At 59.8% G+C, this 56,843-nt stretch carries 54 protein-coding genes and 1 pseudogene (2 of these 55 running past the window's edge); 32 read left to right on the top strand and 23 right to left on the bottom strand.

Annotation, left to right across the window (positions count from 1 at the left end):
* On the top strand, positions 1–797 hold the 3' portion of the coding sequence (locus IMW75_RS01330) for a LysR substrate-binding domain-containing protein (RefSeq protein WP_045058280.1). 85 nt of this gene lie to the left of the window's left edge; the window shows 797 of its 882 coding nt (coding positions 86–882); its start codon lies beyond the left edge, outside the window; its stop codon occupies positions 795–797.
* 163 nt (positions 798–960) lie between these two features.
* Here the strand turns inward: IMW75_RS01330 and IMW75_RS01325 are convergent, their stop codons facing one another.
* Positions 961–1,839 carry an MBL fold metallo-hydrolase gene (locus tag IMW75_RS01325; protein WP_205891677.1) on the bottom strand — a complete coding sequence of 293 codons (879 nt, stop codon included), beginning with the start codon at positions 1,837–1,839 and terminating at the stop codon, positions 961–963.
* 113 nt (positions 1,840–1,952) lie between these two features.
* Here IMW75_RS01325 and IMW75_RS01320 point away from each other — a divergent pair, with 113 nt between their 5' ends.
* The gene (locus IMW75_RS01320; protein WP_205891676.1) at positions 1,953–2,867 is read left to right on the top strand and encodes a LysR family transcriptional regulator; all 915 of its coding nucleotides are present in this window, start codon (positions 1,953–1,955) and stop codon (positions 2,865–2,867) included.
* A gap of 172 nt (positions 2,868–3,039) precedes the next feature.
* Entirely contained in the window at positions 3,040–3,216 is a 177-nt protein-coding gene (locus IMW75_RS01315; protein WP_163019474.1) for a hypothetical protein, read from the top strand.
* Between the two features lie 9 nt (positions 3,217–3,225).
* Here the strand turns inward: IMW75_RS01315 and IMW75_RS01310 are convergent, their stop codons facing one another.
* Positions 3,226–4,122 (bottom strand): helix-turn-helix domain-containing protein, encoded by an 897-nt coding sequence (locus IMW75_RS01310; protein ID WP_045057965.1) that lies wholly within the window; start codon positions 4,120–4,122, stop codon positions 3,226–3,228.
* Between the two features lie 180 nt (positions 4,123–4,302).
* On the opposite strand from IMW75_RS01310, the gene pobA reads away from it, so the two are divergent.
* Together pobA and IMW75_RS01300 are read left to right on the top strand one after the other, a co-directional pair.
* Entirely contained in the window at positions 4,303–5,496 is a 1,194-nt protein-coding gene (gene pobA / locus IMW75_RS01305) for a 4-hydroxybenzoate 3-monooxygenase (protein ID WP_205891675.1), read from the top strand.
* 76 nt (positions 5,497–5,572) lie between these two features.
* Complete coding sequence (locus IMW75_RS01300) at positions 5,573–7,090, top strand: DHA2 family efflux MFS transporter permease subunit (protein ID WP_205891674.1); 1,518 nt, start codon at positions 5,573–5,575, stop codon at positions 7,088–7,090.
* A gap of 76 nt (positions 7,091–7,166) precedes the next feature.
* On the opposite strand, the gene IMW75_RS01295 is transcribed toward IMW75_RS01300, so the two are convergent.
* From IMW75_RS01295 to IMW75_RS01280, 4 genes are all read right to left on the bottom strand, one after another.
* On the bottom strand, positions 7,167–8,015 hold the full coding sequence (locus IMW75_RS01295) for a cache domain-containing protein (protein WP_205891673.1): 849 nt from the start codon (positions 8,013–8,015) through the stop codon (positions 7,167–7,169).
* A 72-nt stretch (positions 8,016–8,087) separates the two neighbouring features.
* Positions 8,088–8,957, bottom strand: coding sequence for an ATPase (locus tag IMW75_RS01290; protein ID WP_045057969.1), 870 nt, complete (start codon positions 8,955–8,957; stop codon positions 8,088–8,090).
* A gap of 106 nt (positions 8,958–9,063) precedes the next feature.
* The gene (locus IMW75_RS01285; RefSeq protein ID WP_045057970.1) at positions 9,064–10,056 is read right to left on the bottom strand and encodes an NAD-dependent epimerase/dehydratase family protein; all 993 of its coding nucleotides are present in this window, start codon (positions 10,054–10,056) and stop codon (positions 9,064–9,066) included.
* A 54-nt stretch (positions 10,057–10,110) separates the two neighbouring features.
* On the bottom strand, positions 10,111–11,004 hold the full coding sequence (locus IMW75_RS01280; protein ID WP_045057971.1) for a LysR family transcriptional regulator ArgP: 894 nt from the start codon (positions 11,002–11,004) through the stop codon (positions 10,111–10,113).
* 96 nt (positions 11,005–11,100) lie between these two features.
* On the opposite strand from IMW75_RS01280, the gene IMW75_RS01275 reads away from it, so the two are divergent.
* From IMW75_RS01275 to IMW75_RS01230, 10 genes are all read left to right on the top strand, one after another.
* On the top strand, positions 11,101–11,502 hold the full coding sequence (locus tag IMW75_RS01275) for an ACT domain-containing protein (RefSeq protein WP_045057972.1): 402 nt from the start codon (positions 11,101–11,103) through the stop codon (positions 11,500–11,502).
* A 6-nt stretch (positions 11,503–11,508) separates the two neighbouring features.
* A complete protein-coding gene (locus IMW75_RS01270; RefSeq protein ID WP_205891672.1) occupies positions 11,509–12,111 on the top strand; it encodes a LysE/ArgO family amino acid transporter in 603 nt (200 codons plus the stop codon).
* 177 nt (positions 12,112–12,288) lie between these two features.
* The gene (locus tag IMW75_RS01265; protein WP_008034365.1) at positions 12,289–12,885 is read left to right on the top strand and encodes a superoxide dismutase; all 597 of its coding nucleotides are present in this window, start codon (positions 12,289–12,291) and stop codon (positions 12,883–12,885) included.
* Positions 12,886–13,166: 281 nt separating this feature from the next.
* Positions 13,167–15,218, top strand: a complete 2,052-nt coding sequence (locus IMW75_RS01260; protein WP_045057974.1) for a putative bifunctional diguanylate cyclase/phosphodiesterase — start codon at positions 13,167–13,169, stop codon at positions 15,216–15,218.
* Positions 15,219–15,342: 124 nt separating this feature from the next.
* Positions 15,343–16,680, top strand: a complete 1,338-nt coding sequence (locus IMW75_RS01255) for an imelysin family protein (RefSeq protein WP_205891671.1) — start codon at positions 15,343–15,345, stop codon at positions 16,678–16,680.
* 248 nt (positions 16,681–16,928) lie between these two features.
* Positions 16,929–18,356, top strand: a complete 1,428-nt coding sequence (locus tag IMW75_RS01250) for a di-heme oxidoreductase family protein (protein ID WP_205891670.1) — start codon at positions 16,929–16,931, stop codon at positions 18,354–18,356.
* A 27-nt stretch (positions 18,357–18,383) separates the two neighbouring features.
* A complete protein-coding gene (locus IMW75_RS01245) occupies positions 18,384–19,448 on the top strand; it encodes an imelysin family protein (protein WP_045057977.1) in 1,065 nt (354 codons plus the stop codon).
* A 14-nt stretch (positions 19,449–19,462) separates the two neighbouring features.
* Entirely contained in the window at positions 19,463–20,563 is a 1,101-nt protein-coding gene (locus IMW75_RS01240) for a DUF1513 domain-containing protein (protein WP_205891669.1), read from the top strand.
* Positions 20,564–20,764: 201 nt separating this feature from the next.
* Positions 20,765–21,913: an efflux RND transporter periplasmic adaptor subunit gene (locus IMW75_RS01235; protein WP_205891668.1), complete on the top strand. Its 1,149-nt coding sequence runs from the start codon at positions 20,765–20,767 to the stop codon at positions 21,911–21,913.
* 13 nt (positions 21,914–21,926) lie between these two features.
* Complete coding sequence (locus IMW75_RS01230; protein ID WP_205891667.1) at positions 21,927–24,953, top strand: multidrug efflux RND transporter permease subunit; 3,027 nt, start codon at positions 21,927–21,929, stop codon at positions 24,951–24,953.
* Positions 24,954–25,111: 158 nt separating this feature from the next.
* On the opposite strand, the gene IMW75_RS01225 is transcribed toward IMW75_RS01230, so the two are convergent.
* The 5 genes from IMW75_RS01225 to colR form a co-directional block, all read right to left on the bottom strand.
* Positions 25,112–25,339, bottom strand: coding sequence for a hypothetical protein (locus tag IMW75_RS01225; RefSeq protein WP_045057981.1), 228 nt, complete (start codon positions 25,337–25,339; stop codon positions 25,112–25,114).
* Between the two features lie 2 nt (positions 25,340–25,341).
* Positions 25,342–26,055 carry a lipopolysaccharide kinase InaA family protein gene (locus IMW75_RS01220; protein ID WP_205891666.1) on the bottom strand — a complete coding sequence of 238 codons (714 nt, stop codon included), beginning with the start codon at positions 26,053–26,055 and terminating at the stop codon, positions 25,342–25,344.
* 4 nt (positions 26,056–26,059) lie between these two features.
* The gene (locus IMW75_RS01215; RefSeq protein WP_205891665.1) at positions 26,060–26,728 is read right to left on the bottom strand and encodes a class I SAM-dependent methyltransferase; all 669 of its coding nucleotides are present in this window, start codon (positions 26,726–26,728) and stop codon (positions 26,060–26,062) included.
* A gap of 161 nt (positions 26,729–26,889) precedes the next feature.
* Positions 26,890–28,173: a sensor histidine kinase gene (locus IMW75_RS01210; RefSeq protein ID WP_205891664.1), complete on the bottom strand. Its 1,284-nt coding sequence runs from the start codon at positions 28,171–28,173 to the stop codon at positions 26,890–26,892.
* On the bottom strand, positions 28,163–28,846 hold the full coding sequence (gene colR, locus IMW75_RS01205) for a response regulator transcription factor (RefSeq protein ID WP_205891663.1): 684 nt from the start codon (positions 28,844–28,846) through the stop codon (positions 28,163–28,165). Before colR ends, IMW75_RS01210 begins: the two co-directional genes overlap by 11 nt.
* Positions 28,847–29,042: 196 nt before the next feature.
* On the opposite strand from colR, the gene IMW75_RS01200 reads away from it, so the two are divergent.
* Both IMW75_RS01200 and IMW75_RS01195 read left to right on the top strand, forming a co-directional pair.
* Positions 29,043–30,992 carry an LTA synthase family protein gene (locus tag IMW75_RS01200; RefSeq protein ID WP_205891662.1) on the top strand — a complete coding sequence of 650 codons (1,950 nt, stop codon included), beginning with the start codon at positions 29,043–29,045 and terminating at the stop codon, positions 30,990–30,992.
* A gap of 53 nt (positions 30,993–31,045) precedes the next feature.
* Positions 31,046–31,789: a phosphatase PAP2 family protein gene (locus IMW75_RS01195; RefSeq protein WP_045057987.1), complete on the top strand. Its 744-nt coding sequence runs from the start codon at positions 31,046–31,048 to the stop codon at positions 31,787–31,789.
* Positions 31,790–32,008: 219 nt separating this feature from the next.
* On the opposite strand, the gene groL is transcribed toward IMW75_RS01195, so the two are convergent.
* From groL to IMW75_RS01175, 4 genes are all read right to left on the bottom strand, one after another.
* Positions 32,009–33,652 carry a chaperonin GroEL gene (groL, locus tag IMW75_RS01190; RefSeq protein WP_045057988.1) on the bottom strand — a complete coding sequence of 548 codons (1,644 nt, stop codon included), beginning with the start codon at positions 33,650–33,652 and terminating at the stop codon, positions 32,009–32,011.
* 49 nt (positions 33,653–33,701) lie between these two features.
* Complete coding sequence (locus IMW75_RS01185; protein ID WP_019827816.1) at positions 33,702–33,995, bottom strand: co-chaperone GroES; 294 nt, start codon at positions 33,993–33,995, stop codon at positions 33,702–33,704.
* Between the two features lie 248 nt (positions 33,996–34,243).
* The gene (locus tag IMW75_RS01180) at positions 34,244–34,720 is read right to left on the bottom strand and encodes an FxsA family protein (protein WP_045057989.1); all 477 of its coding nucleotides are present in this window, start codon (positions 34,718–34,720) and stop codon (positions 34,244–34,246) included.
* Between the two features lie 66 nt (positions 34,721–34,786).
* Positions 34,787–35,518, bottom strand: coding sequence for a HugZ family pyridoxamine 5'-phosphate oxidase (locus IMW75_RS01175; RefSeq protein WP_205891661.1), 732 nt, complete (start codon positions 35,516–35,518; stop codon positions 34,787–34,789).
* Positions 35,519–35,682: 164 nt separating this feature from the next.
* Here IMW75_RS01175 and IMW75_RS01170 point away from each other — a divergent pair, with 164 nt between their 5' ends.
* Positions 35,683–36,441, top strand: coding sequence for an SDR family oxidoreductase (locus IMW75_RS01170; protein WP_045057991.1), 759 nt, complete (start codon positions 35,683–35,685; stop codon positions 36,439–36,441).
* Between the two features lie 136 nt (positions 36,442–36,577).
* Here the strand turns inward: IMW75_RS01170 and apbC are convergent, their stop codons facing one another.
* Positions 36,578–37,672 (bottom strand): iron-sulfur cluster carrier protein ApbC, encoded by a 1,095-nt coding sequence (gene apbC / locus IMW75_RS01165; protein WP_045057992.1) that lies wholly within the window; start codon positions 37,670–37,672, stop codon positions 36,578–36,580.
* Between the two features lie 259 nt (positions 37,673–37,931).
* Between apbC and metG the strand changes: the two genes are divergently transcribed.
* From metG to IMW75_RS01125, 8 genes and pseudogenes are all read left to right on the top strand, one after another.
* On the top strand, positions 37,932–39,983 hold the full coding sequence (metG, locus tag IMW75_RS01160; protein WP_205891660.1) for a methionine--tRNA ligase: 2,052 nt from the start codon (positions 37,932–37,934) through the stop codon (positions 39,981–39,983).
* Between the two features lie 104 nt (positions 39,984–40,087).
* Positions 40,088–40,657, top strand: a complete 570-nt coding sequence (locus tag IMW75_RS01155; protein ID WP_045057994.1) for an electron transport complex protein RnfA — start codon at positions 40,088–40,090, stop codon at positions 40,655–40,657.
* 17 nt (positions 40,658–40,674) lie between these two features.
* Positions 40,675–41,049 (top strand): annotated as a pseudogene (gene rsxB / locus IMW75_RS27290) (electron transport complex subunit RsxB); the annotation flags it as partial.
* Positions 41,050–41,473: 424 nt separating this feature from the next.
* Positions 41,474–42,466, top strand: coding sequence for an RnfABCDGE type electron transport complex subunit D (locus IMW75_RS01145; protein WP_205891659.1), 993 nt, complete (start codon positions 41,474–41,476; stop codon positions 42,464–42,466).
* Positions 42,463–43,071: an RnfABCDGE type electron transport complex subunit G gene (locus IMW75_RS01140; RefSeq protein ID WP_045057996.1), complete on the top strand. Its 609-nt coding sequence runs from the start codon at positions 42,463–42,465 to the stop codon at positions 43,069–43,071. The genes IMW75_RS01145 and IMW75_RS01140 overlap by 4 nt, the downstream gene beginning before the upstream one ends.
* A gap of 26 nt (positions 43,072–43,097) precedes the next feature.
* Entirely contained in the window at positions 43,098–43,574 is a 477-nt protein-coding gene (locus tag IMW75_RS01135; protein ID WP_236695831.1) for an Rnf-Nqr domain containing protein, read from the top strand.
* Between the two features lie 24 nt (positions 43,575–43,598).
* Positions 43,599–44,237 carry an endonuclease III gene (gene nth, locus IMW75_RS01130; RefSeq protein ID WP_045057998.1) on the top strand — a complete coding sequence of 213 codons (639 nt, stop codon included), beginning with the start codon at positions 43,599–43,601 and terminating at the stop codon, positions 44,235–44,237.
* A gap of 106 nt (positions 44,238–44,343) precedes the next feature.
* The gene (locus tag IMW75_RS01125) at positions 44,344–44,523 is read left to right on the top strand and encodes a PA3496 family putative envelope integrity protein (protein ID WP_030128194.1); all 180 of its coding nucleotides are present in this window, start codon (positions 44,344–44,346) and stop codon (positions 44,521–44,523) included.
* A gap of 65 nt (positions 44,524–44,588) precedes the next feature.
* Here the strand turns inward: IMW75_RS01125 and IMW75_RS01120 are convergent, their stop codons facing one another.
* From IMW75_RS01120 to IMW75_RS01110, 3 genes are all read right to left on the bottom strand, one after another.
* Positions 44,589–45,215, bottom strand: coding sequence for a response regulator transcription factor (locus tag IMW75_RS01120; protein WP_205891658.1), 627 nt, complete (start codon positions 45,213–45,215; stop codon positions 44,589–44,591).
* Between the two features lie 667 nt (positions 45,216–45,882).
* Positions 45,883–47,100: an argininosuccinate synthase gene (locus tag IMW75_RS01115; protein ID WP_008032151.1), complete on the bottom strand. Its 1,218-nt coding sequence runs from the start codon at positions 47,098–47,100 to the stop codon at positions 45,883–45,885.
* Between the two features lie 129 nt (positions 47,101–47,229).
* A complete protein-coding gene (locus IMW75_RS01110) occupies positions 47,230–48,147 on the bottom strand; it encodes a flagellar protein MotY (protein ID WP_045058000.1) in 918 nt (305 codons plus the stop codon).
* A 159-nt stretch (positions 48,148–48,306) separates the two neighbouring features.
* Here IMW75_RS01110 and pyrC point away from each other — a divergent pair, with 159 nt between their 5' ends.
* Together pyrC and rnt are read left to right on the top strand one after the other, a co-directional pair.
* Positions 48,307–49,353, top strand: a complete 1,047-nt coding sequence (pyrC, locus tag IMW75_RS01105) for a dihydroorotase (RefSeq protein WP_205891657.1) — start codon at positions 48,307–48,309, stop codon at positions 49,351–49,353.
* Positions 49,350–50,024, top strand: coding sequence for a ribonuclease T (gene rnt / locus IMW75_RS01100; protein WP_045058002.1), 675 nt, complete (start codon positions 49,350–49,352; stop codon positions 50,022–50,024). The genes pyrC and rnt overlap by 4 nt, the downstream gene beginning before the upstream one ends.
* Before the next feature lie 69 nt (positions 50,025–50,093).
* Here rnt and IMW75_RS01095 read toward each other — a convergent pair whose 3' ends face one another.
* Positions 50,094–50,696, bottom strand: a complete 603-nt coding sequence (locus IMW75_RS01095; protein WP_017340570.1) for a peroxiredoxin — start codon at positions 50,694–50,696, stop codon at positions 50,094–50,096.
* 302 nt (positions 50,697–50,998) lie between these two features.
* Between IMW75_RS01095 and IMW75_RS01090 the strand changes: the two genes are divergently transcribed.
* Both IMW75_RS01090 and bfr read left to right on the top strand, forming a co-directional pair.
* The gene (locus tag IMW75_RS01090) at positions 50,999–51,217 is read left to right on the top strand and encodes a bacterioferritin-associated ferredoxin (RefSeq protein WP_008057530.1); all 219 of its coding nucleotides are present in this window, start codon (positions 50,999–51,001) and stop codon (positions 51,215–51,217) included.
* Between the two features lie 199 nt (positions 51,218–51,416).
* Complete coding sequence (gene bfr, locus IMW75_RS01085) at positions 51,417–51,890, top strand: bacterioferritin (RefSeq protein WP_045058003.1); 474 nt, start codon at positions 51,417–51,419, stop codon at positions 51,888–51,890.
* Between the two features lie 207 nt (positions 51,891–52,097).
* Here the strand turns inward: bfr and grxD are convergent, their stop codons facing one another.
* The 3 genes from grxD to IMW75_RS01070 form a co-directional block, all read right to left on the bottom strand.
* A complete protein-coding gene (gene grxD, locus IMW75_RS01080) occupies positions 52,098–52,439 on the bottom strand; it encodes a Grx4 family monothiol glutaredoxin (RefSeq protein ID WP_045058004.1) in 342 nt (113 codons plus the stop codon).
* Between the two features lie 97 nt (positions 52,440–52,536).
* A complete protein-coding gene (locus IMW75_RS01075; RefSeq protein WP_205891656.1) occupies positions 52,537–54,645 on the bottom strand; it encodes a molybdopterin oxidoreductase family protein in 2,109 nt (702 codons plus the stop codon).
* Between the two features lie 134 nt (positions 54,646–54,779).
* The gene (locus IMW75_RS01070; RefSeq protein ID WP_045058006.1) at positions 54,780–55,070 is read right to left on the bottom strand and encodes a hypothetical protein; all 291 of its coding nucleotides are present in this window, start codon (positions 55,068–55,070) and stop codon (positions 54,780–54,782) included.
* 396 nt (positions 55,071–55,466) lie between these two features.
* Between IMW75_RS01070 and argF the strand changes: the two genes are divergently transcribed.
* Positions 55,467–56,387, top strand: a complete 921-nt coding sequence (gene argF / locus IMW75_RS01065) for an ornithine carbamoyltransferase (protein WP_045058007.1) — start codon at positions 55,467–55,469, stop codon at positions 56,385–56,387.
* On the top strand, positions 56,384–56,843 hold the 5' end (the start) of the coding sequence (locus IMW75_RS01060; protein WP_045058008.1) for an ABC transporter ATP-binding protein. 650 nt of this gene lie beyond the right edge of the window; 460 of the gene's 1,110 nt are visible here — the first part of the coding sequence; it begins with the start codon at positions 56,384–56,386; its stop codon lies off the right edge, out of view. Before argF ends, IMW75_RS01060 begins: the two co-directional genes overlap by 4 nt.

The raw sequence follows: 56,843 nt of genomic DNA, 5'->3' as shown, positions 1-56,843 counted from the left end.
TGCACATCACCCAGGGCGCGGTGAGCCGGCAAGTCGCCGGGCTGGAGGATCATCTGGGTTATGAGCTGTTCATTCGCCAGGCCCGGGGCCTGGAGTTGACGGCGCAGGGGCGCGAATGGCTGCCGCGGGTGCAGAAGATTTTCCGCTTGATCGACGAAGCCGTGGACCAGATCGGTGAGACGCGCGAGACCCTGCAGTTGAAGGCGCCGACCTGCGTCATGCGCTGGTTGCTGCCACGGCTGTTGCAGTGGCAAAGGGAGCGTCCGGACGTGCCGGTAGAGTTGACCACCACGGTGAAGCACGGAGTGGATTTTCATCGCGAACAGTTCGACGCCGCAGTGATGTACGGAGCGCTACCGGACAATGCGCTGGCCTCCCTGCACCTGTTCGACGAACAACTGACCCCGGTCTGCTCCAGGCCGCTGCTCGAAGGCCCGGTACCGTTGCAGTCCCCGGATGACCTGCAACAGCATTTGCTGTTGCACCCCACCCGGGACGAACGCGACTGGAAAGCCTGGCTGGCCAGCGCCGGGATACGCTTGAACAACGTGGGCAAGGGCCAGCATTTCGAAACCCTGGACCTGGCCATGTCGATGGCGTCCCAAGGGACGGGCGTGGCGATTGGAGACTGGTCGCTGATCGGGGATGACTTGAGCGCGGGCAGGCTGGTGATGCCCTTCGCGCTGAAGGTTAAAACCGGTCTGGCCTACTACCTGGTGTTCCCGCAGAAACCCGAGCCGTCGCCCAAGCTGCGCGAGCTGATGGGGTGGTTGGTGGAGCAGGCTCAGTCGCGGTAACGCAAAAGCCGGCAGGAGCTGCGTAGGAGCTGCGTAGGAGCTGTCGAGTGAAACGAGGCTGCGATCTTTTGGCGTCTAAAATCAAGATCAAGATCAAGATCAAGATCAAAAGATCGCAGCCTCGTTTCACTCGTCAGCTCCTACAGGTGCAAGGGTTAGCGTATTACCACTGCATCTCACCCTTGGCGACCTTGGCACTGAGCTCAAGCGAACTCTCTTCGCCCAGGGTCGGGTAACGTTTTTTCATGGCGGCGATCAGCGCAGCCGAGTCCTTGGCCTTGGCGGTTTCTTCGTCGAAGGCCCGGATATAGTCAGCGGTAAACTGCACAGCCGCCAGCGACCGGGTGCGCTCGCCCAGGTAATGGCCGGGCACCAAAGTCTGCGGCTTAAGCGTCTCGATGGACTGCAGCGTCGCCAGCCAATCGGCATGGGACTGTGGGGTTTGGGTGTCGGCCATCCACACATGGATGTTCTGCGCCACCACCACGCCGCCTACCACCGCCTTGATCGACGGGATCCACACGAAGCTGCGATCCGGTTGCCTGCCGTCGAGGCCGATCACCTGCAGTTTGTGCCCCTCAAGCATCAGGCTGTCGCCCTTGAGCACCTGCGGGACGATGGTTTTGGCCGGCACATCCGCACCCATTTTCGGCCCCCAGAAGGCCAGTTTTGCGTCGACCGTCTGCGTGATGTGATCCACAGTCGCCTGCGACGCCAGCACCCGGGCTTTCGGAAACGCGGCGGTCAGGGTGTCGAGGCCAAAGTAGTAATCGGGATCACCGTGGCTGATGTAGATCGTGGTCAGTTGCTTGCCGCTGGTGCGAATTTTCTGCACCACTTGTTCGGCCTGGGATTTGCCGAATTGCGCGTCCACCAGCACCGCGTCTTTCTCGCCGCTGACGAGCACCGAACTGACCGGGAAAATAGCCTCGGTACCCGGGTTGTAGACGTCCAGCGTAAGGGGCGCCGCGAGGGCGTGGGCTGCCAGGCCGAACGTGACGCTGGCCAGCAGAATACGTTTGAGGGAAGTGAAACCGATCATGTAGGGCTCCGATGCCGATTGCCGTATGTGGCGATGCGACAGAGCTTAGTTGCCTGCACTGGTACAAAAAATGCGATGCTGCGACATAGTTTGTTTCTAAAATCGGGCAAATCATGGATCGACTTCAAGCAATGCGGGTGTTCGTCTCGGTGGTCGACCTCGGCAGCCAGTCGGCTGCAGCCGATCAACTGGACCTTTCGCGGCCGGTGGTCTCACGTTATCTGGCGGAGCTGGAGGATTGGGTCGGCGCGCGGCTGATGCACCGTACCACGCGCAAACTGAGCCTGACGGCGGCGGGCAGCGAGATACTGCCGCGCTGTCGGCAAATGCTCGAGCTGTCCAGCGACATGCAGGCGGCGGTCACCGAGCCGGACGAGGCGCCCCGTGGTTTGCTGCGCATCAGCGTCAGCACCTCGTTCGGCCAGGCGCAATTGGCGGACGCCATGGCGGCGTTCGTCAAGCGCTACCCTGGCGTCAGCATCGACCTGCAGATGCTCGATCGCACGGTCAACCTGGTGGACGAACGCATCGACCTGGCCATCCGCACCAGCAACGACCTGGACCCGAACCTGATCGCGCGGCGGCTGACAGTTTGCCGTTCGGTCATCTGCGCCTCCCCGGCGTATCTGCACGAGCACCCGGCGCCGCAGCGGGTCGAGGAGTTGAGCGAACACAATTGCCTGACCCACTCCTACTTCGGCAAAAGCCTCTGGCACTTCGAGCAGGACGGCGAGTCGCAGTCGGTGACGGTGCAGGGCAACATCAGCGCCAACGAGGCAAGCACCCTGCTGCGCGCCACCCTGGCCGGCGCCGGGGTGGCGATGTTGCCGAGCTACCAGGCGGGCGTGCACATTGTCAGTGGCGAGTTGATCCGCTTGTTACCCCAAGCCGAACCGCGGCAGATGAACATCTACGCGGTGTACGCGTCCCGCAAGCACATGCCGACGACGTTGCGCTGCATGCTGGATTTCCTGGTGCTGCGGTTTCCGCAAGAGCCGGTGTGGGATGTCGAGTTGGATCGACTGTAGGGGCTGGCGGGGGCTTGGGGGGGCTTTTGATCGGAGGATCTGTTGATTTTCAGCTGTGGGTGGCGCTCTTTGGAAGATCAAAAGCAAATACAAGATCAAAAGATCGCAGCCTTCGGCAGCTCCTACTATGCTCAACGTAGTACCCCCGGGTAGTCGTTCAGAGGTGAGCGCCATGAACATCAAAACAAGAAGATACCTCGCCATTTTCGTCACCTGCGCAGCAACGTTGGCGCTTTATGGCACCGCTGCGTGGCGGGTCGAACAGCTGCGGCAACTGCCCCGCGATTTTGCGAGCTGCAACTTCGAGCGCTGTATTCCCCACAACGCCACCCTCAACGCCCTTCGCTGACGAAAGGCGTCAGGTTTCGTTGTCCTGATCGGCCTTTAAACGGTCGCGAAACGCCTTGGGCGAAATGCCTACCCGACGTCGAAAAAGCCGGGTGAAATTGGTTGGATCGGAAAACCCCAACACGTCGGACATCTCGTAGATCGTCATGCTGGTATAGGTCAGCAGGCGCTTGGCTTCGAGCAGTTGGCGCTCGTGCATGATCTGCAGCGCCGGTTGCCCGGCCAACTCGCGGCAAGTGCCGTTGAGGTGGGAAACAGAGATGCCCAGCCGATGCGCCAGGTCTTCAACCTTGACATGCTGGCGATAGGTTTCTTCCACCAGCTGAATAAAGCCGTTCAGGTACTCGCGCGCCCGCTGCGGACGCTGACTGGCAGACCGTCGCTGCAGGGCCTGGCGGCTGGCCCAGACCATGATCACGCTGACCAGCGAATGCATAAGCATTTCCCGCGCCGGTTGATGACCGGTGTACTCGTCCTGCAGCGCAGTAAACAGGCTGTTTAGATATTCACTGTCCTTGCCCGCCGGATAACTCTCGGCCTGGCCCAGGGCATTCATCGAACTGCCCAGCTGCGCCTGCAGGTGCGCGACCAGCGGCGCAGCCAGCGTGACGATAAACCCTTCGACGTCCTCGGAAAAACGAAAGCCGTGCACGGATAAAGGCGGCAGGATCTGGATCGCCGACTCTGTGAGCAGTGTGCGTTGCCCTTCGATCTCAAGCTCTGCCTGACCTTGGAAGACGAAGAGCAACTGGCACAAATCAGCGTGGCGATGGGGCTTGATTTCCCACTGATGCTCACGGCTGCGTTTGGATATGGTTTCACAATGCAACAGGTCCGGGGTGGGCCAGTCCAGGCTTTCTCCGTAAAGCTTGAACACCGGAATGGAAGGCAGGGCAGGCTTGTTCATAACTTCAATCAGGCCTCGGAGATAGTAGCGGGCGATAATCGCACCGATTGGCAGAATGTACAGGTATCGGCTCAGTTTTCACCTTCAATTGACAGACTCGCAAGTGAAAAATGCAAGCACTCGATCCATAACAATTACTCACCGGCCCTGGCCGAGTGCAGCTTGCGAGCCATAAAAACAATGAAAACGCTGAAAACCCAAGTCGCCATCATTGGTGCAGGTCCATCCGGATTGCTCCTCGGCCAGCTGCTGCACAACGCCGGAATCGACACCCTCATCCTGGAACGCCAGACCCCGGACTACGTCCTCGGGCGCATCCGTGCCGGGGTGCTTGAACAGGGCATGGTAGAGCTGCTGCGCAAGGCCGGTGCGGGACAACGCATGGATGCCGAAGGGCTGATCCACAACGGCTTTGAATTGTCGCTCGACGGTCGCCAGGTGCACATCGATCTGCACGCCCTTACCGGCGGAAAAACCGTGATGATCTACGGCCAGACCGAAGTCACTCGCGACCTGATGGCCGCTCGTCAGATTGCAGGCGCCACGACCCTTTACGGCGTCGAGAACGTCGTTCCCCATGCAATGAAGACCGCTGAACCCTTCGTCACGTTTGAAAAAGACGGCGAGAGCTATCGACTCGACTGCGACTACATCGCCGGCTGCGACGGCTTCCATGGCGTGGCGCGGCAATCGATCCCCGCCGACAGCCTGAAGATTTTCGAACGGGTTTATCCGTTCGGCTGGCTGGGCATCCTCGCCGACACCCCGCCGGTGCACGAAGAGCTGGTCTATGCCCGCCATCCACGCGGGTTCGCCCTGTGCAGCATGCGCTCGTCAACCCGCACCCGTTATTACCTGCAGGTGCCCACCGGGGAGACGGTGGAGCAATGGTCCGATCAGCGATTCTGGGAGGAGCTCAAATCCCGTCTGCCAGCGGAATTGGCCGAAACGCTGGTCACCGGGCCGTCCATTGAGAAAAGCATCGCGCCGCTGCGCAGTTTTGTGGTCGAGCCGATGCAGTACGGGCGACTGTTCCTGGTCGGCGACGCCGCGCACATCGTCCCACCCACAGGAGCCAAAGGCCTGAACCTGGCGGCCAGCGATGTCAGTACGCTGTTTGATATTCTGCTGAAGGTGTACCGCGAAGACCGCCTCGATCTGTTGGAGAAGTACTCGCAAATTTGCCTGCGACGGGTCTGGAAGGCCGAGCGTTTTTCCTGGTGGATGACGTCGATGCTGCACCGCTTCGACGACCACGACGGTTTCAGCCAGCGCGTCGCCGAATCAGAGCTGGCGTACTTCGTCGACTCCGAAGCCGGTCGCAAGACCATTGCAGAAAATTACGTCGGCCTTCCCTACGAGCCTATCGAATAGCCTGCTATCGACTTACACTGGCGAGCATTCCCGCTCGCCTCTTGCCTGCGGATCATCCATTGCCGCAGGTTTTACCGTGACCCACCTCACCCAGCCCGACGCGCCGAAACCGGCGATTCGCAGCGTGCTGATTGCCCTGATGCTGGCGATCTTCCTTGGCGCGCTGGACCAGACCATCGTGGCAGTCTCGATGCCGGCCATCTCCGCACAATTCAAGGATGTCAGCCTGCTGGCCTGGGTGATTTCCGGGTACATGGTGGCCATGACGGTGGCCGTACCGATCTACGGCAAGCTCGGCGACCTGTACGGGCGCCGCAAGTTGATGCTGTTCGGCATGGGGCTGTTCACGCTGGCTTCGCTGTTCTGCGGTATGGCCCAGAGCATGGAGCAGTTGGTCCTGGCGCGAATTCTCCAGGGCATTGGTGCCGGGGGGATGATTTCGGTCAGCCAGGCGATCATCGGCGACATCGTGCCGCCGCGCGAACGCGGTCGCTACCAGGGGTATTTCAGTAGCATGTACGCGGTGGCGAGTGTCGCCGGACCGGTGCTGGGTGGCTACATGACCGAGTACCTGTCGTGGCGCTGGGTGTTCCTGATCAATCTGCCGCTGGGGGTGGGCGCCCTGGTGGTCGCTCATCGCACCCTGGTCGGTCTGCCGGTGCCGCAGCGCAAACCGGTGATCGATTACCTTGGCACCGTGCTGATGATTATCGGCCTGACGGCCTTGCTGCTCGGCATTACCGAAGTCGGCCAGGGCCATGCCTGGAACAGCCTCGAAGTCATGGGGCTGCTCGCGTGTGCGGTAGTGATACTGGGGCTGTTCGTCTGGCACGAACGCCGGGCGCGGGAACCGTTGCTGCCGATGCACCTGTTTGCCAACCGCAATGCCCTGCTCTGCTGGTGCACGATTTTCTTCACCAGTTTCCAGGCGATCTCGCTGATCGTCCTGATGCCCCTGCGCTTTCAGAGCGTCACCGGTGCAGGCGCCGACAGTGCCGCCCTGCACCTGTTACCGCTGGCCATGGGGCTGCCGATAGGCGCCTATTTTGCCGGTCGTCGCACCTCGGTGACCGGACGCTACAAACCGATGATCCTGACCGGCGCGGCGCTGATGCCGATTTCAATTCTCGGCATGGCGTTCAGCCCGCCCCAGGCGATGATCTGGAGCAGCCTGTTCATGTTGCTCAGTGGTATTGCGGGCGGCATGCAATTCCCGACCTCGCTGGTAGGGACGCAAAATTCGGTAGAACAGCGGGACATTGGCGTGGCCACCAGCACGACCAATTTGTTCCGCTCCCTGGGTGGCGCGGTGGGGGTAGCCTTGATGTCGGCATTGCTGCTGGCGCTGTTGCAGGACTCAAGCTTCGCCCACCTGGGCAGCTCGACGCTGATTGGCGAAGGCGGTTCGGGAAATGTCCTGCTGGACGGTTTGAACGCCGCGCCGGGGGATGCGCAAAATGCCCTGCGGGCAGAGTTGCTGCTGACGTTTCGGCACTTGCTGATGGTCAGTGCGGCGGTGTCACTGCTGGGGTTGGCGGCAGCGATTGCAATGCCGAACATGATGTTGCGGGGGCGCGAGGACAAGGTTCGTTAACACAAAGATCGCAGCTTGCGCAGGAGCTGCCGAAGGCTGCGATCTTTTGATCTTTTGATCTTTTGATCTTTTGATCTTATGGGCTGTAATAACCCACAGCCACCAGGAAATGCCCGACCTTTTTCAGGTACGCATGCTTGGCCTCAACCTTGCCAGTCACCGGGTTCTTCCAGCGATATTCGTATTCGCCATAATCCTGTTTGGCAATCAACGCCAGGATCGGCTCGCCCACGGGCTTGCCTTCGGGATCCTTGATCTTGCTGAAGTCGGTGTTGATCAAGCGCAGGTTGGTGCCATGGGCAACGTAACGACCGGTGTCCAGGTCCACCACGAATACATACAGGTCATCCTGCAGGTACCCGCCCTTGAGCGAATTGATCGCGCTCAGGGTGCCTTTCTCATCCTTGGCCAGATCGCCGGCCGCCTTGTTCAGCAACGCCATGGCCTGCTCCGCTGACGCGCGAGGCAGGTAATAGCCCACTGCCAGAATGCGCTGGCCGACACGCTGGTAGAACACGTGCTTGCGCTCGACCTTGCCGTCGGACCAGTTCTGCCAGCGATATTCGGCCTGCTGAATGCCGTTGCCCTCAGGCACCTTCAACGCGTCCTTGAAGGCTTTCTGCAAATCCGGCCCGAGCACATCCGATACATCCCGCCCGATCAACGCCGAAGAAGGCCCGCCGCTGGCGAGCATGACGCCCTTGGTGTCGACCACGAACACATAACGGTCCTTGTCGACAAACTCACCCTGGCGACTGAATGCGGCAAACGCCTTGTCGCCATTCTCATGGTAGTAGGCCAAGGCCTTTTCCAGCAGAGCCTTGGCGGCCTGGCTGTCGTCTTTTTCCGTGCCGGCCGCCTGTGCCTGGCCAAGGCCTAACAACAGCAGCCCCCCCAGTAACATCAATTTATGCCAAACCCCCATTGCGCGTTCCTCATTCCTGTTGGTGTTCAAGCAGCGTAGACGAGCACAGCCGCCAAGGAGCGCACGGCGTCCTCACGGTCGGGCGTTGAGTTGCTTTTGCAGATTCTGGATCTGCGCCTGCAGGGTGTTGATGTTGCGGCTGACCTGAGTGCGGAACGCATCGAATTCGGCAGTATTGCCACTGGCGCTGGCGGGTGGACGATTATCCTGCTGGGCCTTGAGCACGATCATGTCCTGTTCCAGGCGGTCGATGGCCGCGCCTGGATTGCCCTGCTTCTTCAATGCAGCGATATCGGCACCGAGGCTCTTGAGCTGGGCGTCGACCTTGCTGGTATCGGCTGGGGCGCTTTTCAGTGCTGCCAGTTCGCTGCTCAGGGCTTTGACCTGGGCCTGCAACTGGGTGTTGGCGCTCTGCTGTTCAGTGGTTTGCGCGCTCGCCTCGACCAGGCGTTTGTCGAGCTCGGCGGTTTGCGCCGTCATCTGCGCCAGGCGCTTGTCCAGTTCGGTGGTCTGGCCGACAACGCCCTGCTGCTGCTTGCCCTGATCCAGGAGTTTGCTTTCCAACTGCCTGATCTGCAGCTTCAACGCCTCGCTGTCACTGGATACGTTGGTCTGGCTGGCGACCACCTTGCCGGAAATATCCTGCAGGCGCCCTGCCGCTTCCTCGCTGATGCGAGCAAAGCTTTCCTGGGTCGCCACCAGCTGTTGCTCCATCAGCGAAATCTGCTGGAAGCTCCACCAGGCAAGGCCGCCAAAGGCGATGAACAAAGCACCGACCAGTGCCCACAGAGGACCGGTGCTCGGACCTTTGACCTTGACCACCGGGGGCGTGCGCGAGTGCCCGGAATGACGCGCGGCAGGCACAAAATCATCGTCGTCGAGGCTGTCGGCACGCAAGCTCGGTACATCGAAGTCGTCGTTGGCATCGTTACGCATGGACATTGAGTCAACCTTTGTGAACGCGGTGATGGCTTGATGCGGCGCAGTATACCCCCCACAACCGCATCGATTGACCTTGAACCCCCAACTCGGTTCAGTGACGAGCCCGTCAGCGGATGTCCTGGGCCTTCCACCAGCTGCAGAACTCGTCCAGGGCGGTCCAGAGACTGACCTTTGGATCGTAATCCAGATAATGCCGCGCGCGGCTGATGTCCAGGGTGAAATCCCGGGTCATCACTTGCATGCCCAGGCGCGACAGGGTTGGCTCGGGGCGGCCCGGCCAGAGCTTGCATACGCCTTCATTCAACGCGGCAGCGCTGTAGGCCAGCCCATAGGAACGGTAGCGGGTGACCTGCGGGACGTCCATCCTGCGCATCACGTAATTGACCACATCCCACAGCGGAACCGGGGTCCCATTACTGATGTTGTAGGCCTTGCCCAACGCCGAGCCCGTGGCCAGCAAGCTGCTGAGCAAGGCTTCGTTGAGGTTTTGCACGCTGGTGAAATCCACCTTGTTCAAACCGTTGCCGATGATCGACAACCGCCCCTTGCGCTGCATTTTCAGCAGCCGCGGGAAAATACTCATGTCACCGGCGCCGGTCACGAATCGCGGACGCAGGGCGATGGTCTCCAGACCAAATTCCTGGGCGCCAAATACTTTTTGCTCGGCCAGGTACTTGGTCGCCGCGTAGGGGTGCTTGAAGCGCTTGGGCACTTGCTCTTCGGTCAGACCAAGGTGATCGCGGCCGTCAAAATAGATCGAGGGCGAAGACAGGTGCACCAGGCGCCGCACCCGCTGCTTCAGGCAGGCTTCGACCACGTTCTCGGTGACCTGGACATTGCCCTGGTGGAAATCTTGATAACGGCCCCACAACCCCACGGCACCGGCGCAATGGACCACAGCGTCGACATCCACGCACAGGTCACGGGCCAGCAGCGGGTCGCCGAGATCACCCTGGATAAACTCGGCGCCACGGCGCACCAGGTGTTCGACGCTTTCGGCCCGGCGACCATTGACCCGTACGTCCAGGCCCTGCTCCAGGGCGAAACGCGCAAAGCGCCCGCCAATGAAGCCGCTTGCGCCGGTGACCAGAATCTTCATGTAGTGCTCCGATGTGTTTCATTTTGCGTAATGCGTAAGCCTTGACGCTGCCCGTCAGTCCAACGGCACCAGCCATTGCCTGGATGAACGCACCAATTGTTCGGTCAGTAACCCCAGCAACTGCCCGCCATTGCGCCAATGATGCCAGTACAGCGGCACATCGATGGGCTTATCTGGTAACAGCTCGAGCAACACACCGCGTTCCAGCTGCTCGCGCACCTGCAGTTCAGGCACCAGGCCCCAGCCAAGTCCGGCTTCGGTCAGGCGGATAAAACCTTCGGAGGACGGGCACAAATGGTGTTCGAAACCCCCATCGACACCCAGGGAAGCCAGGTAGCGATGCTGCAGGAAATCGTCCGGCCCAAACACCAGCGCCGGGGTCTTCGCCAACTGACCTGCGCGCACCCCTTGCGGGAAATGCCGAGCAATGAACGCGGGACTGGCCAGGGCCCTGTAGCGCATCGCACCCAACAACACGCTGCGCGCGCCCGCCACCGGGCGCTCACTGGCGCAGATACAGGCGGCCACTTCGCCGGCGCGCATGCGCTTGAGGCCAACCGTCTGGTCCTCAACCACCAGGTCCAGCAGCAGGTGTTGCTCGGCGCAGAAATCGCTGACGGCGGCGGCCCACCAGGTGGCCAGGCTGTCGGCATTGAGGGCGATGCGCAGACGCTCCGGCAGGCCTTCTTCGTCCAGCGCCGGCACCAGGGTCTGCAAGTCGCGCTCCAGCAGCCGTACCTGCTGCACATGGTTCAGCAGGCGCCGTCCGATCTCGGTAGGCGCCGGCGGCGTGACCCGCACCAGAACCGGCTGGCCGACCCGGGCTTCGAGCAATTTGATGCGCTGGGAAATCGCCGATTGCGACAGACCCAGCACCTGTGCGGCGCGTTCGAAGCCGGCCTGCTCAACCACGGCTGCCAGGGCTGACAGTAATTTATAGTCGAACATCAGTTTTCCTAATGAGCGATCAGCAAGATTGGTTTTTCTTATACCGCTTCCACGGGGAGAATGGCCAGCAAGAACTCTTCGACAAGGATCACCCACATGGCTGGCGAAACTTCATTGGTAACCCTGCTGCGCAGCATGAGCCCGCAACTCAACGCCGGCGAATACGTTTTCTGTACCCTTCACGACAGCCAGCTGCCGGCAGGTCTTGAGTTGATCGGCAGCTTTCGCGAGCAAGAAGGGCTGACGGTGATCCTGGAGCGTCGCCACGCCGAAAAAGCCGGCCTGCACTTTGACTACGTCGCCGCCTGGATCACTCTGAACGTGCATTCGGCGCTGCAGGCCGTCGGCCTGACAGCGGCCTTCGCAACCGCACTGGGACAGGCCGGAATCAGTTGCAATGTGATCGCAGGTTACTACCACGACCATCTATTCGTCGGCCAGGCCGATGCAGAGCGCGCCATGGGCGTGTTGCGGGACCTGGCAGCTAACGCGGAGTAACCATCAATGTGGCAAAGCTATGTCAACGGCCTGCTAGTGGCCGCAGGGCTGATCATGGCGATCGGCACCCAGAATGCGTTTGTGCTGGCCCAGAGCCTGCGGCGTGAACACCACCTGCCGGTCGCTGCATTGTGCGTGGTGTGTGATGCATTGCTGGTTGCCGCCGGTGTGTTTGGCCTGGCGACGGTATTGGCGCACAACCCGGCCTTGCTGGCGGTAGCCCGTTGGGGTGGCGCGATATTCCTGCTCTGGTATGGCAGCCTGGCGCTGCGCCGGGCCTGTTCAAAACAGAGCCTGCAACAGGGCGAGGGCCAGACCGTGCGTTCGCTGCGGGCGGTCATGCTCAGCGCGTTGGCCGTGACCTTGCTCAACCCGCATGTCTACCTGGACACCGTCCTGCTGATCGGCTCGCTCGGCGCGCAGCAGACCGAACCGGGCGCTTACGTAGTGGGCGCAGCGAGCGCGTCATTGCTGTGGTTTTTCACTCTGGCACTGGGCGCCGCATGGCTGGCGCCGTGGCTGGCCCGGCCGAGTACCTGGCGGATCCTCGACCTGCTGGTGGCGGTGATGATGTTCACGGTAGCGGTGCAACTCATCACCAGCCCCTGATTTATTCCAAAAGGCTCTGGAACCTCTATCCCACACAGTTGTTGCGTGGTTATGCCGCACCCCCGGTGCTATGATCCGGTCCGATGCGCCGCAAAGAGTACAAACTCCCCGGCGCTTGTCTGGCCGCCCGTGATCGGCCTTGCGCTCACCGCAACTGACCTGATTAGGAGAATCATCATGGCTTTCGAATTGCCGCCGCTGCCTTACGCACACGATGCCCTGCAGCCGCACATTTCCAAGGAAACACTGGAATACCACCACGACAAGCACCACAACACCTACGTCGTGAACCTGAACAACCTGGTGCCAGGCACCGAGTTCGAAGGCAAGACCCTGGAAGAAATCGTCAAGTCTTCCTCGGGCGGTATCTTCAACAACGCCGCTCAGGTCTGGAACCACACTTTCTACTGGAACTGCCTGGCGCCAAACGCCGGCGGTCAACCAACCGGCGCCCTGGCTGAAGCCATCAACGCTTCGTTCGGTTCGTTCGACAAGTTCAAGGAAGAGTTCAGCAAGACGTCCATCGGCACCTTCGGTTCCGGTTGGGGCTGGCTGGTGAAAAAGGCTGACGGTTCCCTGGCCCTGGCCAGCACCATCGGCGCCGGCAACCCGCTGACCAATGGCGATACCCCGCTGCTGACCTGCGACGTCTGGGAACATGCTTACTACATCGACTACCGCAACGTTCGTCCGAAATACGTCGAAGCGTTCTGGAACCTGGTCAACTGGAAATTCGTGGCTGAGCAGTTCGAAGGCAAAACCTTCACCGCTTAAGATCGACACCGGTAAAGAAAACCCGGCTTCGGCCGGGTTTTTTTATGGGTGCGCAAAAGACCGGTCTAACATCGACCCGTGGAAAAAATCATCCAGCCGCCCTCAAGTTCCAGGGCCCGCCTGACGACACAGTGCTGATCAGCAGAAAACCTCAGGCAACTGCATTTTCGCCAGGCAGCAGGCAAAATCTCCCGCGGATGAATGTCCCTTTGACTGCCATCACGGGATTGCCAATACTCATGGCAACTTGATGCTACCCGCACGGAACAAGGAATAGCCTTTTGAAGCTGGAACTCAAGAACAGCTTGTCGGTGAAGTTGCTCCGGGTCGTGCTCCTGTCGGCATTGATCGTCGGCGTGGTCTTGAGCTGCGCGCAGATCGTCTTCGATGCCTATAAGACACGCCAGGCCGTGGCCAATGATGCCGAGCGCATCCTCGACATGTTTCGTGACCCCTCCACCCAGGCCGTCTACAGCCTGGACCGCGAGATGGGCATGCAGGTCATCGAAGGTCTGTTTCAGGACGACGCCGTGCGCCAGGCCTCCATCGGCCATCCCAACGAGGCGATGCTCGCGCAGAAATCCCGCGACCTGCAGCATTCCGAGAGCCGTTGGCTGACTGACCTGATTCTTGGCAAGGAACGCACCTTCACCACGCAACTGGTGGGGCGCGGCCCGTACAGCGAGTATTACGGCGACCTGAGTATCACCCTCGACACCGCCACCTATGGCCAGGGGTTTATCGTCAGCTCGGTGATCATCTTCATCTCCGGGGTCTTGCGGGCACTGGCCATGGGCCTGGTGTTGTACCTGGTCTATCACTGGCTGCTGACCAAACCACTGTCGCGGATCATCGAGCACCTGACTGAAATCAACCCGGACCGACCCAGCGAACACAAGATTCCCCAGCTCAAGGGGCACGAGAACAACGAACTGGGTATCTGGATCAACACCGCCAACCAGTTGCTGGAGTCCATCGAGCGCAACACGCACCTGCGCCACGAAGCGGAAAACAGCCTGCTGCGCATGTCGCAGTACGATTTCCTGACCGGCCTGCCAAACCGCCAGCAGCTGCAGCATCAACTCGACAAGATCCTGGTGGACGCCGGCAAGTTGCAGCGCCGGGTGGCGGTGCTGTGCGTGGGCCTCGATGACTTCAAGGGTATCAACGAACAGTTCAGCTACCAGACCGGCGACCAACTGTTGCTGGCCCTTGCCGATCGCCTGCGGGCCCACAGCGGACGCCTTGGCGCACTGGCCCGTCTCGGCGGCGACCAGTTCGCCCTGGTCCAGGCCGACATCGAACAGCCCTATGAAGCGGCGGAACTGGCCCAGAGCATTCTCGACGATCTCGAAGCCGCGTTTGCTCTTGATCATCAGGAAATTCGCCTGCGCGCGACCATCGGCATCACCCTGTTTCCCGAGGATGGCGACAGCACTGAAAAGCTGCTGCAGAAAGCCGAGCAGACCATGACCCTGGCCAAGACCCGCTCGCGCAACCGCTACCAGTTTTACATCGCCAGCGTCGACACCGAGATGCGCCGCCGTCGCGAGCTGGAAAAAGACCTGCGCGATGCCCTGGCCCGCGACCAGTTCTATCTGGTTTACCAACCCCAGATCAGCTACCGGGAAAACCGCGTGGTGGGTGTCGAGGCGTTGATTCGCTGGCAGCATCCCGAGCACGGCCTGGTCCCGCCAGACCTGTTCATCCCGCTGGCAGAGCAGAACGGCACCATTATCGCCATCGGCGAGTGGGTACTGGATCAAGCCTGCAAGCAACTACGCGACTGGCATGACCAAGGCTTCATCGACCTGCGCATGGCGGTCAACCTGTCCACCGTGCAATTGCACCACGCCGAACTGCCAAGGGTGGTCAACAACCTGCTGCAGATGTACCGCCTGCCACCGCGCAGCCTGGAACTGGAAGTCACGGAAACCGGCCTGATGGAAGACATCAGCACCGCCGCCCAGCACCTGCTGAGCCTGCGTCGCTCCGGCGCGTTGATCGCGATCGACGACTTCGGTACCGGGTACTCGTCGCTCAGTTACCTCAAGAGCCTGCCGCTGGACAAGATCAAGATCGACAAGAGCTTCGTCCAGGACCTGCTGGACGATGACGACGATGCCACGATCGTCCGGGCGATCATCCAGCTGGGTAAAAGCCTGGGCATGCAGGTGATTGCCGAGGGCGTGGAAACGGCAGAGCAGGAGGCCTACATCATCTCCGAGGGTTGCCACGAGGGGCAGGGCTATTTCTACAGCAAGCCATTGCCGGCGCGAGAGTTGAGCGCCTACCTCAAGCAGGCGCAGCGCAGCAATGCTGTGATCCTGTAGGTGGGTGAACAAGAAATATTTACAGTCACAACCCTTTACAGATAATGCGAAAGATTTGCATTATGTCGCAGTTTTGCGCGCTTGCTGCGCCATTCCACCCCCTTCTCGAAGCAGGATGTTCGCCATGATCCGTATGCCTCTGGCTACCGCCAGTCTGTTGGCCATCGCTATTTCCCTCGCCGGTTGTGGCGAAGGCAAAGACAAAGCTGCCGCTCCAGCGCCGACTCCAGCAGCCACTGCCACAGCCCCGGCGCCTGCTGCTGCCGGCAAGGTCGACGAAGCCGCCGCCAAAGCCGTTGTCGCGCATTACGCCGACATCGTCTTCGCCGTCTACAGCGATGCCGAATCCACCGCGAAAACCCTGCAGAGCGCTGTCGACGCCTTCCTCGCCAAGCCGAACGCCGACACCCTGAAAGCGGCCAAAGCTGCCTGGGTAGCTGCTCGCGTACCTTACCTGCAGAGCGAAGTATTCCGCTTCGGCAACACCATCATCGACGACTGGGAAGGTCAGGTGAACGCCTGGCCACTGGACGAAGGCCTGATCGACTATGTCGACAAGTCCTACGAGCACGCACTGGGCAACCCGGGCGCGACGGCCAACATCATTGCCAACACTGAAGTTCAGGTCGGCGAAGACAAGATCGACGTCAAGGACATCATCCCGGAAAAACTCGCCAGCCTCAATGAGCTGGGCGGTTCCGAGGCCAACGTCGCCACCGGCTACCACGCCATCGAATTCCTGTTGTGGGGCCAGGACCTGAACGGCACCGGCCCTGGCGCTGGCAACCGTCCGGCTTCCGACTACCTCGAAGGCACTGGCGCCACCGGTGGTCACAACGATCGTCGTCGTGCCTATCTCAAGTCCGTGACCCAACTGCTGGTCAGCGACCTGGAAGAAATGGTCGGCAACTGGAAGCCGAACGTGGCCGACAACTACCGCGCGACGCTGGAAGCCGAGCCGGGTGAAACCGGCCTGCGCAAAATGCTGTTCGGCATGGGTTCCCTGTCCCTGGGCGAACTGGCGGGCGAGCGCATGAAGGTTTCCCTGGAAGCCAACTCCCCTGAAGACGAGCACGATTGCTTCAGCGATAACACCCACAACTCGCAGTTCTACGACGCCAAAGGCATCCGTAATGTATACTTGGGCGAATACACCCGCGTCGACGGTACCAAGATGACCGGCGCGAGCCTGTCGTCCCTGGTGGCCAAGGCTGATCCGGCTGCCGACAGCGCGTTGAAAGCTGACCTGGAAGCCACTGAAGCCAAGATGCAGGTCATCGTCGACCACGCCAACAAGGGTGAGCACTACGACCAGTTGATCGCGGCCGGCAACACCGCCGGCAACCAGATCGTTCGCGACGCCATCGCTTCGCTGGTCAAGCAGACCGGTTCGATCGAAGCCGCTGCTGGCAAGCTGGGCATCAGCGACCTGAACCCGGACAACGCTGATCACGAGTTCTGATCAACGCTGGCTGGATCAAAAGGCGACCTCAGGGTCGCCTTTTTTGTTTTCGCTTAATGTTGTGCGCCAGTCCATAAAAGATCGCAGCCTTCGGCAGCTCCTAAATTGATCGGCGTAAACCCGTAGGAGCTGCGGAAGGCTGCGATCTTTTCCTGCGCCACATCAACCAAACGATAATTCCTCTTATTCAATCTTCACCGCCCTGTTAGACTTTGCGCCCGTGTTTTGCTCGTTCTGCAGGATGTCTGATGCTCTCGCTGCCTCTTCGCTTATCCGCACTGTTTCTGGCCCTGTGCCTGAGTGCCTGCGATGACGCCCCGCGTTTTACCAAGGCCGAACCCGGTGAAGCCCGTTCCGGTGGCAGCGCGACTGTGCGCAAGACAGATCAGAATGCCTTTTCCCTGCCCTCCGCCAACCTTGCGCCCTCACGGCGCGTGGACTTCAGCGTCGGCAACAGCTTCTTCCGCAACCCCTGGGTGATCGCCCCTTCGACCACCACCGCACGCGACGGCTTGGGGCCCCTGTTCAACACTAACGCCTGCCAGAACTGCCACATCAAGGACGGTCGCGGCCACCCGCCCACGCCGGGTGCGGCCAATGCCGTGTCAATGCTGGTGCGCCTGTCGATCCCGGATGCGCCGGCTTATGCCAAGGTCATTGAGCAGCTCGGCGTGGTCCCGGAGCCCGTCTACGGCGGTCAGTTGCAGGACATGTCAGTACCGGGCATGGTTCCCGAAGGCAAGGTGCGAGTCGATTACACACCAGTGCCTGTGCGTTTCAAGGACGGCACTGAGATCGAGCTGCGCAAACCCACCTTGCAGATCAGCCAGCTCGGCTACGGCCCGATGCACCCCGACACGCGCTTCTCGGCACGTGTCGCTCCGCCGATGATCGGCTTGGGCCTGCTCGAAGCCATCCCGCAAGCCGCCATCCTGGCCAACGCCCAAGCGCAGGCCAAGGAGAACCGGGGCATCAGCGGACAGCCCAATTGGGTCTGGGACGACGTGCAGCAAAAAGCCGTTCTGGGTCGATTTGGCTGGAAAGCCGGGCAACCGAATCTGAATCAGCAGAACGTCCACGCGTTTTCCGGTGACATGGGCCTCACGACCAGCCTAAAGCCCATCGATGACTGCACCGACGCGCAAACCGCGTGCAGGCAGGCGCCCAACGGTAATGGCCCCGATGGCGAGCCGGAAGTCAGCGACAACATCCTGCGCCTGGTGCTGTTCTACAGCCGCAACCTGGCCGTTCCAGCCCGTCGTGATGTCAGCGCGCCCGAGGTGCTGGCGGGCAAGAGCCTGTTTTTCCAGGCCGGGTGCCAGTCCTGCCACACCCCCAAATACACCACCGCAGCGACGGCCGCAGAACCTGAACTGGCCAATCAGGTGATCCGCCCCTACAGCGACCTGCTGCTGCATGACATGGGCGAAGGCCTTGCCGACAACCGTACCGAATTCCAGGCCAGTGGCCGCCAATGGCGCACCCCGCCGTTGTGGGGCATCGGCCTCACGCAGGCGGTCAGTGGCCATACCCAGTTTTTGCATGACGGCCGCGCCCGCAGTCTGCTCGAAGCCGTGCTCTGGCATGGCGGCGAAGCCAAAGCGGCGCAGCAACAGGTGTTGTCTTTCAACGCCGAGCAGCGCGCTGCGTTGCTGGCGTTCCTGAATTCCCTTTAATAAGCGTCTACTCAGCGGGAGCCTTACATGTTCCGTCCCAAATTGTTGTTCACCAGCCTTGCCGCCCTCGCCCTGGGCGCCTGCTCCCCGCAGGACCCGCAGGCCGTCACGTCGGCGGCAATCGCCAAATCGGTGATCCTGCCAACGTACACCCGCTGGGTGGAAGCCGATCGCCAATTGGCTGTCAGTGCCCTCGCCTACTGCGAAGGCAAGGAAAATCTCGACACGGCACGCAAGGACTTCCTGCATGCGCAAAAGGCCTGGGCCGAGTTGCAGCCGCTGCTGATCGGCCCCCTGGCCGAGGGCAATCGTGCCTGGTCCGTGCAGTTCTGGCCGGACAAGAAAAACCTGGTCGGCCGTCAGGTCGAGCAACTGGTCACCGCGCAGCCGCAGATCGACGCAGCTACCCTCGCCAAGTCGAGTGTTGTGGTGCAAGGACTGTCGGCCTACGAATACATCCTGTTCGACAGCAAGCCTGACGTTGCCAACGATGCGCAGAAAGCCAAATACTGCCCACTGCTCAAGGCGATCGGCGAACATCAGAAACTGCTGGCCGAAGACATTCTCAAAAGCTGGAACAACACCGACGGCATGCTCGCGCAAATGAGCAAGTTCCCCAACCAGCGCTACGCCGACTCCCATGAGGCCATCGCCGATCTGCTGCGAGTGCAGGTGACCGCCCTCGACAGCCTGAAGAAAAAACTCGGCACGCCGATGGGCCGCCAGAGTAAAGGCGTGCCACAACCGTTCCAGGCCGATGCATGGCGTAGCCATTCCTCCCTCAGTGGTCTGGAAGCCAGCCTTGCCGCCGCCAAGACCGTCTGGGAAGGTGTCGACAACAAAGGCCTGCGCGGCCTGCTGCCGAGCGAGCAGAAACCCCTGGCCGACAAGATCGACGCCGCTTACGCTGCATCCCTGAAACTGTTCGCCAGCAATCAGCGCACGTTGGCCGAAATGCTTGGCGACGACGCCGGTCGCCAGCAACTCAACGATATCTACGACAGCCTCAACGTCGTCCATCGCCTGCACGAAGGCGAACTGGCCAAGGCGCTGGGCATCCAACTGGGCTTTAACGCCAACGACGGTGACTGATGAGGGCGACTGCGATGCTGCGACGTCAGGCTCTGACTTTAGGTAGCTTGCTGCTGGGAGCAGTGACACTGGGCGGCTGGACGCTGTTCAAGCAAAAGGACAAGAGCCCTCTGCTGCTCTCGGCGCGGGACGATACCGATGGCAAGCACTATGCGGTCGGTTATCGTCTGGACGGCACGCAGGTGTTCGCCACGCAGGTTGGCCAGCGTTGCCATGACATCATCAATCATCCGACAGAGCCGATGGCCTTGTTCGTGGCCCGTCGCCCAGGTACCGAGAGTTACCTGATCGACCTGCGCGACGGCACTGTGCTGCAAACCGTGACCTCGCTGTCCAACCGGCACTTCTACGGCCACGCAGTGATCCACAGCAGCGGCGACTGGCTGTACGCCACCGAAAACGATACCTCCGATCCCGGTCGAGGCCTGCTCGGGGTGTACCGTTTCGAGGGCCAGCGTCTGGTCCACAGCGGCGAGATCTCTACCCACGGTATCGGTCCGCACCAAGTGTCATGGATGCCCGATGGCGAGACCCTGGTGGTGGCCAACGGCGGCATTCGCACCGAGGCCGAGAGCCGGGTCGAGATGAATCTGAACGCCATGGAGCCGAGCCTGGTGCTGATGCAACGCGACGGGACCCTGCTGAGCAAGGAAACCCTCGCCCAGCAAATGAACAGCGTGCGACACCTGGGCATCGCCAACGACGGCACCATCGTCGCCGGCCAGCAATTCATGGGACCGTCCCACGAATCCTCGGAGTTGTTGGCGATCAAGCGGCCCGGCCAGCCATTCGTGGCGTTCCCTGTGCCTGAACACCAGTTGCAGGCGATGGGTCATTACACCGCAAGCGTGGCGGTGCACAGTGACTTGCGCCTGGTGGCGCTGACTGCGCCACGGGGCAACCGCTTTTTCATCTGGGACCTGGACAGCGGCGAAGTGCGCCTGGATGCGCCGCTTCCAGATTGCGCCGGGGTCGGTGCGGTGGCTGATGGTTTTGTCGTGACCTCGGGCCAGGGCCGCTGCCGGTACTACGACTGCCGCCAGGCGGACCTGCTGGCAAAACCCCTGGAACTGCCTGCAGGGCTCTGGGATAACCATCTGCACCTGATGACGTAATAACGCCAAAAGATCGCAGCCTTCGGCAACTCCTGCACTGGAATGCGCACACCCTGCAGGAGCTGCCGAAGGCTGCGATCTTTTCAGGCCAACGCCCGTCGAAAGCCGTACCCCCTGTAAGTTCTATCAGTTGGAATCCCCCCGCCACTCGGAGTAATGTGCCGATCTGTATGCTCTGATTTTCTCCAAGGAAGTGGAAATATGCTGCGCCGTCGCATGCTGATCATGTTGGGTGTTGTGCTGTTGATCGTGTTGGTCCTGGCTGCCTACAAGGCCTTCTCCATCTACACGATGATCCAAGGCTTCTCTGCGCCTAAACCGCCGACCAGCGTCGCCGTGGCCACCGCCACCGAGCAGCCCTGGCAAGCCCGCCTGCCTACCGTTGGCACCCTCAAGGCGCTGCAGGGCGTAGACCTGAGCCTGGAAGTCGCCGGCACCGTCACCGAGGTGCAGTTTGAGTCTGGACAGAAGGTCAAGGCCGGCCAGCCGATTGTGCAACTCGACAGCGCCGTCGAAAGCGCACTGCTGGAAACCGCACAGGCTGACCTCGGGCTGGCCCAGGTCGACTACAACCGCGGCAGCCAGCTGGTGGGCAGCCAGGCCATCTCCAAAGGCGAGTTCGACAGGCTCTCTGCCGTGTTCAAGAAGAACAAGGCCACGGTCAATCAGCTCAAGGCTTCACTGGCGAAGAAGCGCATTCTTGCGCCCTTCAGCGGCACCATCGGCATCCGCCAGGTGGACGTTGGCGACTATGTGGCCAGCGGCACGGTGATCGCCACTTTGCAGGATCTCACCAGCCTGTACGTCGACTTTTTCCTGCCTGAGCAATCGGTACCGAAAATCGCGGTGGGCCAGGCGGTGCAGATCGTGGTTTCCGCCTACCCGGCCCAGACGTTCCCCGGCACCATCAGCGCGATCAACCCGAAAGTCGAGAACACCACCCGTAACGTGCAAGTGCGCGCCACCCTGGCCAACCCCGAGGGCAAGCTGCTGCCAGGCATGTTCGCCAGCCTGCAGGTCCTGCTGCCGGATCCGCAGCTGCGCATCGTCGTGCCGGAGAGTGCTATCACCTATACCCTCTACGGCAACTCGCTGTACGTGGTGGCGCAGAAAAAAGCCGAAGACGGCACAGTCGAGAAAGACGACCAGGATCAGCCGATCCTCATCGCCGAGCGGCGTTTCATCGAAACCGGCGAGCGCCGCGACGGCCTGGTGATAATTAACAAAGGTGTGCAAAAGGGTGAAAAAGTGGTCACCGCCGGCCAGATCAAACTGGACAACGGCGCACCCATCGCAATCAGCGACGACAAGACTTTAGCCGAGCAGAACAGCACGCCGCGCGCGGACTGATCAAGGAATCCCCATGGCTTTTACCGACCCGTTCATCCGCCGCCCGGTGCTCGCCACCGTGGTCAGCCTGTTGATTGTGCTGCTGGGCTTCCAGGCCTGGAGCAAACTGCCCCTGCGCCAGTACCCGCAGATGGAAAACGCACTGATCACGGTGACCACCGCCTACCCCGGGGCGAACGCCGAAACTATCCAGGGCTACATCACCCAGCCAATGCAACAAAGCCTGGCCAGCGCCGAAGGCATTGACTACATGACCTCGGTCAGTCGCCAGAACTTCTCGGTCATCTCGATTTATGCGCGCATCGGCGCCAACAGCGACCGCCTGTTCACCGAACTGCTGGCCAAGGCCAACGAGGTCAAGAACCAGCTGCCCCAGGACGCTGAAGACCCGGTGCTGAGCAAGGAAGCCGCCGACGCTTCGGCCTTGATGTACATCAGCTTCTTCAGCAAGGAACTGAACAACCCGCAGATCACCGACTACCTGTCGCGGGTGATCCAGCCGAAGCTGGCCACCCTGCCCGGCATGGCCGAAGCCGAGATTCTCGGCAACCAGGTGTTCGCCATGCGCCTGTGGCTGGACCCGGTGAAGCTGGCCGGCTTCGGCCTGACCGCCAGCGACGTGACCAACGCGGTTCGGCAATACAACTTTCTTTCCGCCGCCGGTGAAGTGAAAGGCGAGTATGTAGTCACCAGCATCAACGCCAACACCGAGCTCAAGTCTGCTGAAGCCTTCGCCGCGATTGCGTTGAAGATCGACGGCGACAGCCGCGTGCTGCTCAGCGACGTCGCCCGGGTGGAGATGGGCGCGGAGAACTACGACACCATCAGTTCCTTCGGGGGCACCCCGTCGGTGTACATCGGCATCAAGGCCACGCCGGGCGCCAACCCGCTGGACGTGATCAAGGAAGTACGCAAGATCATGCCGGACCTGGAGGCCCAGCTGCCGCCGAACCTCAAGGGTGAAATTGCCTATGATGCGACCTTGTTCATCCAGGCCTCGATCGATGAGGTGGTCAAGACGCTGTTCGAAGCCGTACTCATCGTCATAGTTGTCGTATTTCTGTTCCTGGGTGCGCTGCGCTCGGTGGTGATCCCGGTGGTGACCATCCCGCTATCGATGATTGGCGTGATGTTCTTCATGCAGATGATGGGTTACTCGATCAACCTGCTGACCCTGCTGGCCATGGTCCTGGCTATCGGCCTGGTGGTGGACGATGCCATCGTGGTGGTGGAGAACATCCACCGTCATATCGAGGAAGGCAAGACGCCCATGGATGCCGCCCTTGAGGGCGCCAGGGAAATCGCCATGCCGGTGGTTTCCATGACCATCACCCTGGCGGCGGTCTATGCGCCCATCGGCTTCCTCACCGGACTGACCGGGGCGTTGTTCAAGGAGTTTGCCCTCACACTGGCCGGCGCGGTAGTTATCTCAGGTGTCGTCGCGCTGACCCTATCGCCGATGATGTGCGCTTTTTTGCTGCGCCACGATGAAAATCCCAGCGGATTTTCCCATCGCCTGGACCGGGCTTTCGAAACCATCAAGCGCCGTTATCAGAAAATGTTGCACGGCACCCTGAACACCCGGCCCGTGGTGCTGGTGTTCGCGGTTATCGTGTTGTGCCTGATTCCGGTATTGCTCAAGTTCACCAAGTCCGAGCTGGCCCCCGACGAAGACCAGGGCATTATCTTCATGCTGGCCAACGCGCCGCAGCCGACCAACCTCAATTACCTCAACGCCTACACCGACGAGTTCATCCAGATCTTCAAGGAGTTCCCGGAATACTATTCCTCGTTCCAGATCAACGGCGTCAACGGCGTGCAATCGGGGATTGGCGGTTTCCTGCTCAAGCCATGGAATGAGCGCAGCCGCACCCAGATGGAAATCCTGCCGGAGCTCCAGGCCAAGCTGGGGAATATTTCCGGCTTGCAGGTGTTCGGCTTCAACCTGCCCTCCCTGCCGGGTACGGGCGAGGGCCTGCCCTTCCAGTTCGTGATCAACTCTGCCAACGACTATGAGTCACTGCTGCAGGTCATGGACAGGGTGAAAAAGCGAGCAATGGAGTCTGGCAAATTCGCTTTCGTCGACGTCGACCTGGCATTCGACAAGCCTGAAGTGGTGGTGGACATCGATCGGGCCAAAGCGGCGCAGATGGGCGTGTCGATGCAGGACCTGGGTGGCACGCTGGCGACCATGCTCGGCGAAGCGGAGATCAACCGCTTCACCATCGAAGGCCGCAGCTACAAGGTGATCGCCCAGGTCGAGCGCCCCTTCCGCGACAACCCCGACTGGCTCAACAACTACTACGTCAGGAACACCAAGGGTGAGCTCCTGGCCCTGTCGACCCTGATCACCGTTACTGACCGCGCGCGTCCGCGGCAACTCAACCAGTTCCAGCAACTCAACTCGGCGATCCTGTCCGGGGTGCCATTGGTGAGCATGGGTGAAGCCCTCGACACCGTGCGCCAGATCGCCCGGGAAGAAGCGCCGGCAGGGTTCTCCGTGGATTACGCCGGCGCCTCAAGACAATTCATCCAGGAAGGCAGCGCGCTGTGGGTAACCTTTGCCCTGGCCCTGGCGATTATCTTCCTGGTGCTGGCTGCCCAGTTCGAGAGTTTCCGCGATCCGCTGGTGATTCTGGTGACGGTGCCGCTGTCGATTTGCGGGGCGTTGATCCCGCTGTTCCTGGGCTGGTCGAGCATGAACATCTATACCCAGGTGGGGTTGGTGACGCTCATCGGGCTGATCAGCAAGCACGGGATCCTGATCGTCGAATTCGCCAACCAGCTGCGCAAGGAAAAGGGCCTGTCGCCGCGCGAGGCGGTGGAAGAAGCGGCGGCGATTCGCTTGCGACCGGTGCTGATGACCACTGCGGCGATGGTGTTCGGCATGGTGCCGCTGATCATTGCCACGGGCGCGGGGGCGGTGAGCCGGTTTGATATCGGTACGGTGATTGCCACAGGGATGTCGATCGGGACGTTGTTTACGCTGTTTGTGTTGCCATGCGTGTACACATTGCTGGCCAAACCCGACAAACCCTAGCGTCAAAAGATCGTCCGATTGCGGCCAAAGCCTCCGGCAGCTCCGACAGGTTTACGCGGTCCTAATGCAGGAGCTGCCGGAGGCTGCGATCTGTTGGACTTGCTTCCAAAACAAAAGGCCCCGCATACGCGAGGCCTTTTATTTTGGCTTCAATCCAGTCAACTTTGCGGCCTCATTCCCTGTGATAGTCCAAACATGAACAGTAACAAGTCATGGTCAGGCTGGGACGCCACGTTTGCCTTGGCAACCCGTGGCATTGGACAGTGAGCGTCGCCGCCCACTGAACTGAGGACCTGCGAGCGGGGCTGCTCCCAAGCCGCCACCGCGATTGAAGCAACTGCCAAGGCTCCTATGAGAAACAAACCTCGTGCAATTTCGAGTTTCATCGCTATAAACCCTTGATAGCGCTGCCAAACGCCGTCTCATAAAAATAGACGAGTTTCTGCCAGTCCGCCGAGCTGAACGACGAATGGCGACGCAGTTGCTTCATGTCATGGGCGCCCGCCTGACGAGCGGTGAGGCGCTGCCGGCATTTCTCCAGATCGATCAATGCAACCTCGACCGTGGCCGCCTCGCCTTCGCCGCTGACACGCACGAAAACATGCTTGATGTAGATGCAGCTGTGCTGCCAGCGTCCTTTGTGCATGCGCGCCAGGTTGTCCGCCAGATCCTTCAGGACCCGGTCGTGAACGGCCTCGCCATGGCGCTCACGGCCACCGCCGGCATACCAGTGTTCGATTTCCTCAAAGCCATCCAGGGATTGCGTGACCAGCAATGCACGCCACTTGTGAACGGGGTCGCGTTGAGCGCCGCAGAACACCACCTGCGGTACCCGCACGCCGATCTTGTGCAGACCGGTCAGCGCATCCAGCTCGCGCAATACAGTCGGCCGACCAAAGGGGTGCAGCCAGCTGCGGTAGATGTGCCCGGTCTGACGCTTGGCATACAACAGTTGCCCATCGCTGCCCCTGACCCGCTGCACGCCACTTTCGCCACCGCGCCGCACATTGGGTTCTTCTACCCATTCACCGCGCTGATTCCAGAAATAGTCGAACCGCTCATCGGCATCGACATCCACTTCTGGTGCACATTGCACTGCCATCCTGTTACCTCTTGCGTAATACGTAAACTCGCCACATGGCATAGAGCGGTAAAAAATCCATCCGTTCCTGGATACGGAAACCGGCTTGCTCAAATTCTTTTTCGACCGTAACAACCGGTAACACAAAACGGTTCTGGTAACCTTCCTGCCCGCGAGTGCTCTCCGAGCGCTTGCGTTTCCAGGCCTTGAAATTGCCGTCCACCCACAGAGAAATGATCACGCTGTCACGGGTGACTCGCTCGAATTCACGCAAAATGGCCAATCGATGCTCGGCCTCACCGATGTGGTGCAACAGACGCATGCAAAAAATACTGTCGACGGCGTTATCGGGTAAGGCAATGTCGAATGCAGATGTCTGCAAGGGTTGTACCCTTTTCACCACGTCGGCAGGTTGCGCCTGCATAGCGACGTTGAGCATCGATTCGGAGTTGTCGGCTCCGATAATGGCTCGATTGCTCTTCTCAGCCAGCAAAGGCCAGAAACGTCCGGCACCACAGGGTAAATCAAGGACCAGTCCGGGCTCGCCCGCCAACGTCAGCGCTTTACGCGCCAGCTGAATATCCCGCCAATGAGACAGGCGGCGGCCCAAACCGTTCTTATGTTTCTGAAGGTATCTTAAAGCATGTTGATCGTCATACTTTTTGGAAAAATCGAGTTTGATCGGATTGTCCATAGCCAAGTTTCCTAATTGCTGATGACGACCACCATAGGTAGGGCCATGTCAGCGTCAGGTCATGACTTTGTGAAAGATTTGTTATGTAAAACCCTGAAGTATTTCAGGGTTCTACATGGCGCGCATAATATCTATGGGCCAGTGCTGCAGGAAGGGATCAGTCAGCTCACATCTACCGGATGCAGCTCTACTTTAAATCGGCAGCCGTTGGGCTCCATCGTGGTCAGGCTGACGCTCCAGCCCTGGTTCTCGCAGATCCTTTGCACCAGCGAAAGCCCCAGGCCCAGGCCTTCGCCGCGTTTCTCGGCACCCCGCACGAACGGCTCGAACATCGCCTCGCGTTTCTCTTCGGGAATACCGACCCCACTGTCTTCTACCAGGAACCCCGTCGGCGTCAGGGTCAGGCGGATGAACCCCTGCTCGGTGTAATGCAGTGCATTGCGCAACAGGTTGCCCATCACCGCATGCAGGAGGGTGGCGTTGTAGCGGGTGCCGGCCGGATCGCCCGGCACAAACTGCAACTCCAGCCCTTTGTTCTCGATCGGCTCGCGCCAGAGGTTGAGCAAACCGTCGGCCACTTCACTGAGGCTTTGCTGAGGTGCCATGCTGGCATCCTCGCGTTGCGCGCGGGCCAATACGAGGAATGTTTGCACCAGCTCGCGCATTTCTGCGCAGGCGCGGGCGATGCGCTCGACCTGCGCGCGCCCACGCGGGTCGATAGCAGGATTCTCCAGCAACAGTTCGCAGGAACTGGCCAGCACCATCAATGGCGTGCGCAGCTCGTGACTGACGTCACTGGTGAACAACCGCTCCCGGGTCAACGCCTGGCGCAGGCGCCCGAGCGTGGCGTCGAAGGCCACGGCCAGTTCGCCCACTTCATCAGCGGCGTAGTCCGGTGCAAGCGGTGGCGCCATACCCAGCAGTTGGTCGCGATGGCGCACTTGCCGGGCCAGGCGCACTACCGGCGCCATGACCTTACGAGCCAGCACCCAGCCGAGAAATACCGCCAGCGCCAGGCTCAGGACAAAGCCCACCAGCACTACGGCAAACAGCACCCGCTCGCGTTCTTCGAAATCGCTCTGGTCCTGCAGCAGCACGTAGCGCCGGCCGTCGACGACCTCGACCATCGCGTGATACGACAGCTGGTCACGAAACACTTCGTGGAATCCCGGGTCCAGGTGGCGCAGGTCCTTGGGTACATCGAAATCACCCGGGCCGCCGCTGAAATAGAACAGCTGGTCCGGCTCCGGTCGATGGCTCCAGTCAGCCACGCTGTCCATCAACAGCAGACGCTGCAGGTCACCGCCCAGTCCCGCGGAAATCAGTTTTTCCTCGACCAGGTGCACAGTCGCGACGATGCCCATGGCAAAGGCGCCCGCCACCAGCGCGCTCATCAACGCAAAGGCGATGATGATCCGTTGAGCGAGGCTCTGTCTAAACTCCATCTCGACCCTCGGCCAGGCGATAACCGACACCGTGCACTGTTTGCAACAAGGGTTTGGCAAACGGTTTGTCGATCACCTGGCGCAACTGGTGGACATGACTGCGCAGGCTGTCGCTGTCCGGGCAATCATCACCCCACAACGCTTCTTCTAGAATTTCGCGACGCAGTACGTGTGGACTTTTTTGCATCAGCACCGCGAGCAATTTCAGGCCCACCGGGTTGAGTTTGAGCAGGCGCCCTTCGCGAGTGACCTCCAGGGTATCGAGGTCATATTGCAAATCACCGACCTGCAGGATTCGGCGGCCGCCACCTTGGGCACGGCGCATGACGGCTTCGATGCGTGCTGCCAGCTCGGACAGCGCGAAGGGTTTGACCAGGTAGTCATCAGCGCCGGACTTGAACCCCAGCAGTCGGTCGTCCAGCTGATCGCGCGCGGTCAGCATGATCACCGGGGTGTCGCGGCGCGCGTCTTCGCGTAGCCGTTTGCACAACGTGTAGCCATCGATGCCGGGCAGCATGATATCGAGCACGATCAAGTCGTAATGCTCGGTGGCGGCCAGGTGCAGGCCCGACAAGCCGTCCTGCGCGCAATCCACGGTGTAACCCTTGAGCCCCAGGTAATCGGCCAGATTGGCGAGGATATCGCGGTTGTCTTCAACCACCAGAATTCGCATGGGTACTCCTCTACACAGTAACAGCCGTCATGGCCCGCGCAGCTTAAGGCCTCAGGTGGCTCAGAGCCAGGGGTATCGCCGGCCTCAGTTCAATCTATCAAAAGCCAGGGTTGACGAGTTTTTCACTATCAGCTCACAAGTCCACTACAGTTGGAGGGCTAAATTCGCGCGGATTGTGAAAAAAGGAATGTTACTAATGGATGTTTTCAAAACTGCGCCGATGCGCTTGTTATTGCTCGTCACCGGTGCATGGCTGGTAATTTTCTTTCTGACCCGAACAGCTCTGCTGCTTACTCACCTGGATGAGGCCGGTAACGGCTTTCGGTCGGTTTTTGGGATCGGTCTTCTTTACGACTTGGGCTTCCTGGCCTATGCGGCTTTGCCGATGGGCCTCTATCTCCTGCTCTGCCCGCCAGCCTTGTGGCGCCGCCGTGGCCATCGATGGTTTTTACAGGGGCTGCTGACGATCAGCCTGTTCGCCATGCTGTTCACCTGCGTCGCCGAGTGGTTGTTCTGGGACGAGTTCGGTGTGCGCTTCAACTTCATCGCGGTCGACTACCTGGTGTACTCCGACGAGGTATTGAACAACTTGCTGGAGTCTTACCCGATCGGCCAGTTGCTGAGCATCCTTGCGGTGCTCGCCGTGGTCCTGAGTTTTGTGCTGCGCAAGCCATTCAATGCCGCGCTGGACGCCCCGCTACCCCCGCTACGCCGACGCCTGCTCAGTGCCTTGGGCCTGTTGATCATCGCAGGCCTGAGCCTGCAGCTGCTCAGCCAGGACGCACCGCGCGTCCAAGGCGGCAACGCCTACGAAAACGAACTGGCGAGCAATGGCCCCTACCAGTTCTTCGCCGCATTCCGGAACAACGAACTGGATTACCAACAGTTCTATGAAAGCCTGCCGTCTAAAGTAGTTGCCCAGCAGATCCGTGTAGAGCTAAGCGAGCCAAACGTTCGTTTCGTTGGCCAGGACCCGCAAGACATTCGTCGCAACATCGATAACCCGGGTACCGCGCGCACCCCTAACATCGTGCTAGTGACCCTCGAAAGCTTCAGCGCCAAGTATATGGGCAGCAACGGCGATGAACGCAATCTGACGCCAAACCTCGATGCACTGCGTAAAGAGAGCCTGTACTTCAACAATTTCTACGCCACCGGGACCCGCACCGACCGAGGTCTGGAAGCCATTACCCTGGCGATCCCACCGACGCCGGGGCGCTCAATCGTTAAACGCGTAGGTCGCGAAAGCGGTTTCGCCAGCCTGGGCCAACAGCTCAATGCCGTCGGTTACGACAGCGTGTTCGTCTATGGCGGGCGCGGTTACTTCGACAATATGAATGCTTTTTTCAGCGGCAACGGTTATCGCGTGGTCGATCAGAGCAGTGTCGATGAAGCAGAAATTCACTTCAAGAACGCTTGGGGAATGGCCGACGAAGACCTCTATACCCAGACTCTGAAGCTGGCCGACGCCGATTACGCCAAACAGCAGCCATTCCTGCTGCAACTGATGACCACCTCCAACCATCGTCCTTACACTTACCCTGACAACCGGATCGACATCAAGTCCGGCAACGGACGCGACGGCGCAGTGAAGTACACCGACTACGCCATCGGACAGTTCCTTGAGCAAGCGCGCCAGAAGCCTTGGTTCGACAATACGATCTTCGTGTTCGTCGCCGATCACACGGCGGGCAGCGCCGGCAAGGAAGACTTGCCGATCAGCAACTACCAGATTCCCTTGTTCATCTATGCGCCCAAATTGATTGATGCGCGGGAAACTGCGCAACTGGCCAGCCAGATTGATCTGGCACCCACCCTGCTGGGTTTGCTGAATATGGACTACCAATCGACATTCTTTGGCCGCAATCTGTTACAGGATAATCCGTTGCCACCACGGGTGGTCGTTGGCAACTATCAATACTTGGGACTGTTCGACGGTAAAGACCTGGCGATCCTCAGCCCGCGCCAAGGGCTGCGCCGGCATGACGATGCGTTGACCGAAAGCCGCGAATCGAAGGCACAAGCCAGTGACCCGCTGATCACTCGCGCCATTACCTATTACCAAACCGCCAGCTATGGCTTCAAGCAACAGCTGCTTGGTTGGAAAGCGCCCAAGGATGGCGACCTCCAAGTCGGCGAACGCTAACCGAATGTCCCCGGGCTGATGCTGGGGGCATTTTCCTCTGTTCAGGACTCACCATGCCATCAACTGTTGTCCGCCCCATCTCACGCCCCCTCAACTTCTGGGTGTGCTTGGGAGTACCCGCGATTGCCGCAATCATCCTGGTACTGCTCGAACTGACCTCACTGGATATGGATTTGGCCAGGCTGTTTTATGATCCGGTTGCCGGGCAGTTTATCGGGCGCCACAGCTACTTCCTGGAGGACATCCTGCATGACCGCGCCAAGCAGGTCGTCATAATCTTTTCGGTGTTCGCCATACTGGGCTTCACCGGGGCGTTTTTCATCGACAGGCTCAAGCCATTCAAGCGCGAGCTGGGTTGCCTGGTCCTGTCACTGGCGCTGGCCACTTCCTTTGTTACGCCCATGAAAGCGGTCACGGCCGTGCAGTGCCCCTGGAGCCTGGAACAATTCGGCGGGCATGAGACCTACAGTGAATTGCTCAGCCCGCGGCCCGCCACCGACAAGCCTGGCCGGTGCTGGCCGGGTGGGCATGCGGCCACCGGTTTTACCTTGTTCGCCTTGTTCTTCGCCCTGCGTGATCGTCGCCCGCGCCTGGCGCGGCAGGCGTTCGTATTCGCCTTTGCCCTGGGCACGGTGTTTTCGGTGAGCCGGATGATGCAAGGCGCACACTTCTTTTCCCATAACGTGTGGACGGCAATTTTCTGCTGGCTGATCTGTTTGGGGGCGTATTACTACATTCTTTATCGACCGGCTTGCCGGGTTGAAGCGGTTGCCGAGGCGGCACCTGCAGGCGCCTGACAGAAGATAAAAGATCAAAAGATCAAAAGATCAAAAGATCAAAAGATCAAAAGATCGCAGCCTTCGGCAGCTCCTACGGGAATATGCAATCACCCTGTAGGAGCTGCCGAAGGCTCGGGCCGCGATCGGACGATCTTTTGACTTTGTCTTTATGACAGCCAATAAAAAACCCCGCCTGCTTCACGCAGGCGGGGTTTTTATGCAAGGGGTGAGGCTGGCTTACATCATGCCGCCCATACCGCCCATGCCGCCCATGTCTGGCATACCGCCGCCAGCTGGAGCGTCGTCCTTGATCTCGGCGATCATCGCTTCGGTGGTGATCATCAGGCTGGCGATGGAAGCCGCTGCCTGAAGAGCCGAACGAGTCACTTTAGCCGGGTCAAGGATGCCCATTTCGATCATGTCGCCGTATTCGCCGGTAGCAGCGTTGTAACCGTAGTTACCCGAACCCTGCTTGACCTTGTCGACTACTACGCTTGGCTCGTCGCCGGAGTTGGCAACGATCTGGCGCAGTGGCGCTTCAACAGCGCGACGCAGCAACTGGATACCAACGTCTTGATCGGCGTTGTCGCCTTTCAGTTCGGAGATAGCCTGCAGAGCGCGAACCAGTGCCACGCCGCCGCCAGGTACCACGCCTTCTTCAACGGCTGCACGGGTAGCGTGCAGGGCGTCTTCAACGCGGGCTTTCTTCTCTTTCATTTCAACTTCGGAACCAGCGCCAACCTTGATCACTGCAACGCCGCCGGACAGCTTGGCCAGACGCTCTTGCAGTTTTTCACGGTCGTAGTCGGACGAAGTGTCAGCCACTTGCTGACGGATCTGCAGGACGCGAGCCTGGATATCAGCCTCAACGCCGGCACCGTCGATCACGGTGGTGTTTTCTTTGGACAGGATCACGCGCTTGGCATTACCCAGGTGTTCCAGGGTAGTGCTTTCCAGGCTCAGACCGATCTCTTCGGAGATTACGGTACCGCCAGTCAGAACAGCGATGTCCTGCAGCATGGCCTTGCGACGGTCGCCGAAGCCTGGAGCCTTGACGGCTGCGACTTTAACGATGCCACGCATGTTGTTCACAACCAGAGTCGCCAGGGCTTCGCCTTCAACGTCTTCAGCAACGATCAGCAGTGGACGGCCGGCTTTTGCAACGGCTTCCAGTACTGGCAACATTTCGCGGATGTTGGAGATCTTTTTGTCGACCAGCAGGATCAGCGGACCGTCGAGCTCGGCAGTCATGGTTTCTGGCTTGTTGACGAAGTACGGGGACAGGTAACCACGGTCGAACTGCATGCCTTCTACAACCGACAGTTCGTTTTCCAGGCCCGAGCCTTCTTCAACGGTGATCACGCCTTCTTTACCGACTTTTTCCATGGCTTCGGCAATGATGTCGCCGATGGAGCTGTCGGAGTTGGCCGAAATGGTGCCGACCTGAGCGATGGCCTTGGTGTCAGCGCAAGGCTTGGACAGGGCTTTGAGCTCTTTGACGATAGCGATGGTCGCTTTGTCGATGCCGCGCTTCAGGTCCATCGGGTTCATGCCGGCAGCGACGGCTTTCAGGCCTTCGTTGACGATCGATTGAGCCAGAACGGTAGCGGTGGTGGTGCCGTCGCCTGCGTCATCGTTGGCACGGGAGGCAACGTCTTTGACCAGCTGCGCGCCCATGTTTTCGAAGCGATCTTTCAGCTCGATTTCTTTGGCTACGGAAACGCCGTCCTTGGTGATGGTCGGAGCGCCGAAGCTCTTCTCGATGATCACGTTACGGCCTTTAGGGCCCAGGGTCGCTTTTACTGCGTCAGCCAGGACGTTGACACCGGCGAGCATTTTCTTGCGGGCGGAATCGCCGAATTTAACTTCTTTAGCAGCCATGATCGATATTCCTTAAATACTTTGTAGTAGCGGGAAAATGAGCGGGGTATCAGCCTTCGATAACAGCGAGAATCTCGTTCTCAGCCATTACCAGCAGGTCTTCGCCGTCAACTTTCACAGTGTTGCTGCCGGAGTAAGGGCCGAACACAACCTTGTCACCCACTTTCACGGCCAGCGCACGCACTTCACCGTTGTCCAGCACGCGGCCGGTACCGACAGCGAGGATCTCGCCGCTGTTGGCTTTTTCAGCAGCCGAACCTGGCAGGACGATACCGCCAGCGGTTTTCTTTTCTTCTTCGCTGCGACGGATGACGACGCGGTCATGCAGAGGACGAAGCTTCATTGTCGATCTCTCCTAATTGTGGTTTTCATCGGCCGGTGTAGTCCCGGCGGGTTTAACAAATCCGGCGGTGCCGGGTGCGTCTCGACGAGCGTGACGCGGAAGTCTGTCTGGCGTGATCGCCAGAAACCTTGCGGTGACCGTTACATATGGGCACATAAGCTTATTACAAGAGTGGGCATTGAAAATTTTTTAGCTGGAGCGCCTGCAAATGAACACGGCACCCGAGGGTGCCGTGTCGATGGAAGGTGTTACTTGGAATCGCGGTGTTCGAACTCGCCTTCGATCACATCAGGCTCACGACCCAGCGGTTGTCGTGGAGCGGGGCCGCCCCGCGGCTGCAGGTCGTCGGCAAATGCGCGCTGACGGATCGCCGCTTCTTCGGCGCGCTGGCGCATCTTGTTGGCCAGCAGTCGACGGGAGATCGGCAGCAGCATGATCAGGCCCAGGACGTCAGTGACGAAACCCGGCAGGATCAACAGACCACCGGCCAGAGCCAGCATCAGGCCCTCAAGCATGGTCTGGGCAGGCAATTCGCCGCGGTTCAGGCTTTCACGAGCACGCAACGCAGTGGCCAGCCCGGCGATACGCAGCACGAACACGCCGAGCATCGAGCCGAGAATCACCAGGAGCAGGGCCGGGAAAAACCCGATCGCCCCACTCACCTTGACGAATACGAACAGCTCCAACACCGGAAACAGTACAAAGAGCAATAAAAAAGGGCGCATCAAATGGTTCCTCAACGCAAGAATGCCTTGCCAGTAATCCCTAGATGACGTCGCCATTTCGTGAATTCAAGCGCCGGCCACCGGATTTTTTGGCCAATGCTCGGCGTGAGCCAGGAAAACCAAGGCTTCGCGCACTTGTGTCGGCGTATTACACGGCGTTTGGAACGGTAGCCAGTACAGGCTCTGACCGATGCGCAGGTGCATGCCTTCGGTATCGATACCCGCCAGCAGGGCCGGCTCGGTTTTGGGCAGGCCGGCCAGTTCTACATAGTGCGCGATGGCTTTGCCATGATCGGCGTTCATGTGCTCGACCATGCTCGCTTCCGCCTTCCCGGCGAAGGGGTTGGCCAGGGTCAGTTGATCCACCCAGTGGATCGCGCCGAAACCGCCGATGTAGCGATGGCGCACGGGATTGAGCATCCAGAAGTCGAAATCATGGGCCTGGTGATAATTCTGCGAATCAGGGAAATAGCGGTAATAACGCTCTGCGGCAGCCTCGATGGCCGTGGGGTCGTCGATTTTTTCGGCTTCGGCGAGGTAGGTGAGGCGGCCGACGGCCTGCACGTCTTCAGCGCCACGCTCGCCCACGAACAACGAGCATTTTGGATCTTTGTGCAAGTTATGGGTGTGCTGGGCGATGCGGCTGATCAGGATCAGCGGCCGCCCCTGCTCGTCCAGGCAATACGGGACGACAGAACCGAATGGAAAACCGGGCATGGCCTTGGAGTGGGTCGACAGCACGCCACGGTATTCCTTGAGAAGCAATTCTCGGGCATTCTTGGCCGCTTCAACGCTCAATTTATGACTCCTTATATAGAATCCGTCGAAAAAACGGACGGGCGACTGGGGATAAGTTCCCAGTCGCCATCGGGCAATTCTCATGTGCAACCCGTCCACGACCGGTGCAGATAAGGGCGGCTCTCTAGAAGGAAGACCCCTCAAACTGCGACCAGGGCATGCGAATGCAACTCACTGACAAAGTAATCATTATCACTGGCGGTTGCCAGGGTTTAGGCCGTTCGATGGCCGAGTATTTCGCAACAAAAGGCGCCAAATTGGCGCTGGTGGACTTGAATCAGGAAAAACTCGACGCTGCGGTTGCCGCGTGCAAGGCCCAAGGGGTCGAGGCCCGTGCCTACCTGTGCAACGTCGCCAATGAAGAACAGGTGTCGCACATGGTCGCCCAGGTAGCCGAGGATTTCGGCGCAATCCATGGCCTGATCAACAACGCCGGCATCCTGCGTGATGGCTTGCTGCTAAAGGTCAAGGACGGCGTAATGAGCAAGATGAGCCTGGCCCAGTGGCAGGCGGTTATCGATGTGAACCTGACCGGCGTGTTCCTGTGCACCCGTGAGGTCGCGGCGAAAATGGTTGAGCTGAACAACAGCGGCGCGATCATTAACATCTCGTCGATTTCCCGCGCCGGCAACGTCGGCCAGACCAACTACTCGGCAGCCAAGGCCGGTGTCGCCGCAGCCACCGTGACCTGGGCCAAGGAACTGGCACGCTACGGCATCCGCGTAGCGGGCATTGCGCCAGGCTTTATCGAAACCGAGATGACCCTGGGCATGAAGCCTGAAGCGTTGGAGAAAATGACTGCCGGTATTCCGCTCAAGCGCATGGGCAAACCGGACGAGATCGCGCATTCGGCAGCTTATATCTTCGAGAATGACTACTACACCGGGCGGATTCTGGAAATGGATGGCGGGTTGCGGATCTAAAGCAAGATCAAGAGATCGCAGCCTCGCTTCGCTCGACAGCTCCTACAGGGAATGCCCCCTCTCCCGTAGGAGCTGTGTAGGAGCTGTCGAGTGAAACGAGGCTGCGATCTTTCAACAAGCGACGCCGATCAGCAGATCAATCGTCGCTGATAGTGATGTTCGGCATCGCCGGCGAAGCCGCTTCCTGCAGCACAATGCGCGCGCCTACATGGCGAGCCAGTTCCTGATACACCAGCGCAATCGGGCTGTCCGGCTCGGCGATCACCGTGGGCTTGCCGCCATCGGCCTGCTCGCGGATAGCCATCGCCAGCGGCAACGAGGCCAGCAGTTCAACGCCGTACTGATTGGCCAGCTTCACTCCTCCGCCTTCACCGAACAGATGCTCGGCATGCCCGCAATTGGAGCAGATGTGCACGGCCATGTTTTCCACTACACCCAGTACCGGAATGTTGACCTTGCGGAACATTTCGACACCTTTGCGGGCGTCCAGCAGGGCCAGATCCTGCGGGGTGGTGACGATCACGGCACCCGCCACCGGGACTTTCTGCGCCAGGGTCAACTGGATGTCGCCGGTGCCTGGCGGCATGTCGATGACCAGGTAATCCAGGTCGCCCCAAGCGGTTTGTGTCACCAGCTGCAACAACGCACCGGACACCATCGGGCCGCGCCAGACCATGGGTGTGTTGTCGTCGGTGAGGAACGCCATGGACATCACTTCTACGCCATGGGACTCGATCGGCACGAACCATTTCTGATCCTTGACCTTGGGCCGTGTGCCCTCGGCAATACCGAACATGATGCCTTGGCTCGGGCCGTAGATGTCCGCGTCGAGAATACCGACCTTGGCGCCTTCGCGCGCCAGCGCCAGCGCCAGGTTGGCAGCGGTGGTGGATTTGCCGACGCCGCCTTTGCCGGAGGCCACGGCGACTACGTTCTTCACGTTGGCCAGGCCCGGAATCTGCGCCTGGGCCTTGTGTGCGGCGATGACGCTGGTGATATCAACGCGGGCGCTGGTCACGCCGTCCAGGTTTTGGAGGGCCATTTCCAGCATCTGCGCCCAGCCCGTCTTGAACAGACCGGCGGCGTAACCGAGCTCCAGCTGGACGCTGACGCGATCACCCTGGATGTCGATGGTGCGCACGCACCCGGCGCTGACCGGGTCCTGGTTCAGGTAAGGGTCGGTGTATTGGCGAAGGACGGCTTCCACCGCTGCGCGATTGACGGCGCTCATGGGCAACTCCGATAGCAAGACTGGAAAATCAGGCGGGTATCGTACCTGTTCTGATCGTTTCGCGGGATGCCGAGAAAAGATCGTCCGAACGCGGCCCGAGCCTTCGGCAGCGCCTACGCGCCTGTGGGCGCTGCCGAAGGCTGCGAGCTTTTGGCCGCACCACCGATTCAATCATCGGAGGAAACAACCTCACGGGGTGAAAAATCTGCGCCAGCGCTTTATAGTGGCCGACCTCCGTTTCATCAAGTAGCCGAGCCCCATGTCCGAGCCACGCAAGATCCTCGTCACCAGCGCCCTGCCCTATGCCAATGGTTCGATCCATCTTGGCCACATGCTGGAATACATCCAGACTGATATGTGGGTGCGCTTCCAGAAGCACCGCGGCAACCAATGCATCTATGTCTGCGCCGACGACGCCCACGGTTCGGCCATCATGCTGCGCGCGGAAAAGGAAGGCATCACTCCGGAGCAACTGATCGCCAACGTCCAGGCCGAACACAGCGCCGACTTTGCCGAGTTTCTGGTGGACTTCGACAACTTCCACTCCACTCACGCCGAAGAAAACCGTGAGCTGTCGAGCCAGATCTACCTGAAGCTGCGTGACGCCGGGCACATTGACCAGCGCTCGATCACCCAGTATTTCGACCCGGAAAAGAAAATGTTCCTGGCCGATCGTTTCATCAAGGGCACCTGCCCTAAATGCGGCACTGAAGACCAGTACGGCGACAACTGTGAAAAATGCGGCGCGACATACGCACCGACCGACCTGAAGGATCCGAAGTCGGCGATCTCTGGCGCCACCCCGGTGCTCAAGGATTCCCAGCACTTCTTCTTCAAGCTGCCGGACTTCCAGGAAATGCTCCAGGCATGGACCCGCAGCGGTACGCTGCAGGACGCTGTGGCGAACAAGATCGCCGAATGGCTGGATGCAGGCCTGCAACAGTGGGACATTTCCCGCGACGCGCCGTACTTCGGGTTCGAAATCCCGGGTGAGCCAGGCAAGTATTTTTACGTCTGGCTGGACGCGCCAATCGGCTACATGGCCAGCTTCAAGAACCTCTGCGCGCGTCGTCCAGACCTGGACTTCGACGCGTTCTGGGCCAAGGACTCCACCGCCGAGCTGTACCACTTCATCGGCAAGGACATCGTCAACTTCCACGCCCTGTTCTGGCCAGCGATGCTTGAAGGCGCCGGTTTCCGTAAACCGACCGGCATCAACGTGCACGGCTACCTGACCGTCAACGGCCAGAAAATGTCCAAGTCCCGCGGGACCTTCGTCAAGGCGCGGACCTACCTGGACCACTTGTCCCCGGAGTACCTGCGGTACTACTACGCGGCCAAGCTGGGCCGTGGCGTCGATGACCTGGACCTGAACCTTGAAGACTTCGTGCAGAAGGTCAACTCCGACCTGGTGGGCAAAGTCGTCAACATCGCCAGTCGCTGTGCCGGCTTCATCCATAAAGGCAACGCCGGCGTATTGGTGGCCGGCAACGTCGCACCGGAACTGACCGACGCGTTCCTGGCTGCCGCACCGAGCATCGCCGAGGCCTATGAGGCTCGTGACTTTGCCCGCGCCATGCGCGAGATCATGGGCCTGGCAGACCGCGCCAACGCGTGGATCGCCGACAAGGCACCCTGGTCGCTGAACAAACAGGAAGGCAAGCAGGACGAAGTCCAGGCCATCTGTGCCCTGGGTATCAACCTGTTCCGCCAGCTGGTGATCTTCCTCAAGCCGGTACTGCCGTTGCTGGCCGCCGACGCCGAGGCGTTCCTGAACGTCGCGCCGCTGACCTGGAATGACCACGCTACCCTGCTCAGTAACCACCCGTTGAACGAGTTCAAGCCGTTGATGACTCGTATCGACCCGGTAAAAGTGCAAGCCATGACCGACGCCTCGAAAGAAGACCTGACCGCCAGCGCCACCGACACCGGCGAAGCTGCCCAGGTCGGCAACGGCGAGTTGACCAAGGATCCGTTGTCGCCGGAAATCGAGTTCGACGCCTTTGCCGCCGTCGACCTGCGCGTTGCGCTGATCCTCAAGGCCGAAGCCGTGGAAGGTGCCGACAAACTGCTGCGCCTGACCCTGGACATCGGCGATGAGCAGCGCAATGTGTTCTCCGGGATCAAGAGCGCTTATCCTGATCCGTCCAGGCTCAATGGTCGCCTGACCATGATGATCGCCAACCTCAAGCCACGAAAAATGAAGTTCGGCATCTCCGAAGGCATGGTGATGGCAGCGGGCCCAGGCGGTGAAGAGATTTACCTGCTCAGCCCGGACAGCGGCGCCAAGCCAGGTCAGCGCATCAAGTAAGGTTCGATCTGCTCGACCGATCCCACAGTCGTGCCCGGCATGACTGTGGGATTTTCATGTCTGGCCCATAATTACCCCATAGGAGCCTGCAACCTCGGACGATCATGAGCGAAATTATTCTTACGCTTGTCAGCGCAGCCCTGATCAACAATTTCGTGTTGCACTGGCCGCTGGGCGTCGATCCACTGCTGGGGGCCGAGCGCCGCCAGGTGCATGCACTGGGCATCGCCACGACGAGCCTGATGCTGATCGCCGGCCTGCTCGCTCATGCGCTCCATCGGTGGCTGCTGGTCCCCCTGCAACTGACATCGCTGCAATTGCTGGTCTTCCTGCCGCTGAGCGTGCTGCTGATCAGTCCGGTGCTGAAGTTACTGTCTGCTGCATTGCCCCAGCTCTGCTTTGAACGACTATGGCCGCTGGTACTGGGCAACGCCGCCGTCCTGGGCCTGATGCTGCTCAACGCGCGGGACGACCTGGGTATGCTGCGCGCCACGGCCCTCAGCCTCGGCGCGGGCTTGGGCTTCTGGCTGGTGCTGAGCCTGTTCAGCGACTTGCGCCAACGTACACGTGATAATGATGTCCCCCTGCCCTTCCGCGGCCTGCCGATCGATCTGATAGGCGCCGGACTGATCGCAGTGGCTTTTCTCGGATTCAGCGGACTGATCAAAACATGAGTCTGATTCAACGCATCGACGCCCTTCTGCCGCAGACCCAATGCGGCAAGTGCGGCCATCCAGGATGCAAACCCTACGCCGAAGGCATCGCCGCCGGGGAGCCGATCAACAAATGCCCGCCCGGGGGCGACGAGACCATCAGCGCGCTCGCCGAGCTGTTGAAGGTTCCGGTGCTGGAGCTGGATATCAGCCGCGGCGCGGCGCCGGCGCAAATTGCCTACATACGCGAAGCCGAGTGCATTGGTTGCACCAAGTGCATCCAGGCCTGCCCTGTCGATGCGATTGTCGGCGCGGCAAAATTGATGCACACCGTAATCATCGATGAGTGCACCGGGTGTGATCTCTGCGTAGCGCCCTGCCCGGTGGATTGCATCGAGATGCGGCCGCTGCCACTGAAAACGGTGGTGCCGGTCGTCGGTGGGCTCGCCATAAGCCTTGAAGAACACCGCGCACGAGCCGTCAAACGCAACCACGCCCGCGGCCGCTTCGAACAGCGCAATGCGCGTTTGCAGCGCGAGGAACAACAGAGAATCGCCGAGCGCCTGGCCCGGGCGCAGCAGGCCGTACCCAAGGCTGACGAGATTGCGCAGGATCCGGTCCGGGCCGCCCTCGAACGGGTTCGCGCGCAGAAGGCCGCAGGCGCTGACGCGGCGTTGAAAAAGGCCAAGATTGAAGTGGCCATGAGCCGCGCCCAGCTGAACAAATCACTCAAGGCGTTCGGGCATCCCCCAACCTTCGACCAGCAATCGCAGTTGATCGTACTGCAACAGCAATTCGAAGCCGCCGAGCAGGCCTTGGCGAAACTGGTGCACGCCCATGCCTCCCCTTGAACCGGTCGATGAGCGCTTGCAGCAGGCGATGAAGCTGGTGCTGTTGGCGCTGCTGCCCGGTATGGCAGTGATGTTCTGGCTGAACGGCTGGGGCATGCTGATCAATCTGCTTCTGGCGGGTATTTCCGCCCTGGCCACCGAAGCGCTGGTGCTGCATTTGCGCAAGCGCCCGTTGTGGCCAACCCTGCAAGACGGCAGCGCGCTCGTCACGGCGACACTCCTGGCGCTGGCCCTGCCCCCGTATTGCCCTTGGTGGGTGACTGTCAGCGCCGCCCTCTGCGCGATGGCATTCGGCAAGCACCTGTACGGCGGCGTCGGCAGCAACCCCTTCAACCCGGCGATGCTCGGTTTCGCCTTGGTGATGGTGAGTTTCCCGCAACAGCTGACGCATTGGCCGGTGTCCCATGGCATGGACCTGTTGAAGGGCCTGCAGCACGTCTTCGGTCTTGGCGTGGATCAGGCGCCGGACGCCTGGGCCCAAGCCACTGCGCTGGACAGCCTGCGCATCAATAAAAGCCTGACCATGGACGAGCTGTTCACGGCCAATCCGGCGTTCGGCCGCTATGGTGGCCACGGCGTGGAATGGGTCAACCTGGCGTTTCTCGCCGGGGGCGTTTTTTTGCTGCAGCGCCGGGTGTTCACCTGGCATGCGCCGGCCGGGATGCTGTCCAGCCTGTTCGTCATCAGCCTGCTGTGCTGGAACGGCTCGGGCTCCGATTCCAATGGCTCGCCGCTGTTTCACCTGTTGACCGGCGCGAGCATGCTGGGCGCGTTTTTCATCGCCACCGAACCGGTGTCCGGGCCCAGGACCCCGGGTGCGCGCCTGCTGTTCGGCGCGGGCGTGGGGCTGCTGACCTACGTGATTCGCACCTGGGGTGGCTATCCTGATGGGGTGGCGTTTGCCGTGCTGCTGATGAATCTGGGCGTACCCGCGCTGGACCGACTGGTGGCGTCGCGGCAGGAAAGGCTTGCGCGATGAATCGAACCACGAGCATTGCCACCCTGGCGTTACTGGCGGTGCTGGGCACCGGCGGGACCTGGTTCGTCCAGCATACGGCCGCACCGCGTATTGCCGAGCAACAACGCCTGCTCGACAGTCGTCACTTGCTCGACATGCTCGCGCCTGACAGCTATGACAATCAGCCACTGGAGCAACCGCTTAGCCTCGCCGACGTCAAGCTGGCCCATAGCACCCTGCTCGGCGGCTACCGCGCGACGCGATCCGGACAGGTCATTGCCTTGTTGCTGCGCAGCCAGACCCTGGGTTATGCGGGCAGCATTGACTTGATGATCGCCATCGGTCCCGACGGCAGGCTGCTGGCAGTCAAGACCCTCAAGCACTCGGAAACTCCGGGGCTCGGCGCTCATATCGCCGACTGGCCGCAGGGCTGGCTCCAGGTGTTTGCCGGCCGGTCACGCGCCGATCCTGTCGACGCGGGATGGGCGCTGAAAAAGGATCAGGGGCAGTTCGACCAGATTGCCGGCGCAACCATCACCTCACGGGCGGCGATCAATGCCATCCATGACGCGTTACGCTATTTCGACGAACATCGGCAGGCCTTGATTGGGGGTAGTGACGAATGAAAAGGTCATCCTTGCCAGGTGCTCTGATGCTGACACCGTTGATCGGTGCCACGTATTCGTGGATGCCCGCGCTGGGCGTATGGCTGATGTTCGTTGTCGTCATCAGCGTGTTCGGCTTGGCCATGGCGGGGCTGCGCCTGCGGCTGACGCCCGCAAGCCGGCTGGTGGCCGCAGTGATCGTCGCGGCAACGTTCACCAGTTGCCTGCAACTGGCCCTGCAAGCTATGGCCTTGCAGTGGCACCAGCAACTGGGACTTTACTCAGGACTGATTGCCTTGCAATGCGTGGTGCTCGAATACAGTGGATTTCATCAGCGCCCAGTGCTTGATCGCCTGCGCCAGGCCGCAATATTTGGCGTACTGATGGTAGGCCTGGGCCTGTTGCGCGAGCTGCTTGGCGACAGCGGGCTGCGCCTGGCCACGCTGGCCCCGGGGGGGTTCATTGTGCTCGGACTGCTGATCGCTGCACGGCAAGCCTGGGCGCGCCCCATCTCATCGAATTGACTCCTGCGAGGAAACGCACTTCACATGAATGCCGCAAAACGTCTGGAAATTTTCCGCAGGCTGCATGAAGACAACCCGGAACCGAAAACCGAGCTTGCCTACTCTTCTGCGTTCGAACTACTGATCGCGGTAATCCTCTCGGCGCAGTCAACCGACGTAGGCGTCAACAAAGCCACAGCCAGGCTTTACCCGGTCGCCAATACTCCGGCGGCCATTCATGCGCTGGGGATCGAGGGTCTGTCGGAGTACATCAAGACCATCGGCCTGTTCAACAGCAAGGCGAAGAATGTCATCGAGACCTGTCGCCTGTTGGTGGAACGCCACGGCGGTGAAGTGCCGCAAACCCGCGAAGAACTGGAAGCGCTGCCGGGCGTGGGTCGCAAAACAGCAAATGTGGTCCTCAACACCGCATTTCGGCAATTGACCATGGCCGTTGACACTCACATTTTCCGGGTGAGCAACCGAACGGGTATAGCGCCAGGCAAGAACGTGGTGGAGGTCGAGACCAAGTTGATGAAGTTTGTGCCCAAGCAATTTTTGCTTGATTCCCACCACTGGCTGATCCTCCACGGGCGCTATGTGTGCCTGGCCCGCAAGCCGCGGTGTGGCAGTTGCCGCATCGAAGACCTGTGCGAATACAAGCACAAGACTTCGGACGATTGAGTGACTATTAGGTTTCTTTATCAACCGATTGAAAAAATCTTTTTTACCCGCTGGGAGATTATCGATATAAGAGGCGCCAAAGGCATCTTTAGCCTGGAGTTAACCTATGAGCACTGGCAAAGAGCAATTGGACGTCGAAGACGATTTTACTCCCGTGGAGGCTGATGACGCCGAACCGGTGGTGGAAGTGGCAAAGACCAACCTGAGCAAGCGCCGCACCATCGATAATATGTTGGAGGAGCGCCGACTGCAAAAGCAATTGGCCGATTACGATTTTGACTTGTGAAACCTGAAAGCCTCCCGAAACGGAGGCTTTTTACTTTGTATGAAGCATGATCAGGGCCTGCGCCTTCACACCAGGCCATTGCGTTGAGCCAACTCGATCAGGTCGACCAGGGAGCGTGCATTGAGTTTAAGCAGCAAGCGGGTTTTGTAAGTGCTGACGGTCTTGTTGCTGAGGAACATTCCGTCGGCAATTTCCTTGTTGGTTTTTCCTCTTGCCAATTGTTGCAAGACCATCATTTCGCGCCCCGATAGCCGATCCACCATATCGGCTTCACTGGCATTGCCTAGACTGGAGCGCACTGTATGCAGCGCCTGATTGGGAAAGTAACTGTAGCCCGACAGCACCGCTTTGATCGCACTTAACAACTCTGTGAGATCCTGCTGTTTGCAGACATACCCGGCAGCGCCCAACTGCATGCAACGCATGGAAAAACGCCCCGGCGCCTGCGATGTCAATATCAGTACTTTCATCGGCATCGCAGAAGATGCCAGCCGCGCAATGACTTCCAACCCGTCCAACTTCGGTATCCCAATATCCAGAATGACAATGTCCGGCGTATAGTCGCGGGCATGTTGCAATGCGTCTACACCATTATCGGTCTCTGCAACGACCTCGTAGCCATGACGTTCCATCAGCAAACGCACCGCAAGACGAATGACGGGGTGATCATCCACGATCTGCACTTTATTCATGGGCAAGTCCAATTTTCGCTGTTCGAATTTTTAGAACCAGCACAATAGCCTAGTCGTTTCACCCTTGGCACGGTGCGTCCCCTGCGCGCCCTCACCAAGAGACATACCCTACAAAACATAAAGAAAATTCCTACAAAAAATCCTTGAACTGAGCGAACAGGAGTGAGGGTACTGACCACCAAAATCCGTTTGCCCGGGTTTTTTTGTATCGGAATGCGAGATCGGGGATTTCTTACAATTCCAGATATTTACGTATTCGGCACGACTTATCAGATCAGCACCAACAATAAAACAAATGAAGTAACCACGATAGATGCGCAACAGTGAGCAATAATTACCGAAAAAAGCCTTGATCGATCCTAGTGAAAAGCAGGCACATTAAACGAACAACTCTGGACGCTTATCATGCACCGGCCAACACCCACAATGTTCAAACTATTTGCTAATTAAACATACAATCAAACAAGTAAAAACAATGGACAGAATCAAGCAAACACCAACCAACCCCATGTCAATATTTGCGATATTCGCAACGTTATCTGAAGCCTGCCGAGGCGGGACGCCAGTGGACACACGCAAACCAACGCGCACCGCCGATGGCAGGCACGAATGACAAAAAAAAAGGCCTTGTCGATGACAAGGCCTTTCATTCATTGGCTCACAGGGCTCAGAACAGCTTGCGGCCCTTGTTCGCGGCAATGCGCATGCGCAACGCGTTGAGCTTGATAAAGCCCGCTGCGTCCGCCTGGTTGTAGGCTCCGCCGTCTTCTTCGAACGTTGCGATATTGGCATCGAACAAGGATTCGTCAGACTTGCGACCGGTGACGATCACGTTGCCTTTGTACAGCTTCAGGCGCACAACACCATTCACGTGGGCCTGGGATGCGTCGATCATCTGTTGCAGCATCAGACGCTCAGGGCTCCACCAGTAACCGGTGTAGATCAGGCTGGCGTATTTAGGCATCAGCTCGTCTTTGAGGTGAGCCACTTCACGGTCCAGGGTGATCGATTCGATCGCCCGGTGGGCGCGCAGCATGATAGTGCCGCCTGGGGTCTCGTAACAGCCACGGGACTTCATGCCCACATAGCGGTTCTCGACGATGTCCAGACGACCGATGCCGTGTTCGCCACCTATGCGGTTAAGGGTCGCCAGCACGGTGGCCGGGGTCATCTCGACGCCGTCCAGCGCGACGATGTCGCCGTTGCGGTAGGTCAGTTCCAGGTATTGCGCCTTGTCTGGAGCCTTCTCCGGGGAGACGGTCCATTTCCACATGTCTTCTTCGTGCTCGGTCCAGGTGTCTTCCAGCACGCCGCCCTCATAGGAGATGTGCAGCAGGTTGGCATCCATCGAGTACGGGGACTTCTTCTTGCCGTGACGCTCGATCGGAATCGCGTGCTTCTCGGCGTAATCCATCAGTTTTTCACGGGACAGCAGGTCCCACTCACGCCACGGAGCGATCACTTTCACACCAGGCTTCAAGGCATACGCGCCCAGTTCGAAACGAACCTGGTCGTTACCTTTACCGGTGGCACCGTGGGAAATGGCGTCAGCGCCGGTTTCGTTGGCGATTTCGATCAGGCGCTTGGCGATCAACGGACGAGCGATGGAAGTACCCAGCAGGTACTCGCCTTCGTAAACGGTGTTGGCGCGGAACATCGGGAAAACGAAATCGCGCACGAACTCTTCGCGCAAGTCGTCGATGTAGATCTCTTTGACGCCCATGGCCTGAGCCTTGGCGCGTGCAGGTTCGACCTCTTCGCCCTGACCCAGGTCAGCGGTGAAAGTCACCACTTCACAGTTATAAGTATCCTGCAGCCACTTGAGGATCACCGAAGTGTCCAGGCCGCCGGAATACGCCAGAACGACCTTGTTTACGTCCGCCATGCCATCACTCCACGGGGTTCTACGGAAAGCCGTCGAGTCTACCGGTCATGCGCGTTAATTTACAGAGGCGCGACAGCTTATGACGACGAAGCGACAGATTCTGTCGAGAGCGCGACGATGACTCGCCGGTCAGGAAGTTGCAGGCGCGGCCCCGGGAGTGTTGGTCTGCGGGGCGACTTGAGGGGCGGCCTTGTCTGCAGCCACGCGCTCAAGACGCACGGCCACCCGCCGGTTCTTCGCCCGGTTGGCGGCGTTGGTATTGGGTGCCAACGGATACCGCTCGCCGTGGAAACGCAGGGTTACCTGCGACTCCAGGATGCCATTGGCCTTGAAGAACTCCATCACCGCCAGCGCTCGGCGACGTGACAGGTCACGGTTGGTCAGGCGGTTGCCGCTGTTGTCGGAGTGCCCATCGAGTTCGATGTGATTGACCGTTGGATCGGCCTTCATGTACTCCAGCATCACCTGCAACTGAGCCTTGGCGCGCGCGTCGAGGTCCAGGCTTTCTCCGGGAAAACCGATCTGTAACTGCCTCACCTGTTCGAAATTCTTCGGCAACAGCTTCGCCACGCAGCCTTGGTACTCATTGAACGCCTGACTGAACCTGACTGGTAACAGGCGCACTTCCGACACTCGCCCATCGCCTGACGAATGCCGGATCACCGGGCTGCGGCCGTCGAGCAAGCCGCTGATCAAGCGGCCGGCCTGGACCTGGGACGTATTAAAAAGCACGTTGCCACTGCCGATATGCACCGAGCCCAGGTTGATGTCGCCACGTCCCGGCTGCCAGGGAGCCGCAGCGGCCAGCAGCGTCGCCGACCCGCCGCCGATCATCGCGTTGTAGGCCGTCAGACGGAACACCGCCTGCTCGCCCGCGCGGCGAACGAACTCGCCCGCACCGAAGTCCGTGATGGGCTGGGCCAGACGGCATTCGAACCGGTCGCCGGCGACCGTCCACTCGGTGTTCTCCAGGCGGGTCTGGAAAGTCAGCGCCATCGCGGGGACGCTGGTAAACACACTGAGCAAGGCTAAATATCGCTGGCGCACGGGAGGCTCCACTGGCTTCGACAACTGAAAGACGGACGCCGACTTGTTTACGGCGTACCTGTTGGATATCGGAAGGTTGTCGCAAAACTTGATAGCGAGTGCCTGGAAGAGTCTTTTCCGGTAGCATTCCCCTCAGTTTGACCCGCCTGGAATCCCCTCATGTCCGACCGCCTGACCCTGCTGCGTCCCGACGACTGGCACATTCATCTTCGCGATGGTGCCGTGTTGACCAATACCGTCGCGGATGTCGCGCGCACCTTTGGTCGCGCCATCATCATGCCCAACCTGGTACCTCCGGTACGCAATGCGGCTGAAGCCGATGGCTATCGCCAGCGGATCCTCGCCGCGCGCCCATCTGGCAGCCAGTTCGAACCGCTGATGGTGCTGTACCTGACCGACCGCACCCAGCCTGAAGAAATTCGCGAGGCCAAGGCCAGTGGATTCGTGCACGCCGCCAAGCTGTATCCGGCCGGTGCCACCACCAACTCGGACTCTGGCGTCACCAGCATCGACAAGATCTTCCCGGCAATCGAGGCCATGGCCGAAGTCGGTATGCCCTTGCTGATCCATGGTGAAGTCACCCGTGGCGATGTCGACGTCTTCGATCGGGAGAAAATCTTCATCGACGAGCACATGCGTCGAGTGGTCGAGCGTTTCCCGACCCTCAAGGTGGTGTTCGAACACATCACCACCAAAGACGCCGTGCAGTTCGTCAACGAAGCCTCGGCCAACGTCGGCGCAACCATCACCGCGCATCACTTGCTGTACAACCGCAATCACATGCTGGTGGGCGGGATTCGGCCGCACTTCTACTGCCTGCCGATCCTCAAGCGCAATACCCACCAGGAAGCCCTGCTCGACGCCGCCACCAGCGGCAGCGCCAAGTTCTTCCTGGGTACCGATTCGGCGCCGCACGCCCAGCACGCTAAAGAAGCCGCCTGCGGTTGTGCCGGTTGCTACACCGCTTATGCGGCAATCGAGATGTACGCCGAGGCATTTGAACAACGCAACGCGCTGGACAAGCTCGAAGCCTTCGCCAGCCTCAACGGCCCGAGCTTTTACGGCCTGCCGGCGAACACCGATCGCATCACCCTGGTCCGCGAGGAGTGGACCGCCCCTACCAGCCTGCCATTTGGCGAGCTGACCGTTATCCCGCTGCGCGCCGGTGAAAAACTGCGCTGGCGCCTGCTGGAGGAACACGCGTGAGTGAAGACCATTACGACGACGAACAGGAAGGTCAAGGCGGCGGTGGTTCACGCCACCCGATGGCTGCCCGCTTCCGTGGGTACCTGCCAGTCGTTGTCGACGTTGAAACCGGTGGTTTCAACTCTGCCACTGACGCCCTGCTGGAAATCGCCGCCACCACGATTGCCATGGATGAAAAAGGCTTCGTGTATCCGGACCACACCTACTTCTTCCGTGTAGAGCCTTTTGAAGGGGCGAACATTGAAGCGGCAGCATTGGAGTTCACCGGGATTAAGCTCGATCACCCCCTGCGCATGGCGGTGAGCGAAGAAGCTGCACTGACTGATATTTTCCGCGGCATCCGCAAGGCACTCAAAGCCAACGGTTGCAAGCGCGCGATCCTGGTCGGCCACAACAGCAGCTTCGACCTGGGCTTCCTCAACGCAGCCGTTGCGCGCCTGGACATGAAACGTAACCCGTTTCATCCGTTCTCCAGCTTCGATACCGCAACCCTCGCCGGTCTCGCCTACGGTCAGACCGTGCTGGCCAAGGCTTGCCAGGCCGCCGACATCGATTTCGACGGTCGTGAGGCGCACTCGGCTCGCTACGACACCGAGAAAACCGCTGAGCTGTTCTGCGGCATCGTCAATCGCTGGAAGCAGATGGGCGGCTGGGAAGACTTCAACGACTGACGCAGTCGGTTTATCCCATCCATAAAAAAACCGGCCGCAATGGCCGGTTTTTTTTGCCTCGAATGCGCCTTACAGGGCAGCAGCATTCTCGGTCAGGTAAGCAGCAACGCCTTCAGTCGAAGCCGTCATGCCCTTGTCGCCTTTCTTCCAGTTGGCAGGGCAGACTTCGCCGTGCTCTTCGTGGAATTGCAGAGCGTCGACCAGACGGATCAGCTCTTCCATGTTACGGCCCAGCGGCAGGTCGTTGATGATCTGCGAACGGACAACGCCTTTGTCGTCGATCAGGAACGCGCCACGGAAAGCCACGCCGCCTTCGGACTCAACGTCGTAGGCCTTGGCGATTTCGTGCTTCATGTCGGCAGCCATGGTGTAGCGAACCTGGCCGATACCGCCATTGTTCACCGGGGTGTTGCGCCATGCGTTGTGAGTGAAGTGCGAGTCGATCGACACTGCGATCACTTCGACGTTGCGTGCCTTGAAGTCAGACATGCGGTTGTCCAGAGCGATCAGCTCGGACGGGCAAACGAAAGTGAAGTCCAGCGGGTAGAAGAACACCAGGCCGTATTTGCCTTTGATGGCCGACGACAGGGTGAAGCTGTCTACGATTTCGCCATTGCCGAGTACGGCCGGTACGGTGAAGTCAGGGGCTTGCTTGCCTACGAGTACGCTCATTGATATCTCCTGGTGTAGAAACGTGAAGTTCCGGGTCGGTGCCAGCCTGCCACCTTCAGGCGACAGCCCTGTGACACGAACCCGCTTCATAAGGACCGGCAATCATACACTGGGTTTTTAACCTGTCCCCAACGGATTTCCCGAGCGCCACAAAATATCGTGGCCGATGATTCCGTTAGTCTGAACCGTTCGTCAGAGACACGCCCTTATAACGAGATGCTTTCATAAACCACTTTGACAATCATTCTCGTTAACATTAAGATCCATCGCAATTGAGTCACAACCAGCGACGGTTCTCACTTATGTATGTCTGCCTCTGCACTGGCGTCACCGACGGTCAAATCCGCGATGCAATCTATGAAGGTTGCTGCAGCTACAAGGAAGTCCGTCAGGCTACCGGCGTAGCCAGCCAATGCGGTAAATGCGCCTGCCTTGCCAAGGAAGTGGTGCGTGAAACCCTGACCAAGCTGCAAACCGCCCAGGCGGCGATCCCCTTCCCGGTGGAATTTACTGCCGCTTAAATACCCTATTTCAAACAACCGGACTTCATGTCCGGTTTTTTTATGCCTTTAAATCAATTGCTTAGACGCTAGACGCGGAACACAAACATTCTTATTCCGATTAATTTTCACTTATCTTTCAATAACTTAGGTTTGACACTCTTAGTTGAGCGGCTCAAACTCTGCCTTATAGACAGTTAATACAGGGCAGGACCCCATCATGAAAGGCGACATTACAGTCATCCAGCATCTCAACAAGATCCTTGCCAATGAGCTGGTCGCGATCAATCAATATTTTCTGCATGCGCGCATGTACGAAGATTGGGGCCTGAACAAGCTCGGCAAGCATGAGTACAAAGAATCCATCGACGAGATGAAGCACGCCGACAAGCTCATCAAGCGCATCCTGTTCCTGGAAGGCCTGCCGAACGTCCAGGACCTGGGCAAGCTGCAGATCGGCGAGCACACCCGGGAAATGCTCGAGTGTGACCTGCGCATCGAACGCACCGGGCATGCCGACCTCAAGGTGGCCATCGCGCATTGCGAAACCGTTGCCGACTTCGGCAGCCGCGAACTGCTTGAAGACATTCTTGAATCCGAAGAAGAACATATCGACTGGCTGGAAACGCAGTTGGGCCTTATCGACAAGATTGGTCTTGAGAACTACCTGCAGTCGCAGATGGGCGAAGAGTAATAGCACTGTAGGAGCTGTCGAGTGCAACGAGGCTGCGATCTTTTCGATGGCAACCTCAAACTCGACCTCGACACAACTTATCAACCGCAATAAAAAGCCCCGCTCCTCTTCCGAGGGCGGGGCTTTTTAGTTGCCGGAAATCACGAGATCGCAGCCTCGCTGCACCCGACAGCTCCTACACAGCTCCTACAGCGGAGCCAATCGTTTTCAGGCTTCGGTCTTGGTCGTAGCAGCCGCTTCGACAGCAGCCTTGATCGTAGTCTGCAACGAACCGTCAGCAGCCATCTCGGTCATGATGTCGCTACCGCCGACCAGCTCACCACCGACCCACAGTTGCGGGAAAGTTGGCCAGTTGGCGTATTTTGGCAGGTTGGCGCGAATTTCCGGGTTCTGCAGGATGTCCACGTAAGCGAACTTTTCACCGCATGCCATCACGGCCTGCGCAGCTTTTGCGGAAAAGCCGCACTGCGGGGCATTCGGCGAACCTTTCATGTAAAGCAGAATGGTGTTGTTAGCAATCTGCTCTTTAATCGTTTCGATGATATCCATGGAGCACCTCGGCTGAACTTTCCGACTCAAGGGTCGGCACGGTGGCGCATTGTAACGGAAACCCGAGCGCCATGCTCGGTCTCCCCGACAGACACGATCACGCCGCCGCCACCGTCACTGGCACGCCGTTCAACGCCGCGTTACCTGAAAGTTCGTCGAGCTGGCATTCATCGGTCAGGTCATTGGCGCTCGAGCCAGGCTGGCCGCTGGCGATGGTCATCTGCACACCGGGGCGGGCATGGCCCCAACCGTGAGGCAAGCTGACCACACCTTGCATCATGTCCAGGCTCGCCATCACCTCGACTTCAATCACCCCTACCCGCGAACTCACCCGCACCCGCTGCCCATCGACCAGCCCGCGCTTGCTCAGGTCTTCAGGGTGCATCAGCAACTGATGGCGCGGTTTGCCTTTCACCAGACGGTGATAGTTATGCATCCAGGAGTTGTTGCTGCGCACATGACGGCGGCCAATCATCAACAGCTCATCGGCGGCCGGCGCCTGCAGGGCAGCGAAACGTGTCAGGTCAGCGAGGATCACCGGCGGCGCCGCCTGAAGTCGCTGGTTGGCGGTTTTCAGGCGCTGCGCCAGGTTGGGTTTCAAAGCGCCCAGGTCGACGCCATGGGGGTGATCGAACAAGGTCGCTAATGACAACTTGTGCTCGGAAGCGTCGCCATAGGCGCCCATGCGCAGGCCAAGGTCGATCATCTGCGCGGGCGCAATCGTCGGTTTGAGCGCCTTGCCGGTCCTGGCGGCAAAGGCCTGGGCCAGCCCCACGAAAATCTCCCAGTCGTGCAGCGCGCCTTCAGGCTTGGCGAGGATCGCCCGGTTGAAGCGGCTGACGTTGCGCACCGCGAACAGGTTGAACGTGGTGTCGTAGTGATCGTTCTCCAGGGCCGAGGTCGACGGCAGGATCAGGTCGGCGTAACGCGTGGTCTCATTGATGTACAGGTCGATACTGACCATGAACTCCAGGCCATCCAGCGCCTGCTCCAGCTGGCGACCGTTGGGCGTGGACAACACCGGGTTGCCGGCCACGGTAATCAGCGCCCGCACCTGCCCATCGCCCTCGGTGAGCATTTCCTCGGCCAGCGCCGAGACTGGCAGCTCGCCGGCATACTCTGGCCGCCCGGACACGCGGCTCTGCCACAAATTGAAATGCCCGCCGGAAGTCGACGCCACCAGGTCCACTGCGGGCTCGGTACATAGCGCCCCACCCACCCGATCAAGGTTGCCGGTGACCAGGTTGATCAATTGCACCAGCCAATGGCACAGCGTTCCGAAGGCCTGGGTCGACACCCCCATGCGTCCGTAGCACACCGCCGTAGGCGCGCCGGCGAAATCACGGGCCAGCTGGCGGATGGACTCGGCCGGCACCGCGCACAGCGCGCTCATGGTCTCGGCTGTGAATGGCGCGACGGCCGCACGCACTTCGTCCAGGCCATCCACCGGCAGGTGACTGCCCTTGGCCAGCCCCTCAGCGAACAAGGTGTTGAGCAAAGCAAACAGCAGCGCCGCATCGCCGCCGGGACGCACGAACAGATGCTGGTCGGCGATCGCCGCCGTTTCACTGCGCCGCGGATCGACCACCACCACTTTGCCGCCCCGGGCCTGAATGGCCTTCAAGCGTTTTTCCACGTCCGGCACGGTCATGATGCTGCCGTTGGAGGCCAGGGGATTACCGCCCAGGATCAGCATGAAGTCGGTGTGATCGATATCCGGGATCGGCAGCAGCAGACCGTGGCCGTACATCAGGTGACTGGTCAGGTGATGGGGTAACTGGTCGACCGAGGTCGCGGAAAAGCGGTTGCGGGTTTTCAGCAGGCCGAGGAAGTAGTTGCTGTGGGTCATCAGCCCGTAGTTATGCACGCTGGGGTTACCTTGGTAGACCGCCACCGAATTCTGTCCGTGACGCTCCTGAATCTGCGCCAGGCGCTCGGCCACCAGACTGAACGCAGCCTCCCACTCGATCGGCTGCCATTCACTGCCCACTCGAAGCATCGGCCGATGCAGGCGATCCGGATCATTCTGGATATCCTGCAGGGCCACCGCCTTGGGGCAGATGTGACCGCGACTGAACGTATCCTGGGCATCACCCTTGATCGAAGTGATTTGCACGCCCGCGCCTTCAACTTCAGTGGTTTCGATGGTCAGGCCGCAGATGGCCTCGCACAGGTGGCACGCACGGTGGTGGAGAGTCTTGGTCATGGCCAGTCTCTGTCTTGTTCTGGGCGGGCAATAGCGACCGCGGGAACAAAACTATGGCGCCTGCCCTGCCACTTCGCCAGCGACGTTCGTCTTGTGAATCGGCCGCCATCAGGCCAGCCGATGCACACAAGGAATCAGTTCGGCGGCAGCCTGGGGGGGAGTTGCTGCTGGATTTCCTGGACGGTCTCGATCTGCTCATGGCCGACATGCACGCCGGTGAGCTCGCCGATCAGGCGCCAGTGTTCGTCCAGGCCGCTGCTGATGGTGGCCATGCGGTCGATCATGCGGCGGCCGGCGGCCTTGGTAACTTCGTCATTGCTGCGCAGCAGCTCGAAGGACATCGAAGTCATGGAAGCGGTGAGGTGAGTAAGGGAGCGGGCCGTGAGGCCGAGCAGTTCCATGAGTTGCTGTTCTTTCGATTCCATTCCGAAGGGCTTCCTGCGTCGTTCGTGCGTTAGTTATAACCCAGCACTTTGTATTAGCAAAACTTTCAGACCAGAAACAGGCGCGTTGCCGTGGCTGGACGAAAGGTCAGAAATCGACTCTGCCTGCCCGGTTTGATTGCAAAGCCCCGGGGCCGCAGTGTACAAATGGTGCGCTGCTGTCAGGAAACAGGCTTCAAAAGCGCTACTGCGGTAATCCCGTAGCCCCTCCGAATCCCCTAAAAACCGTAGCCCTATTGGTAAGACGCGACATTTAATTATAATATCGCGCCTTCCCCTATTTCGTCGCCCCGTGCGGCTTACGCCGCAGGTCTCGCCCGTTTTTCAGTTAAACAAGGCTTTGAGTATCTGCGGTCTGTTGCAAAAAGGTAGTCAATGATGAGCGCAAGGCACTTTCTCTCCCTGATGGATTGCACGCCCGAAGAGCTGGTCAGCGTGATCCGTCGAGGCGTTGAGCTCAAGGACCTGCGTAACCGCGGCGTACTGTTCGAGCCTCTGAAAAACCGCGTACTCGGGATGATCTTCGAGAAGTCCTCGACGCGCACCCGTATCTCGTTCGAAGCCGGCATGATTCAGCTGGGTGGCCAGGCGATCTTCCTGTCGCCGCGCGACACCCAACTGGGTCGCGGCGAGCCGATCAGTGACTGCGCGATCGTTATGTCGAGCATGCTTGACGCGGTGATGATCCGGACCTTCGCCCACAGCACCCTGACCGAATTCGCCGCCAACTCCCGCGTGCCGGTCATCAATGGCCTGTCCGATGACCTGCACCCGTGCCAGTTGCTGGCCGACATGCAAACCTTCCTCGAACACCGGGGCTCGATCCAGGGCAAGACCGTGGCCTGGATCGGCGACGGCAACAATATGTGCAACAGCTATATAGAAGCGGCGATCCAGTTCGACTTCCAGTTGCGCATTGCCTGCCCGGTAGGCTATGAGCCCAATCCGGAATTCGTGGCCAAGGCCGGCGATCGTGTGACCATCGTCCGCGACCCGAAAGACGCCGTACACGGTGCGCACCTGGTGAGCACCGACGTCTGGACCTCCATGGGCCAGGAAGAAGAAACCGCCAAGCGTCTCAAGCTGTTTGCTCCCTTCCAGGTCAACCGTGCGCTGCTCGACCTGGCCGCTCCGGACGTGCTGTTCATGCACTGTCTGCCTGCCCACCGTGGCGAGGAAATCAGCCTCGACCTGCTCGATGACAAGCGCTCGGTCGCCTGGGATCAGGCCGAAAACCGTCTTCACGCACAGAAGGCCCTGCTCGAATTTCTCGTCGAACCGGCGTACCACCACGCATGAGCCAGCCATTATTGCTAAACCTGCGCAACCTCGCCTGCGGCTATCAAGACCAGCGAGTCGTGCAGAACCTCAACCTGCATTTGAATGCCGGTGATATCGGTTGCCTGCTGGGCTCTTCGGGCTGCGGCAAGACCACCACCCTGCGCGCCATTGCCGGCTTCGAACCGGTGCACGAAGGGGAAATTACCCTGGCGGGCGAGACGATCTCCAGCGCCGGATTCACCCTCGCGCCGGAGAAACGCCGGATCGGCATGGTGTTCCAGGATTACGCGCTGTTTCCGCATCTGAGCGTCGCCGAAAACATCGCTTTCGGCATTCGCAAGCACCCGCAAAAAGATCGTGTGACCGAAGAGTTGCTGGAACTGGTCAACCTCAAAGGCCTCGGCAAACGCTTTGCGCATGAGCTTTCCGGTGGCCAGCAGCAGCGTGTCGCCCTGGCCCGCGCCCTCGCGCCGG

The organism is Pseudomonas gregormendelii, assembly GCF_017114825.1.
Lineage (GTDB): Bacteria > Pseudomonadota > Gammaproteobacteria > Pseudomonadales > Pseudomonadaceae > Aquipseudomonas > Aquipseudomonas gregormendelii.
Note: the sequence above shows the minus strand (reverse complement) of the source record. Positions and strands in the feature narration are given on the sequence as shown.

What these genes read in the sequence shown, in the direction of transcription:
- groL (WP_045057988.1), bottom strand. Translation starts at nt 33,652, where the DNA reads ATGGCTGCTAAAGAAGTTAAATTCGGCGATTCCGCCCGCAAGAAAATG.
- IMW75_RS01285 (WP_045057970.1), bottom strand. Translation starts at nt 10,056, where the DNA reads ATGAAGATTCTGGTCACCGGCGCAAGCGGCTTCATTGGCGGGCGCTTT.
- IMW75_RS01125 (WP_030128194.1), top strand. Translation starts at nt 44,344, where the DNA reads ATGAGCACTGGCAAAGAGCAATTGGACGTCGAAGACGATTTTACTCCC.
- IMW75_RS01275 (WP_045057972.1), top strand. Translation starts at nt 11,101, where the DNA reads ATGGCTGGCGAAACTTCATTGGTAACCCTGCTGCGCAGCATGAGCCCG.
- metG (WP_205891660.1), top strand. Translation starts at nt 37,932, where the DNA reads ATGTCCGAGCCACGCAAGATCCTCGTCACCAGCGCCCTGCCCTATGCC.
- IMW75_RS01310 (WP_045057965.1), bottom strand. Translation starts at nt 4,122, where the DNA reads ATGAACAAGCCTGCCCTGCCTTCCATTCCGGTGTTCAAGCTTTACGGA.
- IMW75_RS01170 (WP_045057991.1), top strand. Translation starts at nt 35,683, where the DNA reads ATGCAACTCACTGACAAAGTAATCATTATCACTGGCGGTTGCCAGGGT.
- IMW75_RS01070 (WP_045058006.1), bottom strand. Translation starts at nt 55,070, where the DNA reads ATGGAATCGAAAGAACAGCAACTCATGGAACTGCTCGGCCTCACGGCC.
- IMW75_RS01255 (WP_205891671.1), top strand. Translation starts at nt 15,343, where the DNA reads ATGATCCGTATGCCTCTGGCTACCGCCAGTCTGTTGGCCATCGCTATT.
- IMW75_RS01320 (WP_205891676.1), top strand. Translation starts at nt 1,953, where the DNA reads ATGGATCGACTTCAAGCAATGCGGGTGTTCGTCTCGGTGGTCGACCTC.
- apbC (WP_045057992.1), bottom strand. Translation starts at nt 37,672, where the DNA reads ATGAGCGCCGTCAATCGCGCAGCGGTGGAAGCCGTCCTTCGCCAATAC.
- IMW75_RS01280 (WP_045057971.1), bottom strand. Translation starts at nt 11,004, where the DNA reads ATGTTCGACTATAAATTACTGTCAGCCCTGGCAGCCGTGGTTGAGCAG.
- pobA (WP_205891675.1), top strand. Translation starts at nt 4,303, where the DNA reads ATGAAAACGCTGAAAACCCAAGTCGCCATCATTGGTGCAGGTCCATCC.
- IMW75_RS01075 (WP_205891656.1), bottom strand. Translation starts at nt 54,645, where the DNA reads ATGACCAAGACTCTCCACCACCGTGCGTGCCACCTGTGCGAGGCCATC.
- colR (WP_205891663.1), bottom strand. Translation starts at nt 28,846, where the DNA reads ATGCGAATTCTGGTGGTTGAAGACAACCGCGATATCCTCGCCAATCTG.
- IMW75_RS01315 (WP_163019474.1), top strand. Translation starts at nt 3,040, where the DNA reads ATGAACATCAAAACAAGAAGATACCTCGCCATTTTCGTCACCTGCGCA.
- IMW75_RS01120 (WP_205891658.1), bottom strand. Translation starts at nt 45,215, where the DNA reads ATGAATAAAGTGCAGATCGTGGATGATCACCCCGTCATTCGTCTTGCG.
- IMW75_RS01295 (WP_205891673.1), bottom strand. Translation starts at nt 8,015, where the DNA reads ATGGGGGTTTGGCATAAATTGATGTTACTGGGGGGGCTGCTGTTGTTA.
- IMW75_RS01210 (WP_205891664.1), bottom strand. Translation starts at nt 28,173, where the DNA reads ATGGAGTTTAGACAGAGCCTCGCTCAACGGATCATCATCGCCTTTGCG.
- IMW75_RS01090 (WP_008057530.1), top strand. Translation starts at nt 50,999, where the DNA reads ATGTATGTCTGCCTCTGCACTGGCGTCACCGACGGTCAAATCCGCGAT.
- IMW75_RS01145 (WP_205891659.1), top strand. Translation starts at nt 41,474, where the DNA reads ATGCCTCCCCTTGAACCGGTCGATGAGCGCTTGCAGCAGGCGATGAAG.
- IMW75_RS01230 (WP_205891667.1), top strand. Translation starts at nt 21,927, where the DNA reads ATGGCTTTTACCGACCCGTTCATCCGCCGCCCGGTGCTCGCCACCGTG.
- IMW75_RS01245 (WP_045057977.1), top strand. Translation starts at nt 18,384, where the DNA reads ATGTTCCGTCCCAAATTGTTGTTCACCAGCCTTGCCGCCCTCGCCCTG.
- pyrC (WP_205891657.1), top strand. Translation starts at nt 48,307, where the DNA reads ATGTCCGACCGCCTGACCCTGCTGCGTCCCGACGACTGGCACATTCAT.
- IMW75_RS01155 (WP_045057994.1), top strand. Translation starts at nt 40,088, where the DNA reads ATGAGCGAAATTATTCTTACGCTTGTCAGCGCAGCCCTGATCAACAAT.
- IMW75_RS01325 (WP_205891677.1), bottom strand. Translation starts at nt 1,839, where the DNA reads ATGATCGGTTTCACTTCCCTCAAACGTATTCTGCTGGCCAGCGTCACG.
- IMW75_RS01220 (WP_205891666.1), bottom strand. Translation starts at nt 26,055, where the DNA reads ATGGCAGTGCAATGTGCACCAGAAGTGGATGTCGATGCCGATGAGCGG.
- grxD (WP_045058004.1), bottom strand. Translation starts at nt 52,439, where the DNA reads ATGGATATCATCGAAACGATTAAAGAGCAGATTGCTAACAACACCATT.
- IMW75_RS01095 (WP_017340570.1), bottom strand. Translation starts at nt 50,696, where the DNA reads ATGAGCGTACTCGTAGGCAAGCAAGCCCCTGACTTCACCGTACCGGCC.
- IMW75_RS01240 (WP_205891669.1), top strand. Translation starts at nt 19,463, where the DNA reads ATGCTGCGACGTCAGGCTCTGACTTTAGGTAGCTTGCTGCTGGGAGCA.
- argF (WP_045058007.1), top strand. Translation starts at nt 55,467, where the DNA reads ATGAGCGCAAGGCACTTTCTCTCCCTGATGGATTGCACGCCCGAAGAG.
- IMW75_RS01215 (WP_205891665.1), bottom strand. Translation starts at nt 26,728, where the DNA reads ATGGACAATCCGATCAAACTCGATTTTTCCAAAAAGTATGACGATCAA.
- IMW75_RS01195 (WP_045057987.1), top strand. Translation starts at nt 31,046, where the DNA reads ATGCCATCAACTGTTGTCCGCCCCATCTCACGCCCCCTCAACTTCTGG.
- IMW75_RS01250 (WP_205891670.1), top strand. Translation starts at nt 16,929, where the DNA reads ATGCTCTCGCTGCCTCTTCGCTTATCCGCACTGTTTCTGGCCCTGTGC.
- IMW75_RS01115 (WP_008032151.1), bottom strand. Translation starts at nt 47,100, where the DNA reads ATGGCGGACGTAAACAAGGTCGTTCTGGCGTATTCCGGCGGCCTGGAC.
- bfr (WP_045058003.1), top strand. Translation starts at nt 51,417, where the DNA reads ATGAAAGGCGACATTACAGTCATCCAGCATCTCAACAAGATCCTTGCC.
- IMW75_RS01225 (WP_045057981.1), bottom strand. Translation starts at nt 25,339, where the DNA reads ATGAAACTCGAAATTGCACGAGGTTTGTTTCTCATAGGAGCCTTGGCA.
- IMW75_RS01200 (WP_205891662.1), top strand. Translation starts at nt 29,043, where the DNA reads ATGGATGTTTTCAAAACTGCGCCGATGCGCTTGTTATTGCTCGTCACC.
- nth (WP_045057998.1), top strand. Translation starts at nt 43,599, where the DNA reads ATGAATGCCGCAAAACGTCTGGAAATTTTCCGCAGGCTGCATGAAGAC.
- IMW75_RS01235 (WP_205891668.1), top strand. Translation starts at nt 20,765, where the DNA reads ATGCTGCGCCGTCGCATGCTGATCATGTTGGGTGTTGTGCTGTTGATC.
- IMW75_RS01290 (WP_045057969.1), bottom strand. Translation starts at nt 8,957, where the DNA reads ATGTCCATGCGTAACGATGCCAACGACGACTTCGATGTACCGAGCTTG.
- IMW75_RS01270 (WP_205891672.1), top strand. Translation starts at nt 11,509, where the DNA reads ATGTGGCAAAGCTATGTCAACGGCCTGCTAGTGGCCGCAGGGCTGATC.
- IMW75_RS01180 (WP_045057989.1), bottom strand. Translation starts at nt 34,720, where the DNA reads ATGCGCCCTTTTTTATTGCTCTTTGTACTGTTTCCGGTGTTGGAGCTG.
- IMW75_RS01135 (WP_236695831.1), top strand. Translation starts at nt 43,098, where the DNA reads ATGCTGACACCGTTGATCGGTGCCACGTATTCGTGGATGCCCGCGCTG.
- IMW75_RS01140 (WP_045057996.1), top strand. Translation starts at nt 42,463, where the DNA reads ATGAATCGAACCACGAGCATTGCCACCCTGGCGTTACTGGCGGTGCTG.
- IMW75_RS01185 (WP_019827816.1), bottom strand. Translation starts at nt 33,995, where the DNA reads ATGAAGCTTCGTCCTCTGCATGACCGCGTCGTCATCCGTCGCAGCGAA.
- IMW75_RS01265 (WP_008034365.1), top strand. Translation starts at nt 12,289, where the DNA reads ATGGCTTTCGAATTGCCGCCGCTGCCTTACGCACACGATGCCCTGCAG.